A 57,671-nucleotide genomic window follows, 5' to 3' on the forward strand; every position below is an offset into this window, starting at 1 on the left:
TTTCAATGGAAGGAACCAATTTAGGTTTATATCATTTAGATTGGGCAAATTGGCTTGATGTACTTACCACCTCCATCTTTTTAGTGGGAATGTGGTTGATGGCCAAACAACGCATTGAGAACTGGATTTTCTGGATTATTGGTGACTTTATTTGTATGCCCATGATGATTTTTAAGGGTCTTGGAATCACTTCGGTTCAATATTTGGTATTTACTATAATGGCGATCATCGGATACGTCAATTGGAAAAAAAGTTTTAAAGAAAAAAGTAAAATAAAGTCATGAAAAATTTATTAAAATTAGCATTCGGTTTTTTAGCGATAGTTAGTTTAACATCGTGTTTAGCCTATTCTGACGGATATGCTAATAACGGGTTTGGAGATCCATATTATAATAACGGGTATTATTATGCACCGTCAGGATATTATGGAAACGGAGGATATTATGGAAATGATGGGTATTATTACAGAAATGACATCAACTATTATTATGACAATGGTGCTCCTTACTATTATTATGGAAACAATAATAATAGAAGAAAGGTGTATGTAGAAAGAAGAGGTAGTACTACGGTCACTTCACAAAGACCTAATTACGGACTTCAAAGTCAAAGCAATAATAATTATAACAATAACAACAGATATAATAATAGTAACAGCCGTAATAACAGTAATAACAACAGCGGGTTTAGAAACAATAGTTCAAACTCAAACAGAAACCAAAATAATCAGGGAAGTGGATTCAGGACAGCTCCACAACAAAATACCCAAAGACCTCAGAATAATGGAGGATTTAGAAATAATAGCTCTTCAAGCAATAACAGTGGATTCAGAAGCAGTACCCAGAGTACTCCTGCACCAAGTACTACTCAGCAGCAAGAAACTTCCACAAGACCTGCAGGAAGCGGGTTCAGAAGATAATCATTATAATAAAATAACAACAAAAACGAACAGCTCAGGCTGTTCGTTTTTGTTGTTATAGGCTTTATTAAGATTACCAAGTGGGGTGGTAATAAATTTATTAAAATTAAGATGTGCTTAGTATTAGATAACTGTTTTCCCTTATTACCAATATTTCATTTATATTATCAGAAATTTTATTTTAAATATACTAATTTTGTTTGTTTATTTTTAGACAAAAAGAAAGTATGGAATTTTATAAATATCAAGGTACAGGAAATGATTTTGTCATGATAGATAATCGTGATTTACAATTTCCTAAAGACAAAGAAATCATTGCAAAACTATGTGACAGACGCTTCGGAATTGGTGCTGACGGCCTTATTCTGTTGGAAAACGATGATAAGTACGATTTCAAGATGGTCTATTACAATTCTGACGGAGGAGAAAGCACGATGTGTGGAAATGGAGGAAGATGTCTTGTTGCTTTTGCCTTTTTCCTGGATATTTTTGAAGATAAATGTAAATTCATTGCCATAGACGGCGAACACGATGCCGAAATTCATAATGGAATCATCAAGCTAAAAATGATTGATGTAAACAGCATTTCCAACGAGGGTGAGGATACTGTAATGAATACCGGATCACCTCACTATGTAAAATATGTTGAAGATTTGGTGAATTACAATGTTTTTGCAGCAGGAACAGGCATCAGAAATTCGGAAAATTATAAAGAAAAAGGAATCAATGTCAATTTTGTTGAAAAAATTACTGATGATGAAATTTTCGTAAGAACCTATGAACGAGGCGTTGAGGATGAAACTTACAGCTGTGGAACAGGAGTTACAGCTTCTGCTTTAACTTTTCTACAAAAACATAATCTAATCTCTGTAAAAGTTAAAACTTTAGGTGGAAACCTTAAAGTATACGCTGAAAAAGACGGAAATTCTTTCCATAATATTTGGTTGGAAGGTCCGGCAAAGCAAGTTTTTAGAGGTAAAGTAGACCTAATATAAAAACAGAAAACTTTTAATCAATTTTTTAATAATGAAAAAAACTATTCTCATTATCGTACTACTGATTGTAGTAGTGGCGGGATTTTTTGGTTTGAGATTTTATAATACTTATTACGGAAACAACGTAGAAAAGGAAGGATATGTTTTAATTCCTCATGGGGCAAGCTTTAAGCAGGTCTTAGACTCTATTGGTCCGTATGTACAAAATAAAGAATCTTTTGAAACGGTTGCTAAAGATAAAGACCTTGGCAAATACTTTAAACCCGGACGTTACCACATTCAAAATGGAAATGGAAACACCAATATCGTTAACATGATTAAAGCAGGAAATCAATCTGAGAATACTTTTAGAATAGGAGATTTTGGAGACGTATATCAAATGGTTGGCAAAGTAACCAAGAAAACTGAACTGGATTCTTTACAATTTGTAAATGATCTTAATACCATTGCAACCGGAAAAGGATACAAGAGTGCTGAAGATTTAAAAAAATACTTTTTTATTGATTCTTATAATTTTTTCTGGACGGTAACACCTAAAGATTTTTTAAAAAAATTTGAAGATCAGTACAACAGTTTCTGGACCGCCGAAAGAAAAGCTAAAGAACAAAAATCAGGATTGACAAGAGATCAGATCTATGCGTTAGCCTCTATTGTCTATAAAGAATCCGGAGGAAAAAAAGATGAAATGAAAACTATAGCTGGTTTATATTTAAACCGATATAGAAAAGGGATGAAACTGCAATCTGATCCAACCGTAATTTATGCAATTAATAAACAAACGAATTTCAAAGAACCGATAAAGAGAGTTTTATACAAACATCTTTCTACTCCATCACCATACAATACCTATGCAAATGCAGGAATTCCTCCTGGTCCTATTTGTATTGTAGATAAAAATTCGGTAGATGCTGTTTTGGAAGCTGAAAACAATAACTACATATTTATGTGTGCCGATCCTGCAAGATTTGGATATCACAAGTTCACTGCAAGTGCCGAGGAGCATGCTGTCAATGCAAAAGCTTATCAGGACTGGCTTAATTCAAAAAATATAAAATAAATAACAAATTTAACTTTATTTTAACAATTTAATAATTAACATTTAGCTCTCAAAAGCGACACATTTATTATAAATAATAAACTAATCGTAATATTTTGAAATTCACCCAATTATCAATTTCTCAATATTAAGAGATATCCCTTCACGATTTTACACAAAAAATACCCTTATGAATCCAACGGAAATCATTAACATTTTCACAAAAAAAACCTTAGGGCTTACTTTTGTACTTTCGGCGGCAGCTTTTGCTTTTGCACAGGAAAAGGTAGGTGTTTCGGGCAGTGTGGTGAACAAAACCAATCAGCCAGTTCCTTATGCTTCAGTAACATTCAGTAATAAAGAAAATAAATTATTCAGTGATGCAGCACTTACCGATGAGAAAGGCCAGTATAAGCTAGATCTTACTCCGGGAAATTACGACATCACCGTTGAAGCTATCGATTACAAAAAAAATGTAATTAATAAACAGATTACAGCAACAGGAAATATCGGAGCCTTATCTATTGAACCTGAAAAAAGTGCTACCAATCTTAAAACCCAAGATATACAAGGTGTTACTATTACCGTACAGGCAAAGCCATATAAAGTGGAGCTAGATAAAAAAACATATGACCCTTCTCAGGATATTGTAAGCAAAGGAGGAACCCTCCAGGATGTTCTTACGAACGTACCCTCGGTTTCCGTAGAAACAGATGGTACTGTTTCTATGAGAGGAAGCTCTAATGTAAGATTTTTGATCAATGGTAAGCCGTCTGCATTATTAGGTATTGACGATGGCGCTAATGCTTTACAAAGTATTCCTGCTGATCAGATTGAGAAAATTGAAGTAATTACCAATCCTTCTTCAAAATTTGAGGCAAGTGGTACTGCCGGAATTCTAAACATTATTTTAAAGAAGAATAAAAAAATGGGATTCAATGGTAGTGTTATAGGAACATTAGGCTATCTTCCTCAAACTGCCCTCAATACTAATCTAAGCTGGAGAAAAGGAAAATTTACTTGGTTCTTGAATGGCGGTGGCGGATACAGAGAATCCAAGAATACCAACCGGAATAATTCAATATTCAGCAGTGGAGACACAAGACAAATAGACAATGAGTCTATCACAAAAAGTAAAAATGACAACTATAACGCTTCTGCCGGTGTAACGTACGATATTAATGATAAAACATCTTTAAATGCCTCCGGAACGGTAAGGACTTTTGATAATCAAAGTAACGGTACTATCAACTATTATGATTATTTTACTGATAATACATCAGCATTCAGACAGCGTTTAAGTACCGGAAACGGCAATAACCTGGCCTTTCAGGGGGATTTAGGATTAGATCACAAATTTGACGATAAAGGACAGAACCTTTCATTATCAGCAAGTTTACAAAGAAATCGTTCCAATAATGATACGGAGATCAATGATACAAGAAATGGTGATTTCCAGCTTGAAGATCTAGTAAATCAAAGAACCGTCAATCAATCATTTATAGGAAAAGCAGATTATGAACTTCCAATAGGTGAGAACTCTAAAATTGAAGCAGGATACAGACTTGATGTCAACAAAAATAACTATAACAACATGGTTATGGAAAGCACCGCATTACATCCTCTGATGTCATATCTTGAAGATTATTCTTATAATGCGACATATAAAGAGATGTTTAACGCTTTCTATCTTCAGTTTAAAAGTAAAATAGGGAAACTGGGATATCAGATAGGTTTAAGAGATGAAATCTCTAAAGTAGATATCAACTATTTAAACCTTGCCGGACGCATGCAAAAAACAACTAAAAATTACAATAACCTTTTCCCAAGTGTATTCCTAAGCTATGAGATTGCTAAAGACAATCAGTTTTTAGTTAATTATTCAAGAAGAATTGACCGCCCACGTTCTTTTTTTATGATTCCTAATCCAAGCTATAATGATAATCAAAATATCTTTGATGGAAATATTGACCTGAATCCTTCTTATGTAGATTCTTATGAAGTAGGATACAGTATTTCTAAAAAAAGCTTTACCATCAACCCTACTCTATATTACAGACGTTCTACTGATGATGTGAAAATGTTGGTTTATAATACAACTATTAACGGAGTTAACACTTTCCATACCAAACCCATCAACTTAGGAAACGATGATCGTTATGGTTTAGACTTGAATTTTAATTGGGATGCTACCAAATGGCTAAAGTTCATGGGTAACGTGGATTTATTTGGCTATAAAACAACAGGAACTTATACTGGTCCAGAAGTAACACAGCCTGTTCCTTTTGAAGGAAGTGGTTTTTCTACCAGAGCACGGCTTACTTCTACCTTTAAAGTAGATAAAACATTCAGTTTCCAACTTCAGGGATTCTATAGAGGGGCGCAGAAAACACAAAGCCAGGACAGAAAAGATATGTATGCAATAAGTTTAGGAGCTTCTAAAACCATTTGGAATGGTAACGGAACCATAAGCTTCAACGTTCAGGATATCTTTAATACCAGAGCTATGAGAATAACCAGTTATGGGCCAAATTTTACAAGAGATTCTTATATGCAATGGCAGCCGAGACAGTTTGCACTGTCTTTAACTTACAGATTTAAACAAGGCGAAAAAATAGAACAGCCTAAAAAGAAAAAAGACATCAATGCCAATGATACAGGTGGCGATGAACAAGGTGGCCCAATGTAACAGTATCATAAAAAAATCCCGAAAGTATTTTCGGGATTTTTTTTATTTAGCAGCGGGTACTTTACTTTTTTCCGCTTCAAAGATTCTCTTTCTCAGATCACTGGAAGAAAACCTATGATCTCTTTTATTGTAATAGATCTCAATACCTTTTTCCTCACAATACTTCTTCCCGGTGAAGTCTTTATCCAAATAATCATCTCCAATGATTCTTACATCGATCACAAATGATTTTAAAATGTCTTCAAGATCTTCTTCAGTATAATACGGAATAATTTCATCAACAGCATTGACAGCTTTCAGCTGAATATATCGTTCTACTATCGTTTGAGTAGGTTTATTTTTATTAGGACGTTCGTGTGAAGGGTCAATCTGTAAACCAACAATTAAATAATCACAAATTGTTTTTGCCTCTTCAAGCATTTTGATATGCCCTGCATGAAGTAAATCAAATGAAGAGAATGTAATCCCTATTCTTTCTGTTTTCATATTAATATTTTTTTTAACTGCGATAAAATATAATTATTTTACAATAATAAAGGTGTTATATTTCAAGAGAACATTATTATGTATACCTAATAGCTAGTTTCTGGTGGCAAGATACTTCTGCCATTCCCATACCGTTCTTAATGCTTCTTGTAATGGGGTTTCTGATTTCCAGTTCAGTTCTTTTTCAGCCTTATCTGCATTAGCATATGCTATGGTAATGTCTCCTTCCCTTCTATCACAAATCTGATAAGGAACCTGCACATTATTGGCTGTCTCAAATGCCTTGACTACTTCCAATACAGAGGACCCTTTTCCTGTTCCTAGATTATAAATATCAATGACTGCCTCTTCCGATTGATTTTCTATCAATCTTTTCAGGGCAGCAACATGAGCCTTAGCTAAGTCTACCACATAAATATAATCACGAATTGCTGTTCCATCTTCTGTTGGATAATCATTTCCCCAAATACTTAATTTTTCACGAATTCCGGCTGCAGTCTGCATCACATAAGGAACCAGATTGTTAGGAATTCCTATGGGTAATTCACCCAACTTCCCTGACGGATGGGCACCAATAGGATTAAAATATCTGAGTAAAGAAATTTTCCCCTGATGGGCTTTCGCAAAATCTTTAAGGATTTCTTCCCCCATTTGCTTTGTTTTCCCATATACACTTTCAGGTGCTTTTAAAGGAGTATTTTCATCAATAGGCATTGTATCTGCCTGTCCGTATACAGTACAGGAAGAACTGAAAATGAAATTAGAGATCCCTCTTGTCTTAAACTCCTGAAGTACGTTAATAAGAGAAAACAAATTGTTTTCATAATAGTCTATAGGTTTGATCTGACTTTCTCCTACCGCTTTAGAGGCCGCAAAATTAATACACCCATCAATCGGATGAGCATCAAAAACCTGAGTGAGAAGTTCTTTTCTTTTTAAATCAAAAGGATAAAATACAGGTTTCTTTCCCGTAATTTCTTCTATATTTTTTAAAATAAATTTTTCAGAATTGGATAAGTCATCTACAATAACAACTTCAAAGTTATTATTGAGAAGTTCTACAACTGTGTGAGAACCAATATAGCCAAGACCACCTGTTACGAGTATTGCCATTTTTTAGTAATAAATTTTATTCTTCGTTTTGTCCTATGTTGTCTATTTCATTGTAATCCTGGTCTCCTTTTATCTTGTATTTATTTACAATGAATAAGATCACTACAAATAAAAGGAAAAATTTCAAATCAGGATAACTCATCATTCCGTGAAATCTATTTTTCAGTATAAGTATTAAAGCATAATAGCCGGTAAAAATTGTAAATAAAGCTAAACTGAGATTTAAAAACAAAATCGCTTTATCGTATTTTTCAACTAAGTTAACAAACGCAAATGAATTCACTACAATTGAAAAACCGGCAATTAAGAACTTAAATATGCTGAAATCCTTAAATACGGAAAAAAGAGAAAGCGTTGATACAAGAAAAAGTATTAAACTAATGGTGATAGCCAAATAATAAACTACTTTATACTTAAACAGCTTTCTTTTCATTCGCTATCCCATAAACTCAAGCACCGCTTCCGTAATATACTTCAGTTGCTCTTCATCCAGCTCTGTATGCATCGGTAAAGAAATCACCTGATCCAAAAGCTTATCTGTATTAACAAAATCTGCATCGTTGCTATCCTGAAAATATGCTTTTTGCTTTCTTAATGCTACCGGATAGTAAATCATAGCCGGTATTTCCTGTTCAGTAAGATATTTCTGTAGATCATTACGTTTTCCGTTTAAGATTCTTAATGTGTATTGATGAAATACATGACTAGAATTTTCCGCTCTCTTCGGTGTTAAAATATCAGGATGGTTGGCAAAAGCCTCATCATAATAATCTGCAGCCTTTCTTCTGGCTTCATTATAAGAATCCAGATTAGGCAATTTTTTTCTTAAAATAGCAGCCTGAATACTATCTAAGCGGGAGTTTACACCAACCTCATCATGATAATATCTTTCATACATCCCATGATTTACAATCCCTCTTAAACGGTGAGCCAATTCGTCATTATTGGTGAAAATAGCTCCACCATCTCCATAACAACCTAAATTTTTAGATGGGAAAAATGAAGTTGTTCCAACCGTAGACATCGTTCCTGCCTGCTTTACTGTTCCGTCAGAGAAAGTATAGTCTGCACCTATTGCCTGTGCGTTATCCTCAATCACATAAAGGTTATTTTCTTCTGCAATTTTTAGTATCTCTTCCATATTGGCACATTGCCCGAAAAGATGCACAGGAATAATAGCTTTCGTTCTCGGAGTAATCGCCTTTTTTATTTGCTCTGTTGAAATCGTGAATGTATCGTAATCTACATCTACTAAAACAGGTTTAAGTTTCAATAAATGAATAACTTCTACAGTAGCTGCAAAAGTAAAATCAGCAGTGATTACCTCATCTCCTTCTTTAAGATCTAAAGCCATCAAAGCAATCTGCAAAGCATCTGTCCCGTTTGCACAAGGAATCACATGCTTCACATCTAAATAAGATTCCAATTCATTCTGGAAGGACTTTACCTCAGGGCCGTTGATAAAGGCCGCTGAATCCATTACATTTAACACTGCATTATCTACATCATTCTTTATTTTGTAATACTGACTTTGCAAGTCAACCATCTGAATTTTTTTCATAAATAAATATTTCCGTAAAAATAAGGAATTTAGTATCCATTCAAAAATTTTATTGATTTTGTTTTAGCTTTAAATAAAATAACTCTACGAAAAAACTCTACTAGTTTGTCTTTGAGCTAATTACTCAATTTCTTTTGCCCAGACAATACTCTTTTTCAAGGACTAAATTAATTAATCTGCCTTTTATGCCAATCCACTATCTGAGCTCACTCAGGAATCATTTCATTAAAAAAAGTTCAGCCTCTCCATTGGAGCGGTTGAACTTTTTATTTTCCCAACAAGTTGATAAGCTATTATCACTTAATGAATATTTTCAATATCATTATGCTGAATTTCTACTCGCATTGATATTTCCAAACAGAGAACGTGTCACTAATTTTTCATAGGCTTCTTTATCTCCCTCTCCTTTCTGAATTTTCATTAAAGCATATTGTTGGATACTCAATAATGGTAATACAATTTTCTCGCGGATTTTTACGGATTTTCGGGAAAGCGGATCTTCTTCCTGGAGCATTGAAAACCCTGTCAGTTCCAGCATAATATCTTTGGAAAGGTTATATTCCTCAAAAAGTACATTCCAGAATTCTCCAAATTTAGTATTGTTTTTGATATAGTAAGTCAGTGGGAAATAAGATTTATTCATACTCATCATGGAGTTTAAAACTAAAGTTTTAAAGAAGTCCGAACCTTTATACAATTCTCTTACTTCTTCAAACCTTCCCTGCTTTTTCATTTCCTCCATAGCAAAGCCAAATCCAAAGAATCCGGGCACATTTTGCTTTAGCTGTGACCATGATCCGACAAACGGAATAGCTCTCAGGTCTTCGAACCTAAGCTCATCTCCATTTCCTCGTTTTGAAGGTCTGCTTCCGATATTTGTTTTTCCATAATACTCGAGTGTACTCATTTCCTGTAAATAAGGTACAAACATAGGATGAGCCTTCAAATCCGAATATTTTTTATAGCTGATTTCAGCCAACTCAGTAATCAGTTTTCTTTCTTTTTCAGTGAGCTCTTTTTTAGCATTCTTAAAGACATCATTTTCAACACCGGCAGTTAAAAGCTGTTCAAAATTATATTTTGCCTGCTCTTTATTTCCGAAAATGCTGGTAATCGTCTGCCCCTGAATGGTTAATTCAATTTTATTATTAGCTATTGTTTTTCCTTGTGAAGCATAGAAATCATGGGTCTTTCCTCCTCCTCTTGCAGGTGGTCCTCCTCTTCCGTCAAAGAACACTACTTTTATTCCATTCTGCTCAGAAAGCTTTGTTAAAACCTCTTTAGCTTTATAAATTTCCCAGTTAGCTTTCAGATATCCCCCATCTTTGGTTCCATCTGAAAAACCAAGCATGATCGTCTGTTGCTGCCCTCTTTTTTCAAGATGCTTTTTATATACTGGATTCTGATAAAGCTCATTCATTACGCTTTCTGCATTGTGAAGCCCTTCCATAGTTTCAAATAACGGAACAATATCCATATTGATATCTTCATCTTTGTAACCACAGATTTTAAAGAATGCATATACATTCATCACATCTTTCACCGCATCAGAATTAGAAATAATATATCGACTCATTCCTCTTAATCCGTTCTGCTCCTGAATTTCTTTAACCTGAGCGACAGTCAGTAAAGTATCTTTTACGATCCCTTCAAAATCCTCAGGATTTACCGGAGTTGATACCTGAATCAATTGATTAAATTTGTCATTTTGGCTGGCATCCGCATCACCATTTATTTTTGCAAAAACCTCATCAATTACCTGCTGATGAATTCTACTGTCCTGACGAACATCCAGGGTAGCGAAGTGAGTCCCGAAAATTTTAACCCGGTCTTTGAAATTGACAATCAGGTCTAAAAACAAAGAATTATGATGGGTAATAAGAATACGCTCAGCTTCCTCTACTCTTTTGAGAATATCTTCAGTGGTCAGTTTCTGATTATTAAAAATGGCTGCATATAATTCATCATTCAACTCCTGCAATACTTCTGAAACGCCACGGAAGCTCAATCTTCTCCTTACATATTTCAGATGACTGTAATATGATTTTAAAATAGCTGAACGGAGCTCTTCCGCAACTCTTTGAGTAACATCTGCTGTCACAAAAGGATTTCCATCACGATCTCCTCCCGGCCAGAATCCAAGTTGAATAATATCTTCATGAAGGTGAAAATGCCCGTTTCCAAAAGTCGTTCTGATTTTCGTAAACAACTCCCCAATGGTATCATAATATACATATCTCAAATAAGAGATGATACTCAGAGCCTCATCAATCGGAGTCGGCTTTTCTTTATTTACAAAAGGAGTTTTTCCCAACTGCTGAAGCAGCATATCAATATTGGTCACAGAATCCGTAGTAATAGCAGATCTTAGATCTTGGATAATCCTTTGTACAGAGCTCGGATAAAACTGGGTCGGGTGTGCAGTAAAAACAACTTTTACAGTAAAGTCTTTTAATTTCTCACGTACCTTTTCAAGCTTATGATCTTGTTGGGAACGTTCAAAAAGATTCGTTACCGTTCCATTATCACTTTCTGAATGCAGGTTAGGGAATGCAGCATCTTCTATACTGTCAAACAAAACCACCTGTCTTTCTATATACTGAATAATTTTAAAAAGCAACTCCAGTTTCTGCTCTTCAGTTTTGAGGTCGGTATGACTTCTGAAAAACTCTTCTACAATTTCTTCAGGAGTTTTTCCAGCTTCATAGCCATTTTTACTTTCCTCATATAAAAACGGGAGAAGCATCCCGATATTAGTCATTTTATCATAAGGCAGACTCATAAATAATGAATTGTAGATCTGAAATTTATTTTCTACAATCTGCCTGAATTTTTCTGCGCGTTGGTCGTGTATCATATAACAAATTTAAATGATTTTGTTTTTAATCCCTGCCTATTTTTATTTAAAATTATAAAATATTCAAGAGAATGAAAATACCCTCATCATTCCGATATTTTTAAAAATTAAAATTAAATGAGTATCTGTTAACCATTTTCAGAGTAACTATATAACAAAAATATCTTCAATCTTGTTTTCCCAATAAAATCTACAACCATGAAATCATCGACAGCCCTTGTAAAAAATATATTGTTGACAATATTAATATTGTTTTCATATCTGCTGTCAGCTCAAAAGACTTCGGACAGTATTGATATCTTCCTTAAGAATAAAATGGAAGAACTCAAAATACCAGGGCTTCAGCTGGCTGTTATCCGGAACGGAAAAACAGAAAAGATCAGTAACTATGGATTTGCCAATATTGAGCATCAATCTCCTATAAAAATAAATACTGTATTTTATAATGAACAGTCCAATTCAAATACTATCATATTAGACTTTCATTTTGTAAATTTGTAAAAACATCAAATCAATGAAAATAATCGTCGCATTTTTTCTGATCACATCCAGTCTGTTCTTTGCTCAGATAAAAGTTCCCGATGATTATAAAAAAATTCCGGATATTCTGGATACTGTCGATTACTTGTATCCTTTTATTGTACCTGATAAAGAATATCAATATTGGAGAGTACTCACCAATGACCCCGACCCTGAAAAAGCTTTACTTTACGAAAGCCAGGCGCCCGATTATATGACCATCAACGAGCCTGCTCCTGAACAGGGATTCTTTCAGAAATGTATCGGCAATAATTGCTTTTCCTATATCCTGGCTTGTAAAAAAGACAGATCGGTTTATTTTTCTAACGAACAAGAGCTAAGGAATTTTATCGGAACTGTTGACAATCTTCCAGAGGCCATTTTAATAGCCAGAACCTACGGCTATTCTATTGATACAAAAAACAAATTTACAGGTTCATATAAAATAGATGATCATTATATTTCTATGTATACTTTGCAATCTAAAGGGTGTCCTGCTACAAAAGAATCTTTTTTACTTAAAATCAATAGAAAAACGGGTAAAATCACGGCAAAAAGCAATGGTATTTATTCAAAGAACGAAGATTGCCCTACGTTATAAAAACAAAAAAGCAAAGCATAAAGATGGAAAAAACCTTGATGCTTTGCTTTTCATAAGTATTCAACTTTCTCAAATATTAACTGCGCCCTGACCAGATGCTATCAGATAAGCTTCCTTCAAAGTTTCAGAATAAGTCGGATGAGCGTAAGAAATGCGGAACATGTCTTCAGCTGTCACTTCATATTCCTGAGCAATAACCCCTTGCGCAATCAGATCAGCTGCTCTCGCTCCTATAATGTGAATTCCTAAAACCTCCCCATATTTGGGATCTACCAGAACTTTAGAGAACCCTTCCGTATCCATTGATGCTCTTGCCCGCGCACTGGCAGAAAACGGAAATTTACCTACCCGGTATTCAATATTGTTATTTTTCAGATATTCTTCCGTGTATCCTACGGAAGCTACTTCAGGCCAGGTATAGACTACCGCTGGAATCCGGCTATAATGGATATGGCGTGTTTGTCCGTTAATCGTTTCCGCAACCAGAACTCCCTCCTCTTCTGCTTTATGAGCCAACATAGCACCTCCAATCACATCACCGATCGCATAAATATGAGATACTGAAGTCTGACATTTTTCATTCACTTTGATAAAACTACGGTCATCTACCTGAACATTGGTGTTATTTAAGCCTAATCCTTCAGTAAAAGGTCTTCTTCCTACAGCTACAAGAACATAATCTGTTTCCAGTTCATTTTCATTACCCTTTTGGTCACGGAAAAATACCCTGGCAGATGAGCCTGTATTTTCGGCTCTATAAACAGATTGTTTCAGGAGTATATCAATACCCTCTTTTTTCAAAATCTTTTGCAGGTTCTTTCCCAGCTCAAGATCCATAGTAGAAATAAGCTGTTCTGCATATTCAAGGATGGTTACTTTTGTACCAATACGGCTGAAAATAGAGGCCATTTCAACACCAATAACTCCACCACCGATGATGGTCATTGTTTTAGGCTGCTCCTGAAGCGAAAGAGCTTCTGTTGATGTGATGATTCTTTTTTTATCTACTGCTACACCAGGGATGGAAGAGGGTTTTGATCCGGTAGCTATAATATAATGTGTAGCTTGAATTGTGTAACTTCCCTCTTTTCCTGTGACTGTAATGGTCTGATCGTCGAGAAATTGAGCTGTACCCTGTAAACGGATTATTTTATTTTTACTCATCAGAAAGTCTAATCCGGATGTATTTTTTGATACTACATCAGATTTTCGTTTATACATTTGTCCAAAATCAATTCCGATTTCACTCAACTTAATTCCATGCTCTTCAAATCGATGATGGGCTTCGGAGTAATGATGAGTACTATCTAATAGTGCTTTAGTCGGAATACAGCCTACATTGGTACAAGTCCCGCCTAAAGTATCGTATTTTTCTATAATTACGGTTTTGTATCCCAACTGTGCGCTTCTTATAGCTGCCACATACCCTCCGGGTCCTGAGCCTATTACGGCAATATCGTAAATTTCCATTGATTGATTAATTTATTTATGTTTAAATTTGCTTGCAAAATAAAAGTAAAATTAAATAAAAACTTTCATTTTGCAAGTATTATTTTTTCTAATTAAAAACTATGAGTAAAAAAAGATCAGATTGCCCCATTAGTTCTTCTCTCGAAATCTGGGGAGATAAATGGTCCTTATTAATCATCAGAGACCTCATGCTCAATAAAGAGTGTACGTATGGTGACTTTCTGAAGGCAGACGAAAAAATTGCTACCAACATTCTGGCTTCCAGATTGCAGCATTTGCTGGAAAACGGCATTATTGATAAAAAAGATCATCCGGATAGTAAATTAAAAATCTTATACCACCTCACAGAAAAAGGGATTGATCTGATTCCGTTGATTGTTGAAATTAATCTTTGGGGAGATAAATATCTGAGCACTCCGGCTGATAAGAAACAACTATTAGAAAATATAAAAAAAGACAAACAGAAATTCATAGAAGCCGCAAGAGCTTATCTTACAGAAAAGTAACCGAATAAATTTCACTGATACCATCTAAATTGGAGAAAATAGTTTAATAATTCAATAGTTTTAATCAAAGAACATCATATTAATTTTAAAACTTTCTTAACTCAGTTTTCACTTTGCATTGCGTAAATTTGGTTTTAAATAAATGACAACAATGTTAAATTTTGAATTTAAAAATCCAACAAAAATACTTTTCGGGAAAGGCGAAATTGCTAAAATTTCAAAGGAAATTCCCAAGGATGCAAAAATATTAATGCTATACGGAGGCGGAAGCATCAAAAGTAATGGTGTTTACGACCAGGTAAAAGAAGCCCTGAAAGATTTCGAATTACATGAATTTAGAGGCATTCCTGCTAATCCGGAGTATGAAGTATTAATCAATGCTTTAGACTTTATTAAAGAGAAAAATATTACATTTCTTCTTGCAGTAGGGGGTGGTTCTGTCATTGACGGAACAAAATTCCTTTCTGCAGCCGCTAACTATAACGGTGAACCATGGGAGATTCTTAAGAAGCCTGTAAGAACTTTTGAGGGAGAAGGAATGCCTTTCGGAAGTATTTTAACACTACCGGCAACGGGTTCAGAAATGAATTCAGGATATGTTATCTCGAGAAGAGAAACCAATGAAAAACTATCTTCAGGAGGTCCCGGACTTTTCCCTGAATTTTCGGTTTTAGATCCGGAAGTAGTAAGATCTATTCCTAAAAGACAGATTGTTAATGGAATCACGGATGCTTACACCCATGTTCTTGAACAATATATGACAGCTCCATCTTCTGCAGATCTTCAGGAGAGAATTGCGGAAAGCATCTTAATCAGTTTACAGGAAACAGCTCCAAAAGTGTTGTCTGATGAGTTTAATTATGATGCAGCAGGTAATTTTATGTGGTGTTGTACGATGGCTCTGAACGGGCTGATCCAAAAAGGTGTCATTACCGATTGGGCTGTTCACGCAATGGGACATGAGCTTACTGCTTATTATGGAATTGACCATGCAAGAACATTAGCAGTTATTGCTCCCTCCCACTACCGTTACAATTTTGAAACCAAGAAAGGAAAATTAGCCCAGTATGCAGAAAGAGTATGGGGGATCACAGAAGGTAGTATTGAAGAAAAAGCAGAAGCTGGAATCAAAAAGCTGGAAGCGTTTTTCCACAGTCTGGACATTCAAACCAAACTTTCTGAATACACTGAAGAATACAAAGGTACTGCAGAAAGAGTGGAAAAAGCCTTTACGGAAAGAAACTGGCTTGGCCTCGGAGAATACAAAAAGTTGACACCGCAGGATGCTTATAAAATTGTAGAAATGAGCTATTAATAATAAAGAAGCTGAAAGCATGAAGTAAGAGGCTGGAATTTTTCAATCAAAAAATTATATTTTTTGTAAACATTTGTTTAAAAAACCTTAATTTCATTACAAATATTTCAAATTTATTTATATTTTAGCATATTCTTAAATTTGCGAAAATGAAAAAACAGCTACTTTTATTTGCCTTTTCAGCGTTAGTGCTTACTTCTTGTGAAGATGATAATATTCAGGCTTACGAACTAGACATGATGAAAGGAGAATGGAAGACGAGTAAAACAGAAATTATCTCCGGAAAAGACAATAAAACTGTAATTACTTCTGAAACTCCGAGTGGATGTAGTGTGAAAAACATTACGACGTTCAGAACTGACTATTTCACATCATTCACTTCTTATTTTGGAGTGGGCGCCGACTGTCAGCAGAATGCTGTAAGTGAAGGAACTTACACTTATAATACTGAAACAAAGGATTTAACCATCACCTATAAGAACAGTGCTGAATTAAAATACAGGGTTGTAATCCTGAACAGCACAGAGCTCAGATTACAGCAGCTTTTTGGAAATATAGACGTCAATGGAGATTCGGTAGTAGATATCAACTACATTACCTATAAAAGATAAAACCACACTCCCGAAAAATTCGGGAGTTTTTTTTGAGATGTGTTTTTAAATAACTGAAATTATTAGAAAAATGAAGAAGATTTTATCAGCATTTCTTTTGCTGACCATTGCCCTTTTCTTTTCACAGGAAAAAAAGCCCATGTTCTGGCAAGACATTCAAAATTTCAAAAAGATAGATAAGGAAACTCCACCTCCAAAAGATGCTATTCTTCTAATCGGAAGTTCATCCTTTACCAAATGGACCGATGTTGCCAGTTATTTTCCTGGCAAAACAATCATCAATAGAGGGTTTGGAGGCTCAAGATTAACTGACCTTAATGATTATGCCGGTGATTTATTGGATCCTTATCAGCCCAAACAGATTATCATCTATTGCGGGGATAATGATTTTGCCGACAACCATGAACTAAAAGCTGACGTAGTAGTAGACCGTTATAAAACTTTTTATCAAAAAATACGTAAAAGATTTCCGGATATTGAAGTTGATTTTATCTCTATAAAATATTCGCCCAGCAGGGAAATGCTTTGGCCGCAAATGAAAGAAACGAACAAAAAAATTAAAGCTTTCATGAAAAAACAAAAACATGCTAAGTATATCGATATTACAAAAGCCATGGAGGATTCCAATGGACATGTTCGTAAAGATATTTTTGTTCAGGACATGCTTCATCTGACTCCGGAAGGATATCAAATTTGGGCTAAGGTAATGGCTCCTTATATGAAATAACCTGGTGAACTATGCCAACGTAAACCATAAAAAAAGCTTCATCTTTAGGATGAAGCTTTTTAATTTTATTTCTTTCTCTTTGATTTTGAAATCGCTTTCTGCTGAGCCCTGTTTACTCCAAACTTCTTTGGTGCTTTTCTTTTAGAAGGACCTCCCCAGTTTTCTTTTTTGTTCTTTTCCTTTTTCTCATGAAAAGCGCCTCCTCCTTCATACAGTTTTACCTGTGCAGGATTTTTCATAATAATCTGCTCTTCTTCGGAAGCGATTTTCTTAGGATTTATTTTAACTCCTTCAGGGAAATCAATAAACTTCAAGTCTTTATCCATTAAAAGCTCGATATCCAGAACTGCACGCTCTTCTTTTTTCGTTACAAACGTAATTGCCTTACCATCTTTATCTGCTCTACCCGTTCTACCAATTCTGTGGATATATTGTTCCGGAACTTCAGGAGTTTCAAAATTGATAACGTGTGTAATGTCAGAAATATCTAATCCTCTAGCCATTACATCGGTAGTGATCAAACCTCTGATTTCTTCATTTTCAAAGCGTTTCATCGCTTTCAGTCTGTAATTCTGAGATTTATTAGAGTGGATTACATCAAATTTGTCAGGGAAAAGCTCATTAATCTTGGTAAACAATACATCAGAATTCTTTTTATTATTGGTAAAGATCAATACTTTAGACATATCGGACTCACTTTTCAATAAGTGCTCCAATAGGTTAATTTTCGTATTGAAATTCTCAACTTTATATCCTGTCTGTTCTATTTTTTCAAGTGGTGTACCCGATTTGGCTAATGAGATTTCAATAGGATTGGCAAAATATTGATCCAGCATTTCATCCACAGCCTCTGTCATGGTTGCAGAGAAAAGGATATTTTGCCTTTTTTCTTTCATCATTTCGAAAATATGCGTTAACTGGGGTCTGAAACCTAAATTAAGCATTTCGTCAAACTCATCAATAATCAGCTTTTGAACTTCTTTCAGGGAAATAGCATTATCAATAGCCAGATCCATTACCCTTCCCGGAGTTCCTACTAAAATATCGCAGCCATTATTAAACAAAAGCTTTTGGGTATTGATATTTTTTCCACCATAGATGCCAATTACTCTTGCAGTAAGATTTTCTGTCAGTTTTTCAACAATTTCCGTTACCTGAACCACCAATTCTCTTGTAGGAACCAATACCAAAACTGTAGGATTTCCTGTTTTATTATATTTCCATTTCTTAAGAACAGGTAATAGATAGGCTAAAGTTTTCCCGGTTCCGGTCTGGGCAATTCCCATGACATCTCTTCCGGAAAGTATTGGCCCGATACTCTTTTCCTGAATAGGAGTCGGTTCGAATAATTCTAAATCAGCTAAAACATCAAGAATTTTGACTGGCAGGTCAAAATCTGCAAAAGTGAGTTTTTCCATTTTGCAAAGATAGGTATTAATAATGATAGTTGAATAAATGGTCGGTGAAGGTAACTGGGTTTAGAGTCAGAGATTCCATATGCGGGTTTCGTGGTCATAACTTTTTGGATACTAATTTTGCTGTAAATTCAATTTTCAACTTGTAATACATGCTATAAATCTAATTCCCGTACTCGTATCTTGCAACTCGCATCCCGTATCTTATATACTAATCGACTTTATTTTCTGGTTACTCTCAATAAAAGTATTATAACCAATATTACTGAAAACATAAACCCTAAAATAGCGATCAAGGACATCTCCCCAATTCTCGGTGGTGTTTCCGAAACAAAAACAATAGCCGTAGCAATCATATTAGCTCCTAAAATCATTGCGAGAATCAGATTAACCGCACTCGATTTAATAATCTGATTGGTCTTATCTATGTTTTTAATCTCGCTGGAAATGGTAAATTTATTTTCGTCCAGTTTTTGTAAGACCGAGCGTAGTTCTTTAGGGATTTCATCTACATTATCCGTAAAATTCATCATCTTATCCATCCCTATTTTTAAAATATTCTTTGGACTGATTTTCTTTTTGAATATTTTTTTTGTGTAAGGATGAAGACTTTTAACAATATCCAGATCAGGGTTGATATTTCTACCCACCCCTTCTATCAAACTGATTCCTTTAAATAAAAGATAAAAATAATCCGGCATATACAGACGGTTATCTTTAAGGATATCTTTCATTTTATTGATTATCACCTGAACATTGATTTCCTGAAGAGAAGAGCTGTGGACAAAATTCAAGATATCTTCCACATCATTTTCGAACCTCCTTTCATCCGGAATTTCATAGCTTATCGCCATTTTCTTAAGATACCGCACTATTTTATGGGGATTTTTAGCCACAAAACTCACAATCAGATCTTCAAGAATTTCTTTGTCATTCGGCTGAATCTTACCTACCGCACCAAAGTCTATAAATACAACCTTTCCATCTCTTTTTACCAAAATATTTCCTGCATGCGGATCCGCATGGAAAAATCCGAAATCTAAAATCTGAGAAACAAATAACCTCAATCCTACTTCTGAAATTTTAACCGGATCAATATCATTGGCTAAAAGTTCAACTTTATCAGTAACCTTGATTCCATCAATAAATTCCATACAAAGAACATTATTGTTGGAAAATTCTTCATAGATTTTAGGAACGTAGGTTTCTTTGTTATTTTTAAAATTTCGGGAAAACTGAAGGATATTATTTTTTTCGTTGATCAATGAAACCTCTTCCAGTAAGGATTTTTCAAAAGTAGAGATGGCCTGTTTAAGATTAAGCTTCTCCCCTATTTCAGAATAAGAGGAAACGATCTTTTCCAAATCTTTAATTAAAAGGAGATCATCTTCAATAACGGTTTGTACATCCCCTTTTTTAATTTTCAAAATAACTTCTGAGCCATCCAATAAAGTGGCTTTGTAAACCTGCGCAATAGAAGCAGTGGCCAAAGGCTTGTGCTGAACCTTCTGAAAATGATCTTTAACGGAAATATTAAATTCATTTTCAAGGATATCCTCAACATTCATATCTACAGTTTCCACCTTATCCTGAAGCTTCTGCAGCTCCTGGATCATTTCCGGAGGAAGCAAGTCCTCTCTATTACTGAATGTCTGACCAAGCTTAACAAAAGTAGGTCCCAGCTCTTCGAGCACCAGCCTGATCCTTTCATAAACGGTCCCCTTGGATACAATTTCATCAGCACTTCCGGAATCCAGATCCTGCTTACTTCCTCCATTCATTCTCGCCAACATGTCTTTAAACCCATATTTACTCAATACAGAGATCAACCTGGCAGACCTTTTCAATTTTCGTTGTTGCTTATCAAACATATTATAAAAATAAGTAATGGCAAGATACCTCCAAAAACTGTTCCTATGCGATATTTAAAATAATAATCTGAGAAAAAAATTATCGTTTACGGTTATCTGCTTGTTTTTTTTATCTTTATAAAGTACAATAAATTACAAACTAATCCGTAAAATATTACAAAATGAAAAATTTACAAGGTAAAAAATTATCAAGAGAAGCATTGAAAAATGTTTCAGGAAGTGGAATCATTATTGGTGACAATTGCTCATATCAATGCTGCCCTACTGATGGTAGACCAACATGTCCAGGATTGATCTGCCCGGCTGTGATTTGTCCACAATAAGCATCAATTCTTTTTAATTGAAAATTAAAAAAGCCAAAATGTATTTTACATTCTGGCTTTTTATTATTTCAGATAAGTCTCATACAAATCATTCCGTCTATCCTTCAGAACCTGAACGGAACCATTATAGTGAAGATCTTTTAATAGATTTAAATCAACATCCACAATTAAAGTCATTTCCGTATTCGGAGTCGCTTCTCCTTTTACGGCGTTGGATGGAAAGGCAAAATCAGAAGGTGTAAACACAGCAGCCTGTCCAAACTGAATGTCCATATTATTGACTCCCGGTAAATTTCCTACACAGCCGGCAATGGCTACATAACATTCATTTTCAATTGCTCTTGCTGCAGCACAATGACGAACCCTCATGTAGGCATTCTGTGTATCTGTAAGATAAGGTACAAATAAAACTTTCATCCCCTGATCGGCCAGAATCCTCGGAAGTTCCGGAAATTCTACATCATAACAAATTACCAATCCTATTTTTCCACAATCGGTGTCAAATACTCTGATTTCATTTCCACCTTTCATTCCGTAGTACTTCCTTTCATTAGGTGTAATATGGATTTTACGATACTCATCAATGCGTCCATCACGGTGAAGCAGGTAGCTTACATTATACAGGTCATTGTTATCAGAATCAAAAACCGGCATACTTCCGGAAATAATATTCACATTATAGCTGATTGCCAGTTCCGATATTTTTACCTTGATCTGATCGGTCAGCTTAGCGAGCTCAATCATACTATCTCTTTCCGAAAGCTTATTAAATGGTGCCAGTAAAGGCGTATTGAAAAGCTCCGGGAAAAGTACAAAATCAGATTTATAATCTCCCATCACATTTACAAAAAACTCCACTTGTTCGTAAAAAGCATCAATATCTTTAAAATGCCTCATCTGCCACTGTACCAATCCCAGTCGTATAATACTGTCCTGCATGGTATTTGGATTTTTACTATAATAGATATTATTCCATTGTAGCAAAACTGCATTTTCCTTGGAAGACTCATCTTCGGGAAGGTATTTCTTTAAAACTTTTATGGGTAAGAAATTATTAGAAAGCTGGAAAGACAAAACAGGATCATAAATCTCTTTATCTCTCACCATTCTAATATAATCTCTTGTTGAAAGCTTATCGCTATACTTATGGTAATTAGGAATTCTTCCGCCAAGAATAATCGATTTCAGATTCAGCTGCTCACATAATTCTTTTCTCGCATCATATAATCTCCTCCCTAATCGCAGTTCACGATATTCTGGATCTACAAAAACTTCTATTCCATACAATACGTTTCCGGTAGATAAATGGGTATTAAAAGTATAATTTCCGGTAATATCACTATAGGTATGATCATCCCCGAATTCATCATAATTTACAATAATCGAAAGGGCAACTGCTGCCAGCTTTCCATCTACTGTAATACAGATCTGACCTTTAGGAAATATTTTAGTAAGCTTTTCAATGCTTTTTTTGGACCATACATATTCTGACATCTGAGGATAAGCCCGTCGCATGGTTTCCACCAATTCATCATAATCCTTAGCATTTAAGGTCCGTGTATCTACTTGCATTTGATATAAATTTTATTAAATTTAAGGAAAATAAATCAATTTATAAACCGAACATTCTTATTCCAGAAATTTTTTCAAAGTATAGATTCCTATTGTTTACTGCATTCTCTAATATAAATCAAGTTATCCTATCTCCATTTAACATTCTTTTTATCACGACAAGTTCTGTCGCTTTATCCTGCTATTTTGTATCCATTGATAAGATTTTAATTAAAAATTAATTTATAAATCTTTTGATAGTGAACTAAAAAACTTATTTTGCGACAAAATTAAAAAAATACAAAGTATGAAGAAACTCTACATGAGTGCATTTTCGACATGTACCCTTCTGAGCCTTTCAGCTCAGGATATTCTCTGGCAGAAAAATATCCAATCGTCTACCCAGGATTTTTTGAGCCAGGTAACAACAACTATTGATCAGCAATATTTAATTACAGGAAGTAGTATTCAGGCTGGAAGCCCGAAGATGGGAGCTGGAAGTACTACCGGGCAGAATAACGGGTACGATTTTCATTTGGTGAAGCTCAATCAACAGGGAGAACAGGTTTGGGAGAAATACTTCTCAGGAAATAATCATGATTATCTATCTGCAACGGTGAATACCCAGGAAGGAGGAGCGCTTCTAGCAGGAACCTCATATTCAGGTAAGGGTCTTGATAAAAAAGAAGATTCCAAAGGCGGATCCGATATCTGGCTGATTAGAATCAATGAATTCGGAGATGAATTATGGCAGAAAACATTAGGGACAATTGCTGATGAAGAAGCCAGAACTGTTATTCAAACCACGGATTTAGGATTCTTTGTAGCCGGTAATGTACAAAATGCCTCTAAAGGTTATGGCTCCAAAGATGTGTGGATCATCAGGCTTGATAAAGACGGAAAAGAAATTTCACAACTGATTTTAGGTGCGAGAGGACTAGATGAAGTAGAGAAAATGATTCCTACAAAAGATGGCGGTGCGTTGGTAGGGATTTACTCACGCAGCGAAGCTGTGAATATGAGTAATCAGCAATCAGTAATGGGTAATGAAAAAGAGATGATCTCCAATTCAAAAGCTGATCGTTCTACTATTACTAATCACTCATTACCCATTACTTATCAATCCAAAACCACTGAGAATTTCGGAGAAGGTGATTACTGGATCGTAAAGTTGAGCAAAGATGGAAAAGTTGAATGGGAAAAGAACTTTGGAGGAAAAGGAGATGATCATGTAAGAACCCTTGCTTTAACTTCAAGCGGATATATGATCGGTGGAGAGTCCAGATCTGAGAGATCAGGAAACAAAACGGTAGGAATTGAAGAGGGTACCGACCTCTGGTTAATATCTCTTGACGAAAGAGGAACTGAACAATGGCAGAAATCTTACAATTTGGGAAACAGAGATGTTTTGATGGGGATGAATATAATAGGTGGGAAGCAGGAAGATGGAAGCGGGAAGTCGTCAACCAAAGGAATATTGTTGGGTGGATATACCCAGGCAGAAGGAAGAATAGAATCTAATGATGAAACCTTCTGGATGCTGTATTTGAATCAGGATGGAAATGAACAGTGGAGAAAGCATGTTAAAGGAAAGGAGAAGAAAAAAGAGGAAAGACTTTCAGATTTAAAATTAAATAAAGATGGCTCGATCATCCTGGCAGGAACCAGTGCAGAGGAATTAGGAAAGGAGAACTGGAAGATTGTGAAGTTAGGAGACAAACAGCTTGATCAGTTAATTGAAAAGCAAGACATTAAAATCTACCCGAATCCGGTATCTGACTTTGCATATGTGGAGATTGGATTTGAAGGTTTGAAAGCTGGATTGTTTGAGGCTGAGATTGCCGTATATGATATGAGTGGGAGACAATTACAGAGCGTGAAAACAAAGAACAGAGTGACTAAGCTGAATACCCAGAGCCTGATTCAGGGGGCTTACCTGGTGACTGTAAAAACGGATACGAATAAAACAGCGAATGCTAAACTAATCAAGAAATAATATGATAAACAAGAGAATAATGCCTTTTATTTTTTTATTAGGCTTTTTAAATATTTATGCACAAAGTAATAACGATTCTTTTTATTTTTTTAAAAATCTACCGACCTCTCCTTCTACAGCTAGATTCTTAAGATATGGAGATATACAAAACTCAGAATTTACTGGAACCAATGCTCCTAAAATCCCACTTTATACTGTTGAAGAAGGAGATATCAAGCTCCCACTAACATTAGATTACATTTCTGGAAATGGAATCAAAGTAGCAGATGAAGCTTCCAGTGTAGGATTAGGCTGGAATATAGGTTTCCCAGCTATTGTACAGTCTGTAATAGGTGAAGATGATTTTGATTATAATATCGAACATTTAAAAATTGATTTACATTATCAAAAAGCACCGTGGCCAGCATTAGGGTATAATAGTAAGTATTTAGAATCTAAAGGAGGAAAACAACAACCATCGGACTACATTGAACAACCAGAAATAGGCAAGTATACTTATTATTATTCTATTCATCATACTTTACCAGTTAATGGATTCTTTAAAACGTTCGCCAATGATAGACCTTATGATGCTTCACCGGACATATTTTCAGTCAATATATTTGGAGAAAAACTGGAATTTTTTATTTCAAATCATAAAGACCTGAATACTGCTAATGCGGTACCGCAATTTACGTCTTTAAAAAAAGGATATAGAATTTCATTTAATAAAGCAACTTCAACATTTAATATTACCAATCCAAAAGGGCTTACTTTTACATTTGGTAGAGTTGAAGAAGTTAAATTCATTAATGTTAGCAATAGAAATTATGTGCTTACAGGAATTAGAGATAAAAATAATAAGGCTCTAACCATAGAATACAACCAATATAACAATGTAAGAAACTTTATTCCCAATTCAAAAAACTTGAATTACAATCAAGAAGTTACAGCCAATTATACATATTGTGAAGGTATTCCACTATACTACCTCAATGATAATTATGTAGCATCCACAAAACTCAATGGAGTTGACTCTGTACCATGGGCATTCCAGACAGCAGGAGTTGGTAATTACCTAATATCTATTTCACCAGACTTTCTTACTGTTCAAAACTATTTACAAATTTCAAAAATATCGGGGGAGTTTGGAAGCTTAAATTTTCTTTATACAAACAGAGAAGATTTTCCCACTGCTAAACTTTCGAAAATCACTTTAAAAAATAATATTAATGTTGATATTAAAAATATTGATTTTGAATATGATTATGTGGTAGCAGAAAATAGTCCCCTTAAAAGTGCTCGTGCAGATCTTTTTGATGACAATAGAATGAGAAAAAGACTTTTCTTAAGAAGCTTAAGCATCAATCAAAATGAAAATTATACGTTTGCTTATAAAAATGAAAACATGCTGCCTAGAAAAGATTCTTATGCAGTGGATTACTGGGGGTATGCAAATGGAGGGATCAATAACAAAACTTATTTTTTAAATCCTACTGATTTTACAGGTTCTAGCCTTCCAATTACTGATCTTAATAACAATAAGAAGCAAGCAGATAGTTATTATACAACAGCAGGAATTTTGGATCGAATTAATTATCCCACACGAGGATTTTCAGAATTTAATTATGAACTGAATTCCTCTAGTAATTTATTTTCTACTTATAACCCCTCTGCAATAAAGAATGGAAAGGGTATTCGTCTTGAAAGCCAAACCAATTATGACTTTGATGCCAATGTTGTTGATAAAACAAAATTTGTTTATGATGAAGGGTACTCAACTAATCCTTTACATCTAATAACAGAATATACTACAAAATATATCCAATCAAATGCCAATCAAATTTTTGCAACAAGATTAGTCTCAATCAATTCCACCAATAATTATAGTGTTTCACCACTCTCTTCAGGAGATTTTGTAGCATATAAAAAAGTTACCAAAGTAGAAGTGGAGAACTCAGGAAATAATAAAGGTAAAATCATTTCTAATTATAGCATTAATCCCGATGCCTTTTATCAATTCTTTACTTATCAATTGCAAATTTCAATACCACGGACAAAAGCAGCAGGAGTAGAAAATGGAATGTTATTATCACAAGAATTTATCAATGCAAATAATCAGACTGTTCGAAAAATAATTAATAATTATAATACCGTATATTCCGATATCTTTTATGGTACTATGTTTACTCCAGTAAATGAATCCCTATTTCTTTGTACCAATATGACAGGGGGACCAACTGCAGGTTTCGGAATTAGAACTTTATCAATTGTTTCTCATTTTCCCATATTTTCAAAAGAAAGTCTATTATCTGACACCACAGTAACCGAATTTTTTGGAAATCAACAAGTGACTAATAAAACAAATTATTTATATAATTCTGATAACTTTCTAGAACAAAAATCAGTTTTAACAAGCGGCCAAGATCAGATTACTGAAAACTATTTGTATACGTCTCAAATACCAAGACTTCAACAAGCCAATATTTTATCCGAAAATATAGGTAAAAACATTTCTAAAAATGGGAAACAGATATTTGGTCAGGTTTCCAGGTATCAAAATAATTCACATTATAATCCCACTTCAATTTTACAATATGATCTTTTAGCCAATTCTTTTTTTATTGAAGGGACCTATGATTTATATGATAAAAATAATTTATTACAGTATACCGCTAAGGATGGAACTCCTACAACAGTTTTATGGGGATATAGAAATACTTTACCTATTGCCAAAGTTGAGGGGGCAAGCTACAGCCAAATAATGCAAGCTTTTGGATTGAATGGAAATAGCTCTAATTCATATTTACAACTGGATATTGTTAAAAAATCAAATTTAGATATTAATGATACTACCGAAGAAAATATGATTTCAGCTCTAGATAATTTTAGAAATAAATCAGAACTTAAAGACTTTCAAATAACCACTTATACCTACGATCCGTTGGTTGGTGTTAAAACAATCATTCAACCTTCAGGGATTAGAGAATATTACAAATATGATTCATCCAATAGACTTAAGCAAATACTAAATGATGAGAATAAAATTATAAAAGAATTTTCTTATAACTACTCTCCATTAAGATATTATAACTCTGAACGAAGTAAAACTTTTGTGAAAAATTGCGGCAATAATGCCACTGGTACTTCATTTACATATGTGGTACATGCCAACAAATATGTATCGATGATCAGTCAACAAGACGCGGATTCACAAGCGATTAATGACATTAATGTAAATGGGCAAAATGCTGCTAATAGCGACCCTAATGGAACATGTACATATATTAGCTGTGATATTAAATTTAATGTTTCAGGAGGAGGGGGAATCTCACTTGCTAACCATACAAATTATAAAGTAGCGTTAAGTTTTTCATCAGGGTTCGATTTACCTTGGAAAACTACAGGAGTTTTAGTAGGTACAATTAATGGAAATTGCAGACCGTCAGTCGAGAGAACATCTGGTGCATATAATCAAGGAGTTTGGACCATCATCATTAAAACTAATGGGGATATAATTGCAAAGAAAGTAGAAGGAACAGCTCCAAACAACACTACTTATAATCTAGAATTTACATATCCAACCAATTAACAAATCATGAAAAAAATAATTATCCCTATAGGAGCCTTGCTGATCGCAGGATTAGCCCATGCCCAGTTAAGCCCGACTGAAAATTACGTTTATTCCAAAACATATCTTGATTATAATGCCAGTAATCAGCCTACCAAAACTGCAGAAACCGTAGAGTATTTTGATGGCTTGGGAAGACCTAAACAAATTATTAATATCAAAGCCTCACCTTTAAGAAGAGATGTGGTTACCCATATTGAATATGATGGTTTTGGAAGACAGACTAAAGACTTTCTTCCTGTACCTCAAGCTCAAAGCTCTAATGGAGCCATTGTTTCCAATCCTTTAGCCAATGCTACTCAGGCCAGCATCTATGGGCAGGAAAAGATCTTTGCAGAAAAGACGCTGGAAAATTCTCCTCTGGATAGAATACTGGAACAGAAACAGGTGGGTAATGCCTGGAACACAAAACCGGTAAAGTTTGACTATGGAACCAATACGGCTACAGAGGTCAGAAAATATGTGACCACAACCACTTTCATGGAAGGAAGAACGAATTCTGTCTTAAAAGTGGCTGCCAATGATGCGAACTCTGCAAGTGGGTTTTATAAAGCCAATCAACTCTATAAAAACTCGGTAAAGGATGAAGATGGCAATGAAACCATAGAGTTTAAAAATGGCCAGGGTCAGACTCTTTTAGTCAGAAAAGTATTAGGAGCCGGTCAGAATGCAGATACCTATTATATCTATAATGAATATAATCAATTGGCTTTTGTCCTTCCCCCTGAAGCTTCCAACGCAGCCAGGAGCTTAGGAGTAGGTGTCCAGTTTCTAGATGGCTTTTTGGTTAATCATTGTTATCAGTATCATTATGATGGGAAAAACAGGTTAGTACAAAAGAAACTTCCGGGTAAAGAATGGGAACATATGGTGTATGATAAAGCTGACCGTCTTATTATGACTCAAGATGCAGAAATGCGTAAGACCAATAAATGGCTGATCACTAAATATGATCAGTTGGGAAGAGTTGCCTATACTGGAATTTTAACGGGGAACAATAGAATGGATAGGCAGACCCAGGCAGGAAATTTAGCTATTATTGAATCAAGGGAATCTGGTGGATTTATTCGTAATGGAATGCGTATTTATTATAGTAACAGTCACTTCTCTAATATAGAGACGGTTTTGAGTGTGAATTATTACGATACCTATCCTCCGGGATCTCCTACGGTTACCAATGTTTTTAATCATCAGCTTCTGACCGATAATCCTTCACAAGATCGTTCTACTAAAGGACTTCCTTTAGCCTCGTATATTAAAAATATAGAAGATGATGCCTGGACTAGAAATTTCACCTGGTATAATTCCAAAGGTCAGGTAATGGGAAGCCGAAGTATTAATCATTTAGGAGGCTATACCATTCTTAACCATCAGCTTGATTTTTCAGGAACACCTCTGCGTACAAGTACTTACCATAAAAGAATTGCAGCTGATACTGAAAAACAGATACACGAATACTTCACGTATGACCATCAGAACAGACTTCTGATGCATCGACATAAGGTAGGACCTAATCCTCTTGAGATCTTAGCTCAGAATAAATACAATGAGCTATCCCAGTTGGAAAATAAGAAAGTAGGTGGAGTAAGTGCTGCTGCACCACTTCAGCAAGTGGATTATCAATACAATATCCGAGGCTGGATGACTCATATTAATGATCCTGCTAATTTAGGAACTGATTTGTTTGGGTATAAAATAAAGTACAACCAGGTAGAAGGATTACAAACCCCAAATGTTAGCTTTTCCAATTTGAAAGTACTTCCTAAATTTAATGGGAATATTGCTGAAGTCGACTGGAAAACTGCATCTTCTCCTAATGATAATTTAAGAAGATATGGGTATGTATATGATGGTTTAAATAGATTACTGGCAGGATTTTACCAAAGAGATGCCAATCCATCGGCAAGAGAATATTTTGAAAAGATGGATTATGATTTGAATGGAAATATTATCAATCTCAAAAGATCAGCTCAGGTACAGTCCGGAAGTACGGCAGCATTAATTGATGATTTAACGTATTCTTACAATGGAAACAGGCTTAATAAAGTGACCGATGCCACCCAAAGTATTTCAGGATATCCTACAGGAGGAGCAACCATAGCTTATGATCTCAATGGGAATATGACGAGTCATCCTGATAAAAAAATTAATGAAATCACTTATAATTATTTAAACTTACCGAATAGCTTTAAGATATTGGGTGAAGGGAGATTCAGACCTAGTTATAATTATACTTACAGATCAGATGGGGTGAAAGTAAAAAAGAATTCTATCCCGGGACTTACAATCGATATTCAAACCGATTATCTGGATGGGTTTCAATATGAAGATAATGTTTTACAATTTGTTCCAACCTCAGAGGGCTATTATGATTTTGTAAAAAATAAGTATATTTACCACTATACGGATCATTTAGGAAATGTGAGATTAAGTTATACCAGAAACAATACAAGCTTAGAAATTATTGAAGAGAATAATTACTACCCATTTGGATTAAAGCATGAGGGATATAATCCCTTGAATGGAAATCCTGCTTATCAATACAAATACAACGGTAAAGAATTACAAACTGAAACCGGGATGTATGATTATGGTGCTAGGATGTATATGCCGGATATTGGTAGATGGGGAGTTGTTGATCCACTAGCGGAAAAAGGTGTTAATCTTACTCCATATCGTTACGGTTTTAATAGTCCTATAATGTATACAGATCCATTAGGTTTGTTTGAGTCAAGAAAAGAAGCTCGGGAATATCGACGAGAACATAATATTACAGGTTCTATAAAGAAAAATGATAATGGTTCCTTTTCTATAAATGATAGAACCAATAGTGTTAGTTATTCCAAAGGAACAGAAGGCTCAGGAGAAACTTTCAAAAATGATGGCGTTCAAGAATCAGCTTTGATTACTGTAAGTAAGAAAACCGATAACCAACAACAGAACATATACTCTCCATTAGGACAAGGAAACACATTGCTATCTCTTAATGGAACTTATATGTCGGCTTTTTCAGATAAAATGTATATTGGTACAGCTAGAAGAAATGCTCCCTTCAATTATTTAGGAACTAATTATTATGGAAATGGACGGACATTTTTGAAACAAGGAAATTTGATCAAAGCAGGAAAAGTTATTGGAAAAGGAACAGTAGTAATCGGAATAGGATTAGATATTTATGGAGTTAGTCAGTATTATGACAATCCTAATTCTCCAAATGCAGTACATCCAGTAAAAGCAGGAACAAATACAGCAATGTCACTTTATGGTTTAACAGGTGTTGGTACAATCCCTTCTTTATTATATTTTGGAGTGGATAATTTTTATCCGGGAGGCTGGGAAGGAGCCTCTGAAACGGCTGGGAAAACGGAAGCAAATGAAAGAGCAATGACAGGACATTCATTTTTAAGTAATTCAGCTTTAAAACAATAATTATCATGTATTTAAAAAAGGCTTATTATTATTTATTTTATAAATTATATAAATTTTGGGAGTACATTTCGATTCCTAGATTCTGGAGTGATGTTAAAGCATCATTGTCAATAGATTTACTTATATTATTTACTATTGCATCTATCTTTTTTTATTTTGATTTGAGTTTTGGAAGTAAAACAAAATTTTTAATATGTTTAATATTAATGTTATTTGTTTCAAATTATTTGTTTTTAAGAAATAGTAATTGGAAAGATTATATTAATCATTTTGAAAAACTATCAAAAACTCAAAATAATAAGGGAACAATAATAGTTTGCACTATTATTATATTGATACTTATCAATTTTATATACTCAATTTACTGGATGGATCGGAGAGCTCAATATAATGGAACTGGTCCTTATTCCAAAGAGTACTTAAATAACAAAGCCACTCAATGAGTGACTTTGTTATCAGTATAAGTATAGTATAAAGAAATTGCAGTAAAAAGAGTATTAATCATGAGTGACAGAAATGTTGAAGTCCCTTATCAATTGTAAATAATTATAACCTGAGACAAAGATGTATATGCCAAATATTTTGGAAGATGGCTGACCAATATATTAAGGTTCATTTTATATAAACTGATTTTACACTTCTTAAAAATAAAAGAAAAGTTTAAACAACAAACCCGCTCAATGAGCGGGTTTGTTATTTATTAAAAAGTATACAACAGACCTATTGAACAATCAACAAACACCCCTTATTCTTCGCAATACTAATCTCTTCATCCACCTTAAATTCTTTTGCTTCCTGAAAATCTTTAATTGAAGGAGCGCTGATCTTCAGATTTTTAGAATTGAGCCCTAATCTTTTCCAATCTACTTTCAATCGTACCCGGGTATCTTCCGGTGCCCAGCTTGCAAGGGAAATCATTATTTTTTTGCCTTGTTGGTAAACTGTTGCCAATACTTTAGGATGATCGGTTTTAACGGGATTGTCATTAACCCAATAACCAATCATCCGGGAACCTTTGATTCCGAAATCATCCCAGGCTTTCCACAGATAAGTCGGATTACTCTTTTCAGACCAGCCTAAACGGCTTGTCATCCCATACAACATTCCTTTCCAGGGATTTCCATTATCTTGTAACATTTCTCCCATCAATCCGAAAGGAATCCCGCTCACTTCCGTCAGCAAAAATTCCGGACTGGTATTGTTATAATCAAAGTACTCCCCGAACCACAAACGGTTGATATAAGGAAAATGTTCAAGATAAAGATTGGCACTGTTGTTAAAGCCGTCTTTATCATTGTATTGATTGGCAGAATGCAGGTCGATGATACCCGGATGTCCTTTCTGGGTCATTACCCTTTTAATCCTTTTCATAGTTACCCTGTCAAAAGCAACATCATCCAGGTAGATTCCGTCAATATCTAAATTATTGACCAGCCAGTTCATTCCTTCCACATAGTAATTATGCCAGCGGTTCATTCCACTGTTAATAATCGCAGCATCTTTGAACTCCGGTACATACCATGCTGCAATATAATTATCGTGAAGATGCTCCTGTAACCAAGAATAGCCTCCACCCTTTCCTGCGGAAAATACTTCCTGTCTAAGACTTTTCACCGGGTATAGCTCATACATTCTGTTGGAAACTTCACGAATGGTATTATAGATTTTCACTTTCAGTCCTTTTTCATGGGCTTTGGTGATATATGCTTTCATTTCTTTTGTGGCCACAAACGGATAATTAATATAAGGATTGATCTCATTACCATGGTGAATATTAATCACATTAGCACCGCTTGCCTGTATGGTTTCAACAGGTTTATAGGCATGATAAAACCGATTATTCCACTGATCATCCGTATTGATCGGGTGAAAAGGAGTAATAAGAAAGTGAAAGTTATAGTATAGCTCCTCTCCTTTTTTCATACTTCTGGCACCGCTAAAATTGTTAACTAAAATTTTAGATCCTATTTCCCTGATACTGACACCTCCCTTATTTCCATTCCCCCAGGAAGCAGGAAGAATTAAAGGTTTTTGAAGATAAAAATTGGTATTAAGAGGTCTCGAATAATTTTGGTCGCGTAAAGAAAATTGTATTCCTGCATTCACATTTCCTAACCACGCTCCATCTTGATTTTTCTTGGTAACATCCCATTTCCAATCAAAATTCTCCGGCCTGTAGCCTCCTTTCTGACCTAATCCCATCATATAGGTGGCTTTATCTTTTGCAAAAGGAATTTCCATAGCAATATCCTGAAGCTGAACATCATTCAATGCTATGATCTTTACGGTATACTCCATAAATCCGTCAAACTCAATAGAACCGTCAACCTGCATTTTCAGATTCTCTGATGTGCTTGTGCTATTCCATGATATTTTTCCTTCTTCCTTTCCGGTGAAATGAATTCCTGAAGTTTTCCACTTCTCGGCTTCTGTTCCCTGACCTTTTACAACAAAATGTATAGGTTCATTCAGGAGAACATTAGGCATTTTCCCGATGGAAGTCATCTCCGGACTAAAGAAAGTCTCAATCTGCTTTGGAAATCCTGATTCATCCAGGAATACTTTTCGTCCCAACAATGAAACCTCCTGCCCTTTCAGTTGTAATGGGACATAGGGCTTTATCACTGTATTAGCCTGTGCCATGGTTGAATTGAGCCATGGAAGACGAGTCATCTTCCAGGGTTCATCAAAACCTTTATCAACAGATTTTTTTTCACTTATAGTCAATACAATTTTCACTGTTTGAGCAGCTGCATTTTCAGGCTGAATGGTAAGCATTCCTGCATAGACTCCGGGAGCCTTATTTTCAGGAATGTCAAAACCGCACCAAAAAGGCTGTAAATCATCTCTTTTAACATCTACGTTGAGTAAAAGTTTTTCCCCTTTATAATCTACGCCCCCAGTGTTTATACAATCAAAATAGCTGGATTCAATGACTCCTCCTGAAATACTTTTCAATGAAGAAGCTGTAATTTTCACTTTTTTAAGATCTGTTTTTACAGGGAGCATTCCAATCTGAAAAGCATAAAATGCTCCTCTATCCGCTTTCCCCTCCAGTACTGCAGAATCTTTTTTATCATTCGTCCAATGCTGAGGAATTCTGTTCATTTTAATAGGCTTTTCCCTCACTTCAGGAAAAAGCAGATAAGCTTTATCTTGATACTTCTTTTTATACTGGTCAATTTCTTTTTGGGTAGCAATCATTTCCATGGGATCGTTGCTGTTGAATTTGTCTGCCGATTCAATCCTTAATACCCTGGCTGACGCTGCATCTGAGTTTTTAGTTATCGGCTGAACAGTCCTTTTCAGATAAGTCGCTGTAGGATAATTCGTCCTATCATCCAGTTGATAAGGGAGAAAATAGACATAGTAAATCCCTTTTCCCGATACCGGAGTAAAAATGAATGAACCTTCTTCCTCATTGGTATTCAAGTACACATCCGGTTCATATTGCTTTTGGGTAAGACTATCCATAATAATCAGTTTCTGATCCGGCTTTACCCGGATGTTACGCCATGGAATAGTTACTTTAGCCTGCTTGGTCGATGCTTCCCATCGCAATATGGCTCGCTGATTTCCCAGCTTGTCAGCATCCCATTTCTGGGTTTGAGGAGGATATATATGTTGGGCGAAGCTAAAACCCGGCGTAAGAATTCCCGTCAGGATGATTGGATAAAGTCTTTTTAAAAGCATATTAAATTTGAATAAAGTGATAAAAACTGGTTCTTGTCTTTCAAATTTAATATAATTCACCATACATAAGAGAAACATTTAGTGATTTTTCAATATTTTTAAGGAAATAAAGAGCTTAAAGGGTATGATCGTGAATAACAAAACCTCCCCTAAGGGAGGTCAAAAAACACAAATGATGAAAAAAAATTATTATATTTATAATGCAATATAAAAGCACTTAATTCTTATACAAAGATACACCGTAAAACAACAATAATTCATGAGTAGAATCATAAAACACGAAATCCTACTATAAAAGCAGGATTTACATGTATTTTTTTATCAATAATCTGAACTATTCCCATTCAATAGTTGCAGGTGGTTTGCTTGAAATATCATAAGCCACTCTGTTGATTCCTCTTACCTCATTGATGATTCTACTGGAAACAGTATCTAAAAATTCATAAGGAAGTCTGCTCCATGTTGCCGTCATAAAATCAATAGTGTTGGCAGAACGAACGACCGCTGTATATTCATAGGTTCTTTCATCTCCCATCACTCCAACAGATTTCACAGGAAGCAATACCACGAAAGCCTGGGAAACTTTTTCGTACAGGTCATTTTTATACAATTCTTCAATGAAAATGTCATCAGCTTCCTGAAGGATTCTTACTTTTTCAGCATCTACTGCTCCTAAAATTCTGATTCCTAAACCAGGACCCGGGAACGGGTGTCTGTACACCAGATGATGAGGAATACCAAGTTCTTCTCCAACTTTTCTTACTTCGTCCTTGAAAAGCTCTCTTAAAGGCTCTAATAGTTCGAATTCCATATCTTCCGGAAGTCCGCCAACATTATGGTGAGATTTAATAACAGCAGAAGGTCCGTTTACGGACTGACTTTCGATAACGTCAGGATAAATCGTTCCTTGTGCCAAAAATTTAGCCCCTTCAATTTTATGAGATTCTTCATCAAAAACATGGATAAATTCATTTCCGATGATCTTTCTCTTTTGTTCAGGATCATCAACTCCTGCCAATTTTGATAGGAATCTTTCTGAAGCATCAACCAACTTAATGTTCATATGGAAGTGTTCTCCATAGTTCTCCATTACTTTTACATCTTCATTTTTTCTCAACAGACCCGTATCTACGAAGATACAAGTCAATTGGTCACCGATTGCCTTATGAATCAAAACAGCAGCTACAGAAGAGTCTACTCCTCCTGAAAGACCCAGGATTACTTTGTTGTCTCCTACTCTTTCTTTGATTTCAGCAACTGTTTTTTCGATATAGTTGGTTAGTTTCCAGTTTTTCTCTGCATCACAGATAGAGAAAACAAAGTTTTCAAGCATTTTACCGCCTTCTTCTGTATGAGAAACCTCCGGATGGAACTGAACACAATAAATTTGTCTTTCAGGGTTGGAAATAGAAGCGATAACTCCTGATTTGGCATTCAATTCAAAACCAGCTGGTAAATCCCCTACCTCATCAAAATGGCTCATCCAAACAATAGAATTTTGAGCGACTCCTTTTAGTAAGGCATTCTCTTTAATAATATCCAAATGAGCTTTTCCATACTCTCCTTTTTCTCCTTTATTTACTTTTCCACCTAAAACACGTGCTGTCAGCTGCATTCCATAACAGATTCCCAACACAGGAATTCCTTGTTCGTAGAGTTCTTTTTCAACCAAATGAGCGTTTTCTGCATTCACAGAACTTGGCCCACCGGAAAGGATAATCCCTTTTGGCTGTCTTTCTAAAATATCTTGTAAAGGTGTATTGTAAGGTAAGATTTCAGAATATACTCCCATCTCACGGATTCTTCTTCCGATAAGCTGATTGTACTGGGATCCGAAATCTAATATGATAATACCGTTGTTCATTTTTATAATTGATGATTGATAATTAATAATTGATGAAGTTTAGCCGTAAGTCACTTTCTAACTAAACTAACTGTTTTACAAAAAAAGACTTGGAAACGTTCCAAATCTTTTTTTATGATTTTTATTAAAACTTTCCGATGTCTTCTCTGTAGAAGCTATAGTCGAAGTGAACCGGAAGTGCATCTTCGTATACTTTCTTGCGGGCGTCTTCATAAGTAGCACCTGTAGCAACGAGATTAAGTACTCTACCTCCATTGGAAACCACTTTATCTCCTCTTCTTACAGCTCCGGCATATAATAGCTGGCTGTGTTTTACTTTATCTTCGTTTTTGATCTCAAAACCTGTTTCTATGTTTCTTGGATATCCTCCTGAACACATTACCAGACAAACTGCTTTTTCGTCTTTAAATTTAAGCTCAATGTCTTTTCCGTTCATACAATCGTTGATTACATCTAACAGATTGTTTTCCATAAGAGCCATTAATACCTGAGTTTCCGGATCTCCGAATCTCATATTGTATTCCAGAAGATAAGTTCCGTTCTTCGTTACCATCAATCCAAAGAAGATAATTCCTTTAAAGCTGAATCCTTCTTCTTTAAGACCATGAATAGTGGGCTCTAGGATATTCTTTTCGAAATCTGCCTGATGTTCTGCCGTAAACTCCGGGCTTGGAGCTACTGAACCCATACCTCCTGTATTAGGGCCTGTATCACCATTTCCGGCTTTTTTATAATCTTTTGCTGCTATACAAGGGAATAGTTTCTCACCATTAGAGAATGCAATGATAGAAGCCTCAAAACCTTGCAGATACTCCTCGATCACCAAACGGATTCCGGCATCTCCATAGATTCTGCGGATCATGAAATCATGGATCGTTGCTTCTGCTTCTTCCAAAGTATCACAGATTACTACTCCTTTTCCACCTGCTAAACCACTAGCTTTGATTACTAAAGGATATTCCTGAGTTTGTACATATTCTTTAGCATTGTTATATGAATCAAATACCACAGCTTTAGCTGTTTTAATATCATAGGTCTGCATAAATTTCTTAGAGAAAGCCTTACTTCCTTCCAGACTTGCTACTTTTTGATTCGGACCGAAAACTTTAAGATCATGCTTCTTAAATTCATCCTTTAAACCTGCTACAAGTGGTGCCTCAGGACCTACGATGGTAAGATCTACCTTCTCTTTAATAGCGAAATCTCTAAGTTCTTTAATTTCAGATAAATGAACATTTTTCCCTATTACATCAGTGGTAGCGTTTCCGTTAGCAAAAAACATTTTAGTAACTCTGGAGTCTTGATGAAGCTTTACTGCCAATGCAGATTCTCTTCCACCTTCACCTATGATTAATATTCTCATACTTTTATTTAATTAACTAGTCTATATTCTACAAATATATAATTTTGAATGCTATAAATACAATCTCAAAATTATTTTTTAATTCTATTTTAATTAGTGTAAAAAATGTCTAACCCCAGTAAACATCATCGGAATTTTGTGCTCATTGGCCGCTTCGATGCTGTCCTGATCTTTTACACTTCCTCCTGGCTGGATGATTGCTTTGATACCCTCCTGAGCGCAGAAATCTACGACGTCACGGAAAGGAAAAAATGCATCAGAAGCCAATACCAAATCTCCGGAGAATTTCTCTTTAGCTCTTTCGATCGCCTGCTGCGTAGCCCAGATTCTGTTAACCTGTCCGCCTCCGATTCCGAAAGCCTGAATTCCATTGGAAACAACAATCGCATTGGACCTAACGTACTTCACTACTCTCTGGGAGAAAAGCAATGCTTTTTTCTGTTCTTCTGTAGGCTGTACTTCAGTAACTACCTTGATATCATCAGAGAAGAAAGTATCGTTATCCTGAACAAGGATTCCACCGTCTATTTTCACCCATGTCTGTTTATCAGAAACAGGATTGACAATTTTTATAATTCTTAAATTTTTCTTCTTTCTTAAAACTTCTAAAGCTTCCTCATCAAAATCAGGAGCCATTACAATTTCAAGGAAAGTTTTATTTAATTCTTCAGCTGTTGCTGCATCGATCTTATAGTTCATAGCAACAATTCCGCCAAAGATAGAAACCGGATCACATTCAAAAGTCTTCTGATAAGTTTCCAGGGCTGAAGTTCCGATCGCCACACCACAAGGTGTAGAGTGTTTTACAGCACAACAAGCCATCTCTTCTTTGAATTCATTCACTACTTTCCAGCAAAGATCCATATCACGAAGGTTATTGAAAGAAAGCTCTTTACCTCCAAGTTGTTCGAAATCTTTCATTGCTCCGTTTTCGAAAGTAGAAACGTAGTAAGCTGCCGTCTGATGTGGGTTTTCACCATATCTTAAGTCAGATGCTTTTTTATAGGAAGCACTTAAATAAGTAGGATATTCTTCATCTAAAAGCATTCTTGAAATAGCAGCATCATAAGCAGAAGTAAGGTTAAATACTTTCCCTGCCAGTTTTTTACGGGTTTCGATATACGTATCCCCATTCTGCTCCATTTCAATTTTAACAGTTGAGTAATCCTCAACGTCAGTAATAACAGTAACAGAGTCAAAGTTTTTAGCCGCTGAACGAAGCATTGATGGACCTCCGATATCAATAAACTCTACCTTTTCATGTAAAGAAATGTCTTTGTTTACATTTTCAAAGAAAGGGTAAAGGTTGACGATCACCATATCGATTAAACCAATTCCGTACTCTTGAACTGTTTTCATGTGTTCTTCATTGGAACGAACAGCTAATAATCCACCGTGCACTTTCGGATGTAAAGTCTTTACTCTACCATCCAGCATTTCAGGAAAATCGGTTACCTCATCAATCTGAATCGGATTTAAACCAGCCTCTTTCAAATGCTTGAATGTCCCTCCGGTAGAAATCAGCTCATAATTCTGGGCTTCCAAAAACTGCGCAAATTCGATTAATCCGCTCTTGTCAGAGACACTGATTAAAACTCTCTTTTTACTCATTTTACTTTCATTTTTTTACTTTTCACAGTTATTTCAAACTGTATTTCCGGTCTTTCACCTCCGGATTTACTTTTTATTTTACTTAGATTTTTTTACACAAATTTTACAAATTCGGAAATAGAAGGATCATTCTTAAAACTTCTTAGAATCAACATCATTTATAAAACTCACAACTCCATTCATGAAAACTTTTTGATCGTCCCACATCGCAAGATGACTTCCATTTGGACAATAAAGGTATCTCCCTTTTTTCACCAATTTGCTTTGTTCTTCCATCGCTTTTGGATCCATCGTGTCATATTTTGCACCAATCATTAAGGTAGGAATATTAATTTCAGGCAGTCTTTTTTTAATATCCCAATTGGCTAAACGTCCACTAATCCCAAATTCACTCGGTCCCTGCATCAATGTGTACACATTTTCATTAGAATGTTTTATTGCGCGATTTACTCCATCCGGCCATTCCTTCAAACGACAAATATGCTGATTATAAAAGTTGGGAATAAGCAACTCCATATAACGTGGATTACCAAAATCTTTTTTTGCCTCGATTGCTCTTATTTCTTTCAGGACTTCCGGCTTCATCTGTTTTCCTAAAACTTCATCTCCATATTTACCATATTCCGGGGCACTTGCCATCATATTGGCAACCATTAATCCTTTTAAATTTTTCTGATATTTCAGAGCATATTCCATCGCTAAAATTCCACCCCATGAATTACCTAAAACATAAAAATTGGATTTGTCTGCCCCAATCGCTTTTCTCACCTGCTCAACTTCATCTACAAAACGATCTGTGGTCCAAAGTCTGTCATCTTTCGGCTGATCACTGTAATAAGATCCCAATTGATCATATTCATAAAACTCAAAACCCTCTTTCTGGAAGAAAGTTTCAAAGCACTCCATATATTCGTGGGTCATCCCCGGACCTCCATGCAGAAGCAAAACTTTGATCTTTGGATTATTCCCGAAACGTTTTGTCCATACTTTAAAATTTCCAACAGGTGTTGTGATCGGAATCATCTTCACACCTCCTGACTCAATCGAATCCCCATAACTAAAATAGTTTTGGAGGGTTGTTTCCTTATCTTTCGTCGCAACCTTGTTACAAGAAAACATGATGAAAATTGTCAAAAAAGAAATAACGATTCTTGTTGTCATTTTTGTTGGTTTTTATTGATGGCTAATTTCCTAATACTTTATTAATTGCTATTGGAAAAATTTCATATTCGACCAAATGTACTTTTTCAGCTAATGTTTCTGGTGTATCATTTTCAGTCACTTCAAATGATTTCTGAAGAATCGCTTGCCCTTCATCAATTCCCGGAGTTACAAAATGTACTGTTGCACCACTTTCTTTTTCTTTAGCTTCAATAACTGCATTGTGAACATTCATGCCCCACATTCCTTTTCCACCATACTTAGGCAATAATGCAGGATGTATATTAATTATTTTACCATTCCAGTTTTCACAAAACTCAGGTTTCAGAATAGATAGGAATCCCGCTAGTACAATGAGATCTGTATTCTCAGGGATTACTGTACTCAATTCGCTACTGAAGTTTTTTCCCCTCGGAATAAGTATGTTTTCTATATGATGATTTTTTGCCCTTTCCAGTCCGTAGCATTCTCTGTCTGCAACAACTAAAGAAACTTTTGCATTCTGGATTTCTCCATTATCAATCGTATCTAAAATTCTTTGAAGATTGGTTCCGGAACCTGAAACGAGTACAACGATGTTTTTCATGTTATTAATGTAACAATGTATCAGTCTAACAATGTAACAATGAATTCAATTGGTACACTGGTACATTGATCAATTGTTATATTGCTAAGTTTATTTTCTCGCTTCCTTCTGTAATTTCTCCGATTTCGTAAGCATCATCTAACAGATGTAATACTTTTTCAGCATGTTCAGGATCTACTACTACGATCATCCCTACTCCCATATTGAATGTTCCGAACATTTCTTCACGGGCTACTCCGCCTCTTTTTTCCAATTCAAGCATGATACTTGGAATTTTAATTTTTGAAGCATCAATAGAAGCACATAAACCTTCAGGAATAATTCTTGGAATGTTTTCGTATAAACCACCTCCGGTAATGTGAGCTATTCCGCCTACTTTTACTTCCCCCAGAACTTTATGGATATCTTTATAGTATAATCTTGTCGGAACTAAAAGCGTTTCATATAATGGTTTTCCTTCAAATTCTTCTTCAAAATCAGGGAATACTTTTCTTACCAGTGAAAATCCATTGGAATGGAATCCTGAGCTTGGTAATGCTATAATCTTGTTCCCTGGTTTTATTTTAGAACCGTCAATAATCTGGTCTTTTTCAACAATTCCTACACAAAATCCAGCCACATCATAATCTCCGGGTTTGTACATCCCTGGCATTTCAGCAGTTTCTCCACCAATCAATGCACAGTTATTGTCTTTACATGCAGCTACCATTCCTAGGACAATTTCCGCAGCAATTTCAGAGTCTAATTTTCCACAAGCCAGGTAATCTAAAAAGAACAATGGTTTTGCACCGTGACAAAGAATATCATTAGCACACATTGCAAAACAATCTATTCCGATAGAATCATATTTCTTAGAGTCCAAAGCCACTTTAAGCTTTGTACCCACTCCATCAGTTCCTGAAACCAATACGGGGTTTTTATAACCACCGATCTCGTAGAAAGCACCAAAACTTCCCAAATGATTCAATACATTGGAATTATGGGTTTCACCAACCGCTTTTTTGATCTTATCAACGGTTTTGTATCCTTCTTCTTTGTCTACTCCTGCCGATTTGTACGTGTTGCTCATGTTTACTTTTAGAAATTTTATTTCAAACTTTTTATACCCTTTTAGAAAATAAAAAAGCCGACAATCTTAGTAGATTATCGGCCAGTATTTTATCTGAGAATTTTAGAGCCCACAGTTTTCCCTTTTATTGAAAAACATTCTTTGAAAGTGGACTGAATTTTCATCTCTTTTCTTTTTGCAAAAATAGTAATTTTAAATTAAAATTCAAACCTATTTTTCCAAGATTGTTTCAATAGCAGAAACTTTAATAATTTTTTCTCTTAACTCATTGTCTTTTTCTTCGTTAGAGATTTTTTGAGCCACTTTATCAAAATTGTCATTAAAGAAAGGAAGAGAAAAGGTTTCTACAATATTTCCTCCATGAGATGGGAAACGCTTGGTAGCTGCTTCCAAAACTCCGGCTCCGCCTCTTCCACCAGGTGATGCAGACATTAAAAGCATAGGAACTTCACTCCAAACTGTTCTGTCTTTAATTCTGGAAACCCAGTCAAACACATTTTTAAAAGCGGTAGAATAAGTACCGTTGTGTTCCGGTAAAGAAACCAAAAGTAAATTGGCACTATCAATTTTTGCTGCAAAGTCTTTTGCTTCCTGAGGAACACCACCTGTCAATTCTCTTTCATGTTTATAAATAGGCATCTCAAAAGGATTTAAGTCAATCACTTCTACTTCTGCATGGTCTCCAAACATTGATGCTGCATAGGTAACCAGATGCTTATTCATGGATGCCTCGGAATTGCTTCCTGCTATTGCTAAAATTTTCATTCTATTTATTTTTTAAGTGTACAAATTTAATTTTTATTTCAAATAAGAAGGTAATTCCATAGGAACTTCCATCAATAATATTTCGGTATCTTCAATAGCTTCGATATTAAAGCTCTGCGTATCCCAGATTCCTAAGCCGTCTCTTTCATTTAAAATTCGATCTCCCACTTTGGCACTTCCTTTCAATACGAATGCGTACACTCCGTTTCCTTTTTTGTTTAAAACATAGTTTTTACCGTTTCCTTTTGTAAAGTTGGCCAGGTTAAACCATGCATCCTGATGAATCCAGACTCCATCGTCGTTTTTATTCGGTGAAAGGATTTGCTGAAATCCGTTAATCTTCTCATCTTCTTTAATACTTTTCTGATCATAGCGAGGTTCTACATTGAGCGCTCTCGGAAAAACCCAGATCTGTAAGAATTTTACTTCTTCATCTTTGTTTTTATTATATTCACTATGCTGAACACCTGTTCCCGCACTCATCACCTGGATTTCTCCTTTTTTGATTACGGCAGTCGTTCCCATGGAGTCTTTATGTTCCAAATCTCCCTCCAATGGAATAGAAATAATCTCCATATCCCTGTGCGGATGTGCTCCAAAACCCATTCCCTGAGAAACGGTGTCGTCATTCAATACTCTTAACACACCAAAATTGGTTCTCTCAGGATTTTGATAATTCGCAAAACTGAAGGTGTGATAACTATTTAACCAACCATGATTAGCATGGCCTCTTGAATCTGATTTATGATATACTGTTTTCATATTGTGATTAATTATGGTACAAATGTACGGAGTGTGAAGATGACAAATATTGATGTAAGGTAAGAAAGAATGGGTGATAGTGAGGTTCGGGTTCGATAGATTTTGCGTGAACGAAAAAAATAGAAGCGGGCTAAACCCCGCTTCTATTAATTTTTTAGTATTTCTAAAATGGACTAAAGCCCATTCCTTGATATGTTCCTTTTTATAACTATGGAAAACTATTAATCATTCAGCCTCCAACTTCCCGCTTCTAACTCCTAATCTCTATCCATTAAAAATGAACTTGTTTAATCTCCTCTTCAATTTCCTTAGGTGTTTCATCATCTGACTTAATAAAAATCATGGTGAGAATAGCTCCTAACAACATGCACCCTCCTCCTACAACAATATAATCGATAGCATAGTTTCCAAACACTTTACTTACAATAGGGCCTCCGAAAAGACCATTAATAATCTGCGGAATAACGATAAAGAAATTGAAGATGCCCATATACACTCCCATTTTCCTTTGTGGAATCACTTCAATCAGCATGGCGTAAGGCATTGCCAAAATACTTGCCCAGGCAAATCCTAAGCCTACCATTGAAATCCACAGCAGATTGATATCTTTGATAAAATACATGGAAATCAGTCCCAGTCCTCCAAATGCCAAAGCAAAGGCATGGGTCTGTTTTTTTCCTATTTTCTTAGCGATTGGAGTCAGCAGAAAAGCAAATGGAATTGCCCAGAAATTATAATAAGCAAACAATTCTCCGGTCAAATCTCCTGCGTTATTAAATGCAACGGAATGCGTATCTTTAGGAGAGAGCCCGAAATGATGAGTGGCCAGAGCACTTGTGGTAAATACCCACATGGTAAAAAGAGCAAACCATGAAAAAAACTGTACGATTCCCAATTTTTTCATCTGTGGTGGGATACTGGCAAAGTCTTTGAAAATATCCGTAAACCTGGAAGGTTCTTCAACGACTTCTTTACCATCTTCAAATTCTGCAAACTGTTTAGGAGAATATTCTTTAGTAGTAAAAATAGTATATAAAATGGTCAGCAAAAGAAATCCGGCTCCTACATAAAAAGCATAAATCACATTATCTGCAACAAAGCCTTCCGGTGCCTCATTAGATACTCCCAATTTTGTAAGCCAACTTGGCAAATAGGATCCTATTACAGCTCCGATCCCGATCAGTATCGTCTGAACTGAAAACCCCAGCGTTCCCTGATGTTTTGGCAGCATATCACCTACCAAAGCACGAAAAGGCTCCATGGCAACATTAATTGAAGCATCCATCATAGCCAGAAACAGTACTGCTAATAACAATACATTGGCAGCCATCATGTGTGTAGCAGAAGCTGCATTGGGAAGCAATACAAGACCAATAGCACATAAAACAGCACCAATCAGAAAATACGGTTTTCTTCTTCCCAGAGGGCTCCAGGTATTATCACCCATATGTCCGATAATAGGCTGAACGATGAGCCCGGTAACAGGAGCTACCAGCCAGAACCACGAAAGCTCATGTACATCTGCTCCAAAATTAGCAAGAATCCTACTGGCATTACCGTTTTGAAGTCCGAATGCCATCTGAATTCCTAGAAACCCCATACTCATATTGATAATCTGGGGCATGGATAGATTCGGTTTTATTTTTTTCGCCATTGTGCAGTAGGGTATTATTTTGTTGTTTTTAATTGCTGTATAAAAACATCTTCGATAGGTGCTTTTTCAGCAACAACTTTATCTACAATATCATTGGGAACTGTCATAGAGAGAACGTACTGCTTTACCTTCCAGTCACCATTTATTTTTTCAAGAACACCGGAACCTCTGCAAATTTTCATCTGAGTATCCAATAACTCATCAAACCATGCCATTTTCCTGTCTTTACTAAAATAGATATTTCTTTTTAGAGCTGTAAAATTCCAGGTTCTCTTTTTATCAAAATGAGGTTTTGCCCAAATCATAAAAGCTTTTTTATCCCAAACTTCTGTAGCATCTGTTCCGATAAATGTAGATTCATCAGCAAAATAATTAAAGTAATGGGTAAAATCAGCTTTCGCTGCGGCTGCATTAAAACCGTCAAGCATCGTATTGATCAAGGCTTTATCTTTTTCAAATCCGGAATTTTTTGATTGTGCAGAAATCCCAATGCTTCCGCATAGAAAAAGCATTAGTGTATAAATGATTGTTACTCTTTTCATATTTTAAAATTAAGTAAATAAATGGATTGATGTTATTTTTGAAGTTCGATAATCATGGAACTTTTTGCCGGTATAGCTAAGGTTTTCTCCAAAGACAGTTCTTTCCCTGAAAGAATTTCTTTTCCTTTTTGAACTGTTCCCAAAGATTCAGCAAAACGTTTCAGATCGAGAGTCTGTTCCTTTTCATTACTGTTGACTATAACCATTACACTTTCTTTTTCATTATACCTGAAATATACGAAAACATTGTCCTGGGGAATATAGTTTTTAGTTTTTCCTGTATGAATCACTTCTTTTCCTTTTCTCCAGTTGAGTAGTTTTTGAGAAAACTCATAGAACTCTTTCTGTTCTGCAGTTTGGGTAGCAGTATTGAAAGCATTTTGCGGATCCGATTTCCATCCTCCGGGAAAGTCTCTACGAATATCAGCATCGCCACCTGTTTTTTTATCCCCTCTCATTCCAATTTCGGAACCATAATAAATCTGCGGAATTCCACGCACCGTTGAAATTACAGTAAGTGCCATTTTATATGCTTGTGGATTGGCTTTAAAAATTTCATTCCATCGTTCCGTATCATGGTTTTCAAAAAAAACCATCACATTATTGATATCCGGATAGAGAAAGTCACTGGTGAATACATTATACAATTTATTCAATCCGCTATCCCAACCTTCTTTTTCATTAAATGCTTTGGGCATATCTCCATATAACATGAAATCCATAACCGATGGCAGGTTCGAATTATAATGAGCCGCTTCTCCCGTTTTGGAATCTTTCTGCCATGCTGAAATATAGCCCGCCGTATTGAGCCACGTTTCTCCAACAATATTAAATTTCGGATATTCATCCGTGATGGCTTTAGCCCATTTTGCCATAGCTTCTTTATCATTGTATGGATAGGTATCTACACGAAATCCCCCCAATTCAGCATATTCGATCCACCAGATAGCATTTTGAATCAGGTATTTCAGAACTAAAGGATTTTTTTGATTGATATCCGGCATAGTGGTATCAAACCATCCGTCCAGGGCATATTTTTTATCGATTTCCGAAGCATTGGTATCGAATTGAGTAGTCGTTTTATAGTTAGAACGGTAAAAGCCTTTTTCCCCCTCATCAAACCAATGAATCCAGTCTTTGGTAGGAAGGTCTTTAATCATCCAATGGGATACTCCCCAGTGATTCGTCACATAATCCAGCACCAATTTCATTTTTCTCTTATTTAACTCACGGGACAGCTCACGGTATTCTTCGTTGGTCCCATAACGGCCATCGATTTTATAAAGATCCGTCTGTGCATATCCGTGGTAAGAATAGACTTTTTCATTATCTTCAGTAACCGGTGTCAACCACACTGATGTAGCCCCTAAATTTTGAATATAATCCAGATTGTTGATAATCCCACGAAGGTCTCCGCCATGTCTTCCGTTGGGAAGTTTTCTGTTTGCTTTTTCAATCAGATCGGGACGTGAGTCGTTTTTTTCATCCCCATTGGCAAAACGATCCGGCATAATCAGATACATAACATCTTTAGAACTAAAAGATTCACGATCGGCTGAACCACTTTGTCTTGGTTTTAACTCATAGGTATAAGATCCAATTTTTTTCTTTCCTTTTTTAATATTGATTTTAAATGCAGGAACATTAATTTCATTGGTGTTTACTGTAACGAAAACATAATTAGGGTTTTCAACTTTCCGGATGTCTTTTATCTGAATGCCGTCCGAAAGCTCAATTTCATTGTCTGCAAGCCCCTTCCCATACACCAGTATCTGAAGTTCAGGGTTTTTCATTCCTTTCCACCAGAAGGCAGGTTCTACCCTTTCTACTGTTTTTAGTTGTGAAAAAGCAAATGAAGCTGCTGAAAGAGCCCATATCACGTATATTTTTTTCATAATGGATTGGTTTAAAAAAACCTTACAGGAATAAATCACCTGTAAGGTTATGGTTTAAGTTCAAGCTTAAAATTACTTCACTGGTTTGATGGAAATTGCAAAACCTCCACTTCTCGCCATTTTAAAATTGATTTTAGACTTGCTTGTAATTTGCTTTTTGTAGATATTATAGCTTTGTGGATTATCAATATAATCAGCATCTTTTCCATCTTCATAAATCGTTGCTTCATATTTTTGACCTTTATCCAGGAAAGAGAAATCTACAGTGTATTCACGTTTGTTTTCATCGGTAATACCACCCACAAACCAGTTTTCAGTTCCTTTAGCTTTTCTGGCTGTTACAACATAATCTCCAGGTTCTGCTGCTAATATTTTAGTATCATCCCAATCCGCTGCTACATCTTTAATAAACTGGAAAGCATCCATATGCTTTTTATAGTTTTCAGGTAAGTCTGCAGCCATCTGAAGCGGCATATACATCGTAACATAAAGTGCCAATTGTTTCACCAAAGTCGTTTTCACAAAACGAGTATCACCAGGGAAATAATAATCCAGCTTAGTCTGGAAAATTCCCGGGGTATAATCCATTGAACCACCCATCCATCTCGTGAATGGTAAAATAGTCTGGTGATCCGCGTTGTTTCCGCCAAATGCTTCATATTCCGTTCCACGTGCTGCTTCTGCAGAAATATAGTTCGGATACGTACGGCTTTCTCCCGTAGGACGTACAGATTCATGAGAATTGATCATGATTTTATAGTCATTCGCTTTTTCTGCAATTCTATAATAATGATTGATCGTCCACTGAGAATAATGATGCTCTCCTCTTGGAATAATATCTCCTACATATCCAGTTTTCACAGCATCATATCCATATTTGTTCATCAGCTGGAATGCCTTATCAGACCATCTTTCGTAATTCGTTGCCGAACCTGATGTTTCATGGTGCATGATCAGTTTGATTCCTTTAGAATGAGCATATTCATTTAACATTTTGATATCGAAATCCGGATAAGGGGTAATGAAGTCAAAAACAAATTCTTTGGAATGACCAAACCAATCTTCCCAACCGATATTCCAGCCTTCAATTAAAAGTCCCTGGAAACCGTTTTCAGCGGCAAAATCAATATATTCTTTAACTTTTGTATTGTTTGCTGCATGTTTTCCGTTAGGGGTTAATTTGGTAAAATCGGTTTTACCTAAATGAACGTTTTCTGCCGTAGAATAGGCCCATTGGGATTTCCCGATGATCATTTCCCACCAAACACCCATGTATTTTGTAGGATGAATATATGAAGTATCTTTATATTTTGTAGGTTCATTAAGATTAAAAATCATCTTTGAATCCATCACTTCTTCAGCTTTCGGTGAAACGATAATCGTTCTCCAAGGGGTAACTGAAGGCGTCTGAATATATCCTTTAGCTCCCTGCCTATCGGCCGTAAGATGCGTTTTGAATTTAAAATTCTGAGCATCTACCTCTAAATGTGATGCCGGGTAATCCAGAACAGCTGCTTCTGCAACATTCACATATAACGGATTCTTTCCTTCTTTTTTTAACATTAAAGGCGACTGAACTGCATTTTTAACCAATGACTGAGAAGCATTGGCATCAAAGGCTTTATCCCATTTTGCCGGAATTTCAGAGATTCTAGTTTCCTGATACTGATATTCCTGGGAATCATAATCAGCTACAATCCACCATGCCTTCATATCAGTAGGGAAATCAATTTCAGAATCCTCTTCTCTGATGACAAAATAATTAAGGTTTTTCTGTTGTGGGAATTCATATCTGAATCCTAATCCATCATTGAATAATCTGAATTTCACCACAATACTTCTGTCTGTAGAAGCCTGGTTAAGCGTAACCGCTAATTCATTATAATGGTTGATATAGTTTTTCTTTTCTCCAAGAACAGGTTGCCATGTTTCATTTTTGGAATCCCTTTTCTCTTCTGTTTTTGTAAAACCATTGTTCAGATCAAATTTTGCATCTTCAGATTTTGCAATTTCAGAGGCAAATTTGATAGCTGAGTCTTTAAATAATCTCAATCCTAATTTAGAATCTTCAACAACAACCGCTCCGTTATATTTTAAGTTATAATAAGGAACCCCCTGCTTTAACTGAAAGTTCATTTCAAACTTTCCGTCCGGTGATTTTAAAGTTTGTGCATTAACGCCTGCGAACATCATTGAGAACAATAAAGCTCCAACTGTAATTTTCTTCATAATGACTATTTATAAGTTTTAAAAATAAGTAAAGTGTTGCCCAAAAGCAACACTTTGCTATAAAAATTAAATTAAGATTTGTTATAAAGGCTGTATTTTATAAACGCCTAACTTTAAATCAACAGAAATTTTATAATTTCCTCCTGTTCCATCAAATTTAATATTTCCATTGCTGTCTTTAGGTCCAAGATAGCCTGTATTACCAGCACTTTCTATATTTCCCCAATCTAAACTTCCCCAACTCTGCTGTCCTAAAAATTTAAATTCTGAAGCTGCAGCAAGAGTAGTTGTATATTCAAATTTTCCGTCGCCAAGATTCGTCATTGCAATAGCATTAGCTACATCCCAACCGTTAACAGTTCCTACGATGTACAAATTAGCAGGATTCCAAACATTGACAGAAGAAGGAGAAACAACAATACTTTTTTGTGCTGGATCCGCATTAATAGCTATTTTGTACATTCCCGTCGTTCCTGTAAATTGGATATTTTCAGAAGGTGCAGCCACTAAATTAGGAGACCAGGTTTTAAAATATTTGTAATCATTATTCATTCCCGTTGCATCCAAACTATAGTTTAAAGGAGACCATGCCTGCTGACCTAAGAATCTGAAAGATTTACCATTTTCCAAATAAGTATAGATGGTTGAAAAATTATCTTTCTTGTATAATAATTTAGCATTTACCTCACTCCAGCCTACTGATGAAGCATCACCTACCAGATAAAAAGAAGGAAGTTCTGTTATATACGGAGTTACCGTTAGAGCAATCACATTAGAATAATAGGTTCTATAATTAGGTATCTCTGATTTTAAACGAACTTCGATTTGAGTGGGAGCAGCAGTACCAACTCCCATAGATAAAATGATTGTATTAAGCTCTTCAACAGTGAGTGAACGTTTAGTTAATCCCCCTTCAATTACAGTTAATTTTGGAGATGCAAAATCTGACCCTTTTAATGCAAACTCTAAAGAATTACTAATTTCAAGGTTGATTCCATAATTAGAATTAACCCATTCAAAAGTTATTGCCTTATCATCATTATTATCACTTTCCAATACTACAGAAGTTACATCAGATTTTAAGGAAGGAGGAGTTCCTTCTCCTATAACTGTTTTATCGTCATCCTCACAAGAGTACAGTAAAAATCCTAAAATGAGAACGAATGATATTTTAAATATATTTTTCATGTTTAAAATTTAATAAGAAATTAATACCCAGGATTTTGTTTCAAATTAGGATTTGCCTGCAATGCCGAAACAGGAATTGGAAATACATTATAATTAGCAGAAATAGAAGTTCCGTTTAAAACCCCTCCTTTCCAAGGCCATAAATAAGTTGCCCCTGTAAATCTTCCATATCGAATTAAATCCTGTCTTCTTACTCCTTCTAAACCAAGTTCTCTACCTCTCTCATCTAATATGTTCTGCAATGAAATATTTGATAAAGGATTTGCATTAGCTCTTGAACGTATTAAATTAACATAAGTAAGTCCTTGCGGAATAGTAGCAGTGGACGCTCCTCTAAGCGCACATTCAGCGTAGATAAGATAAGTATCTGCCAATCTAAACAATGGAAAGTCTGTGGAAGAAAATGCAGTTACATTTCCAGTACCATCGGTATTTCTATTGGTATATTTAATTGACGGATAGCCATCCGTCCATTCTTTGTAATCTGTCATCTCATAATTATGTCCTGTTGTCCAAAAAAGACGAGCTCTTGTATCGCTAGTACTGGCAAGTTCTGCTGCACTGGAACCAAAAAGACCATACCATGCTTTCGTAGCTCTATGTCCTCCCCAACCTTCAGTAGCGCCATAAGTTGCTAAATTCATTGTCGTAGAATTCAAATTACCATTCACAATATAAGTAGTATTACCAAAACTTTGAGATGAAGTAGCATCTGCGATTAATGGAAAAATAATTTCTTTTGATGTATTGTTATCTGCTCTAAAGTTTTTAATGAAGTTTGACTCTAGTTGATATTTCCCGCTAGCGATTACTTTTGCAGCATACGTAGCTGCATCATTATATCTCGCAGTTCCAGTGTATACTTCAGCATTTAAATAAAGTTTTGCCAACAGCATTTCTACAACAGCCTGATTAGCTCTTCCATAAGTATTGGATGGTGCAATTTTCGCTTCAATATCTTTAAGTTCAGATTCCACGAAATTAAAAAGCTCAATTCTGGACGCTTCCGGAAGTGGTGTTAAAGTTTCAAAAGTATCATCATTAACTAGTGGTCCCTTACCGAAAAAGTCAATTAGATAATAATAAGATAATGCTCTTAAAAAACGTAATTCACTAATATACTGATCTTCGTTAGGTACCTCTACTTTATTTTTAAGGATCAGGATTAGGTTCGTAGTTTGTGGTATTGTATAATAAATTCTATCATAAACATATTTAAAAAATTTATTATTTGAATTCCATCCTGTAGTAGTCGTTAATTGATCCAGACCATTATCTCCCCAACGGTTTTTCATTCCATCTGCTGTAAAATCATTAAGATTTACTAAACCTCTGATAAATGGGGATTCTCCAGCATTGGCTCCAGCGATATCAGAATCACCCGGACCACTTACACTTGAAAGTGCAAATGTAGAATACATTCTGGATAGAAGCCCTTCCATAGCATTGGGATCCCTTATTAGAAGCTCCTCCAAAGTCAGGTCAAACTTTGGCTGTGTTTCTAAATCATTGGTACAAGAAGCAAAAAGCAACCCCACTGCTAATAAACTATATATTTTTATTTTTTTCATTATTGTTCAAATTAAAAGTTAAAATTAAATCCAACTGTATAAATCCTTGGTCTTGGATAGAAATTATTATCAATTCCGCCAAAGTTTTCCGGATCCTGGCCTTTATATTTTGTAATAATAAAAGCATTATTCACAGATCCATATACTCTCAAACTCACTTTATTTCCAAAAATATTTTCAATATTATATCCTAAGGTTACATTATCTAATCTTAAAAAAGATGCATCATGCAAGAAGTAATCTGAGAAATACATATTATCAGTTGGCTGTATTAAATTAGGGGAATATTGTCCATTACTGAAATCCAACAAATTACTTAGGTGCTCTGAATTAGGTGTTCTTGCCTGATTAACAAACCCTTGTGCAACATGTCTTCCATCATATACTTTTCCACCAATTTGTCCTCTAAAATTAGCCGTAAGATCCCAGTTTTTATAATTTAAACTTGTACCAAATCCAAAAGTAAAGTTGGGAATTAATTGAGCATTATATCGATCCTCATTCGTAATTTTACCATCCCCATTTCTATCTACAAAAGTGTCAGCAATTGGATTTCCATTAGTATCATAGACTTGCTCAAACACCCATGCCGAATTAGGTTGCAGCCCCACTACATGATAAGCAATATTGACTCCTGTACCAACCGGTAATCCTCCTCCTGCTGAAATCCTATCATAGTATCCCAATTCTAATATTTTTCCCTTATTGTAAGATAAGTTACCAAACACATTCCAGTTAACGTTTTCTGTTTTAATAGGATTAACATTCAAATTCATTTCAACCCCTCTGTTACGTAAAGAACCAACATTTCTAACAATTTCGTTTGTTAATCCCTGACCTGGAGGTACTGGTGACTTCAATAGTAGATCTGTAGATTTTCTATCATACAAATCAATACTTCCTGAAACAATATTTCCTCTAAATAAACTAAAATCAACCCCAATATTCCAGCTGGTTGTCGTTTCCCATTTTAAATCAGGATTAAAACCTAATGCTGAATAAATATTAAATCCTGGAAGATATTGAGAGTTTTCACTTCCTAGAGAAAATAAGGGTCTTGATGGATAAAAGCCTCCTGCAGGTCCCGTTATATCTTGCTGCCCTGTTTGACCCCAGCCTATTCTCAGCTTTAATTCTTTTACAGCTGTAGAATTTTTCAGGAATGATTCTTCCTGCATTTTCCAGGCAAAAGCTGCAGAAGGAAAATAACCCCATTGGTTATTAAACCCGTTAAATAACGAGGAAGCATCTGCTCGGAGTGATGCTGTGAACAAATATTTATTTAAAATATCAATATTTGTTCGTCCAAAGAATGATTGTAAATTAAGGTGGTTAAAATATCCAAACGTAGGGTTAGCCCTATTCGGTTGTGGAATACGAAGGCCACTTCCTGAAGGATCTGCATAAAATTGTTCTTTATTACCATCATATCTAAAGTCCTGGTAAGAATATCCTCCTTGTATTAAAAAGTTGGTGAAGAAATCATTAATTTTTCTAGTGTAAACTAAATAGGCATCTAAATTTCTATTGTTGGTAAACTGATTTTCAGCATAAGCTAAACCAGGATTATAAATTATGTCATTTAGAGAATTATAAGTCAAATTAATAACCGAATTTCTTGCATTATTATCATAGGTCTCCCGAATCTTCGTTCTGGAAGATTCAATTCCCATATTAACAACAGCTCTTAAATCTGGAAGAAAATGAAACTTATAATCCAATTCAATATTTCCTAAAAATCTATAGGTATTTTCAGGACGATGTCTTTGCATTAATAATCCTAAAGGATTAGAGTCGTAAGTCAAATTCTCTACACCATTAGCTCTATAAAAATTTTGATAATAGCCCCCAAAATAGTTTTGTCCTGCAGCTTGCCCCCAGACATCTCTACTATAAACTGGTTGTGTGGGATTTCTTGATAACGCAGAGCCAATAACACCCCCTGCATCTACCGTATTCTTATCTATTTTATATCCTTTTGCATTAATGTCAACCTTCAAGTGTTTATCAAAAAAGGTAGGGGTAATGCGTAAGGCTGCAGAATATCTTTCTAAATCATCATTTCTTACAACTCCTTCCGCTCTATTATAACCTAAAGATAAACGTATTGGTAATCTTTTAAATAAATTTCCGGATGCACTAAAGTTATTATCTGTTGATACCGATGTTCTATAAACAACATCCTGCCAGTTAGTATCAAAAATCCTTCCCATTGTAGTAGGATTATCCGGACTTCCTCCTACTCCTAGTTTCCATACATCGTTAGGGAAGTAGCTTTTAATAAAGTTGACATATTGACCAGAATCCATTACATCAATATACTTTGTTACTTGTCCTACAGAAACATTGGTACTAAAACTCATTTTTAACCTACCTCCACCTGATTTGGTCTTGATCAGAATAACACCATTGGATGCCCTTGCCCCATAAATTGCGGTTGCTGAAGCATCTTTTAGTATAGAAAAAGATTCGATATCATTTGGGTTAATTAATGCAAGAGGGTTCTGAATACCTGCCGGATTAGTAGAATCAAGAGGAATTCCATCAATTACAATTAATGGATTATTAGATGCACTAAGAGAAGCCCCTCCACGAATCCTAATATTAGGAGCTGAATCAGGAGAACCACCAGCAGTAGTAATTCTAACACCCGGTGCTTTACCCTGAATAAGCTGATCAGCCGAAACAATAGCTCCTTTATTAAAATCTTTTTCAGTAACAGCCGTAACAGAACCTGTTAAATCTGTCTTTTTCTTTGCACCAAATCCAATCAGAACAACTTCTTCGATCTTTTTTTCCTTGGTAGCTGTATCTTTTATTTGCGCATGCATCACTGTACTAGCCAATAAAAATGCGGGCGCAATTTTTAATACCGTTGTAAAATTTTTCACAATATTGTTTTTATATAAGTTTCGTTTTTGTAAGTAATACTGGCACGAGGCCAGTCTTGCAATTTATAAAAAAAATGTAATTATCATAAATTTAATGAAAATTAAGATAATTTTATGTAAATTAAAACCCTTTCAAAAATCAAATATCTGTTTTCCATATACTTATATTAAATTATGCAATACATAACATGTGTTATTTTTCAATCGAAAGTTAAACAAATGTTTAACTAAATGCAACATAAGTTTTATAATGGTTCGGATTCATCCCATATTGCGATAAACAATCTTATATTTCAAGAGATAATCCGTATCTTTGCAGCCAAATTATTACTATAAATGTCAAACAGAAAGATGATTACGGCAGCTTTGCCTTATGCAAACGGACCGGTTCATATAGGACATTTGGCAGGTGTTTATATTCCTGCGGATGTTTACGCAAGATTTCAGAGAAGATCAGGAAAAGACGTCGCGTTTATCTGTGGTTCAGATGAGCATGGAATTCCTATTACCATCAGAGCCAAAAAAGAAGGAGTTACCCCTCAGGATATTGTGGACAAATACCATGAAATCATTAAAAAATCTTTTTCAGACCTGGGAATTTCATTTGACGAATACTCCAGAACTACTTCCAAAAAACATTATGAAACCAGTCAGGACTTCTTCAAAGTTCTTTATGAAAAAGGTAAATTTACTGAAGAGGTTTCTGAACAATATTTTGATGAGCAGGCTGGAGAGTTTTTGGCTGATCGCTATATCGTAGGAACATGTCCCAATTGTGGCAATGAAAATGCATATGGAGACCAGTGTGAGAAATGTGGTTCTACCCTTTCCCCTTCAGAATTGATCAATCCGAAATCCATGCTTAGCGGAAATGTTCCGATTCTTAAAGAAACCAAAAACTGGTACCTTCCTTTAAATGAATATGAAGATTTTTTAAATGAGTGGATTATTGAAGGACATAAAGACGACTGGAAGCCTAATGTTTATGGTCAGGTAAAATCATGGTTAAATGATGGACTGAAGCCTCGTGCTATGACCAGAGACCTCAACTGGGGAGTTCCTGTTCCGCTTCCGAATGCAGAAGGCAAAGTACTTTACGTATGGTTTGATGCACCGATCGGATATATCTCTTTCACCAAAGAATGGGCTGAGAAAAACGGAAAAGACTGGAAAGACTACTGGCAAAGTGAAAATAGTGACCTGATTCATTTTATAGGAAAAGATAAT

41 protein-coding genes (2 of these 41 cut by a window edge) are annotated in these 57,671 nt (G+C 35.4%); 16 read left to right on the plus strand and 25 right to left on the minus strand.

Features of this window, described 5'->3' with window-relative positions:
• The 5 genes from pnuC to CJF12_RS06860 form a co-directional block, all read left to right on the plus strand.
• Window positions 1-284: the final stretch of a nicotinamide riboside transporter PnuC gene (gene pnuC, locus CJF12_RS06840; protein WP_034683356.1), read on the plus strand. Its footprint begins 394 nt before the window's first position; 284 of the gene's 678 nt are visible here — the last part of the coding sequence; its start codon lies beyond the left edge, outside the window; the stop codon is at window positions 282-284.
• Window positions 281-919: a hypothetical protein gene (locus tag CJF12_RS06845; protein WP_034683274.1), complete on the plus strand. Its 639-nt coding sequence runs from the start codon at window positions 281-283 to the stop codon at window positions 917-919. Before pnuC ends, CJF12_RS06845 begins: the two co-directional genes overlap by 4 nt.
• 227 nt (window positions 920-1,146) lie before the next feature.
• On the plus strand, window positions 1,147-1,914 hold the full coding sequence (gene dapF, locus CJF12_RS06850; RefSeq protein ID WP_034683277.1) for a diaminopimelate epimerase: 768 nt from the start codon (window positions 1,147-1,149) through the stop codon (window positions 1,912-1,914).
• A 31-nt stretch (window positions 1,915-1,945) separates the two neighbouring features.
• Window positions 1,946-2,971: an endolytic transglycosylase MltG gene (gene mltG, locus CJF12_RS06855; protein ID WP_034683281.1), complete on the plus strand. Its 1,026-nt coding sequence runs from the start codon at window positions 1,946-1,948 to the stop codon at window positions 2,969-2,971.
• Window positions 2,972-3,140: 169 nt separating this feature from the next.
• On the plus strand, window positions 3,141-5,639 hold the full coding sequence (locus tag CJF12_RS06860) for a TonB-dependent receptor domain-containing protein (protein ID WP_034683285.1): 2,499 nt from the start codon (window positions 3,141-3,143) through the stop codon (window positions 5,637-5,639).
• 42 nt (window positions 5,640-5,681) lie between these two features.
• On the opposite strand, the gene CJF12_RS06865 is transcribed toward CJF12_RS06860, so the two are convergent.
• From CJF12_RS06865 to CJF12_RS06885, 5 genes are all read right to left on the minus strand, one after another.
• Window positions 5,682-6,125: an adenylyltransferase/cytidyltransferase family protein gene (locus CJF12_RS06865; RefSeq protein WP_034683288.1), complete on the minus strand. Its 444-nt coding sequence runs from the start codon at window positions 6,123-6,125 to the stop codon at window positions 5,682-5,684.
• A gap of 93 nt (window positions 6,126-6,218) precedes the next feature.
• On the minus strand, window positions 6,219-7,238 hold the full coding sequence (gene galE / locus CJF12_RS06870; RefSeq protein ID WP_034683291.1) for a UDP-glucose 4-epimerase GalE: 1,020 nt from the start codon (window positions 7,236-7,238) through the stop codon (window positions 6,219-6,221).
• A 16-nt stretch (window positions 7,239-7,254) separates the two neighbouring features.
• Window positions 7,255-7,671, minus strand: coding sequence for a hypothetical protein (locus CJF12_RS06875; RefSeq protein ID WP_034683292.1), 417 nt, complete (start codon window positions 7,669-7,671; stop codon window positions 7,255-7,257).
• A gap of 3 nt (window positions 7,672-7,674) precedes the next feature.
• Window positions 7,675-8,799 (minus strand): DegT/DnrJ/EryC1/StrS family aminotransferase, encoded by a 1,125-nt coding sequence (locus CJF12_RS06880; RefSeq protein WP_034683294.1) that lies wholly within the window; start codon window positions 8,797-8,799, stop codon window positions 7,675-7,677.
• 322 nt (window positions 8,800-9,121) lie between these two features.
• The gene (locus tag CJF12_RS06885) at window positions 9,122-11,656 is read right to left on the minus strand and encodes a phosphoenolpyruvate carboxylase (RefSeq protein WP_034683299.1); all 2,535 of its coding nucleotides are present in this window, start codon (window positions 11,654-11,656) and stop codon (window positions 9,122-9,124) included.
• Between the two features lie 198 nt (window positions 11,657-11,854).
• On the opposite strand from CJF12_RS06885, the gene CJF12_RS06890 reads away from it, so the two are divergent.
• On the plus strand, window positions 11,855-12,157 hold the full coding sequence (locus CJF12_RS06890; RefSeq protein ID WP_034683305.1) for a serine hydrolase: 303 nt from the start codon (window positions 11,855-11,857) through the stop codon (window positions 12,155-12,157).
• Window positions 12,158-12,170: 13 nt separating this feature from the next.
• A complete protein-coding gene (locus CJF12_RS06895) occupies window positions 12,171-12,776 on the plus strand; it encodes a hypothetical protein (RefSeq protein ID WP_034683308.1) in 606 nt (201 codons plus the stop codon).
• A gap of 69 nt (window positions 12,777-12,845) precedes the next feature.
• Here CJF12_RS06895 and lpdA read toward each other — a convergent pair whose 3' ends face one another.
• Window positions 12,846-14,246 (minus strand): dihydrolipoyl dehydrogenase, encoded by a 1,401-nt coding sequence (gene lpdA, locus CJF12_RS06900; RefSeq protein WP_084675620.1) that lies wholly within the window; start codon window positions 14,244-14,246, stop codon window positions 12,846-12,848.
• A gap of 101 nt (window positions 14,247-14,347) precedes the next feature.
• Here lpdA and CJF12_RS06905 point away from each other — a divergent pair, with 101 nt between their 5' ends.
• The 4 genes from CJF12_RS06905 (at window position 14,348) to CJF12_RS06920 (ending at window position 17,405) form a co-directional block, all read left to right on the plus strand.
• Window positions 14,348-14,752: a winged helix-turn-helix transcriptional regulator gene (locus CJF12_RS06905; RefSeq protein WP_034683310.1), complete on the plus strand. Its 405-nt coding sequence runs from the start codon at window positions 14,348-14,350 to the stop codon at window positions 14,750-14,752.
• A gap of 151 nt (window positions 14,753-14,903) precedes the next feature.
• A complete protein-coding gene (locus CJF12_RS06910) occupies window positions 14,904-16,067 on the plus strand; it encodes an iron-containing alcohol dehydrogenase (RefSeq protein ID WP_034683313.1) in 1,164 nt (387 codons plus the stop codon).
• 149 nt (window positions 16,068-16,216) lie between these two features.
• Complete coding sequence (locus CJF12_RS06915) at window positions 16,217-16,678, plus strand: lipocalin-like domain-containing protein (RefSeq protein ID WP_034683316.1); 462 nt, start codon at window positions 16,217-16,219, stop codon at window positions 16,676-16,678.
• A 70-nt stretch (window positions 16,679-16,748) separates the two neighbouring features.
• Window positions 16,749-17,405, plus strand: coding sequence for a GDSL-type esterase/lipase family protein (locus CJF12_RS06920; protein ID WP_034683321.1), 657 nt, complete (start codon window positions 16,749-16,751; stop codon window positions 17,403-17,405).
• 65 nt (window positions 17,406-17,470) lie between these two features.
• Here CJF12_RS06920 and CJF12_RS06925 read toward each other — a convergent pair whose 3' ends face one another.
• Both CJF12_RS06925 and CJF12_RS06930 read right to left on the minus strand, forming a co-directional pair.
• Entirely contained in the window at window positions 17,471-18,823 is a 1,353-nt protein-coding gene (locus CJF12_RS06925; RefSeq protein ID WP_034683324.1) for a DEAD/DEAH box helicase, read from the minus strand.
• Between the two features lie 218 nt (window positions 18,824-19,041).
• On the minus strand, window positions 19,042-20,691 hold the full coding sequence (locus tag CJF12_RS06930) for an ABC1 kinase family protein (protein ID WP_034683327.1): 1,650 nt from the start codon (window positions 20,689-20,691) through the stop codon (window positions 19,042-19,044).
• A 161-nt stretch (window positions 20,692-20,852) separates the two neighbouring features.
• On the opposite strand from CJF12_RS06930, the gene CJF12_RS20020 reads away from it, so the two are divergent.
• The gene (locus CJF12_RS20020) at window positions 20,853-21,014 is read left to right on the plus strand and encodes a hypothetical protein (RefSeq protein ID WP_165569114.1); all 162 of its coding nucleotides are present in this window, start codon (window positions 20,853-20,855) and stop codon (window positions 21,012-21,014) included.
• Window positions 21,015-21,077: 63 nt separating this feature from the next.
• Here the strand turns inward: CJF12_RS20020 and CJF12_RS06935 are convergent, their stop codons facing one another.
• On the minus strand, window positions 21,078-22,586 hold the full coding sequence (locus CJF12_RS06935) for a bifunctional GNAT family N-acetyltransferase/carbon-nitrogen hydrolase family protein (protein WP_034683329.1): 1,509 nt from the start codon (window positions 22,584-22,586) through the stop codon (window positions 21,078-21,080).
• Window positions 22,587-22,872: 286 nt separating this feature from the next.
• On the opposite strand from CJF12_RS06935, the gene CJF12_RS06940 reads away from it, so the two are divergent.
• From CJF12_RS06940 to CJF12_RS06950, 3 genes are read left to right on the plus strand one after another with little or no spacing between them, the layout of a single operon-like run.
• Window positions 22,873-24,561: a T9SS type A sorting domain-containing protein gene (locus tag CJF12_RS06940; RefSeq protein WP_095591083.1), complete on the plus strand. Its 1,689-nt coding sequence runs from the start codon at window positions 22,873-22,875 to the stop codon at window positions 24,559-24,561.
• 19 nt (window positions 24,562-24,580) lie between these two features.
• The gene (locus tag CJF12_RS06945) at window positions 24,581-28,132 is read left to right on the plus strand and encodes a DUF5977 domain-containing protein (RefSeq protein WP_095591084.1); all 3,552 of its coding nucleotides are present in this window, start codon (window positions 24,581-24,583) and stop codon (window positions 28,130-28,132) included.
• A gap of 6 nt (window positions 28,133-28,138) precedes the next feature.
• A complete protein-coding gene (locus tag CJF12_RS06950) occupies window positions 28,139-31,600 on the plus strand; it encodes a DUF6443 domain-containing protein (RefSeq protein WP_095591085.1) in 3,462 nt (1,153 codons plus the stop codon).
• A 720-nt stretch (window positions 31,601-32,320) separates the two neighbouring features.
• On the opposite strand, the gene CJF12_RS06960 is transcribed toward CJF12_RS06950, so the two are convergent.
• The 16 genes from CJF12_RS06960 to CJF12_RS07035 all read right to left on the minus strand — a co-directional run bounded on the left by CJF12_RS06960 (window position 32,321) and on the right by CJF12_RS07035 (window position 56,444).
• On the minus strand, window positions 32,321-35,293 hold the full coding sequence (locus CJF12_RS06960; RefSeq protein WP_095591228.1) for a glycoside hydrolase domain-containing protein: 2,973 nt from the start codon (window positions 35,291-35,293) through the stop codon (window positions 32,321-32,323).
• 334 nt (window positions 35,294-35,627) lie between these two features.
• A complete protein-coding gene (gene guaA, locus CJF12_RS06965; RefSeq protein ID WP_034685612.1) occupies window positions 35,628-37,157 on the minus strand; it encodes a glutamine-hydrolyzing GMP synthase in 1,530 nt (509 codons plus the stop codon).
• A gap of 124 nt (window positions 37,158-37,281) precedes the next feature.
• On the minus strand, window positions 37,282-38,520 hold the full coding sequence (purD, locus tag CJF12_RS06970; RefSeq protein WP_034685614.1) for a phosphoribosylamine--glycine ligase: 1,239 nt from the start codon (window positions 38,518-38,520) through the stop codon (window positions 37,282-37,284).
• Between the two features lie 93 nt (window positions 38,521-38,613).
• The gene (purH, locus tag CJF12_RS06975; RefSeq protein WP_034685615.1) at window positions 38,614-40,131 is read right to left on the minus strand and encodes a bifunctional phosphoribosylaminoimidazolecarboxamide formyltransferase/IMP cyclohydrolase; all 1,518 of its coding nucleotides are present in this window, start codon (window positions 40,129-40,131) and stop codon (window positions 38,614-38,616) included.
• Window positions 40,132-40,263: 132 nt separating this feature from the next.
• Window positions 40,264-41,292: a proline-specific peptidase family protein gene (locus tag CJF12_RS06980; RefSeq protein ID WP_034685616.1), complete on the minus strand. Its 1,029-nt coding sequence runs from the start codon at window positions 41,290-41,292 to the stop codon at window positions 40,264-40,266.
• A gap of 22 nt (window positions 41,293-41,314) precedes the next feature.
• Window positions 41,315-41,878 carry a phosphoribosylglycinamide formyltransferase gene (gene purN, locus CJF12_RS06985; protein ID WP_034685617.1) on the minus strand — a complete coding sequence of 188 codons (564 nt, stop codon included), beginning with the start codon at window positions 41,876-41,878 and terminating at the stop codon, window positions 41,315-41,317.
• 76 nt (window positions 41,879-41,954) lie between these two features.
• Window positions 41,955-42,947 carry a phosphoribosylformylglycinamidine cyclo-ligase gene (gene purM, locus CJF12_RS06990; RefSeq protein ID WP_034685618.1) on the minus strand — a complete coding sequence of 331 codons (993 nt, stop codon included), beginning with the start codon at window positions 42,945-42,947 and terminating at the stop codon, window positions 41,955-41,957.
• 210 nt (window positions 42,948-43,157) lie between these two features.
• Complete coding sequence (locus tag CJF12_RS06995) at window positions 43,158-43,712, minus strand: NADPH-dependent FMN reductase (protein ID WP_034685619.1); 555 nt, start codon at window positions 43,710-43,712, stop codon at window positions 43,158-43,160.
• 33 nt (window positions 43,713-43,745) lie between these two features.
• Window positions 43,746-44,474 (minus strand): pirin family protein, encoded by a 729-nt coding sequence (locus tag CJF12_RS07000; protein WP_034685621.1) that lies wholly within the window; start codon window positions 44,472-44,474, stop codon window positions 43,746-43,748.
• 271 nt (window positions 44,475-44,745) lie between these two features.
• On the minus strand, window positions 44,746-46,128 hold the full coding sequence (locus CJF12_RS07005; RefSeq protein WP_034685623.1) for an MFS transporter: 1,383 nt from the start codon (window positions 46,126-46,128) through the stop codon (window positions 44,746-44,748).
• Window positions 46,129-46,142: 14 nt separating this feature from the next.
• On the minus strand, window positions 46,143-46,670 hold the full coding sequence (locus tag CJF12_RS07010; RefSeq protein ID WP_034685625.1) for a nuclear transport factor 2 family protein: 528 nt from the start codon (window positions 46,668-46,670) through the stop codon (window positions 46,143-46,145).
• 32 nt (window positions 46,671-46,702) lie between these two features.
• A complete protein-coding gene (locus CJF12_RS07015) occupies window positions 46,703-48,565 on the minus strand; it encodes a glycoside hydrolase family 13 protein (protein ID WP_034685627.1) in 1,863 nt (620 codons plus the stop codon).
• A 72-nt stretch (window positions 48,566-48,637) separates the two neighbouring features.
• Window positions 48,638-50,794, minus strand: coding sequence for a glycoside hydrolase family 97 protein (locus tag CJF12_RS07020; RefSeq protein WP_034685629.1), 2,157 nt, complete (start codon window positions 50,792-50,794; stop codon window positions 48,638-48,640).
• A gap of 81 nt (window positions 50,795-50,875) precedes the next feature.
• Window positions 50,876-51,982, minus strand: coding sequence for a SusE domain-containing protein (locus CJF12_RS07025; RefSeq protein ID WP_034685631.1), 1,107 nt, complete (start codon window positions 51,980-51,982; stop codon window positions 50,876-50,878).
• 20 nt (window positions 51,983-52,002) lie between these two features.
• On the minus strand, window positions 52,003-53,553 hold the full coding sequence (locus CJF12_RS07030; protein ID WP_034685633.1) for a RagB/SusD family nutrient uptake outer membrane protein: 1,551 nt from the start codon (window positions 53,551-53,553) through the stop codon (window positions 52,003-52,005).
• Window positions 53,554-53,564: 11 nt separating this feature from the next.
• A complete protein-coding gene (locus CJF12_RS07035; RefSeq protein WP_034685635.1) occupies window positions 53,565-56,444 on the minus strand; it encodes a SusC/RagA family TonB-linked outer membrane protein in 2,880 nt (959 codons plus the stop codon).
• A 336-nt stretch (window positions 56,445-56,780) separates the two neighbouring features.
• Between CJF12_RS07035 and metG the strand changes: the two genes are divergently transcribed.
• Window positions 56,781-57,671, plus strand: the 5' end (the start) of a protein-coding gene (gene metG, locus CJF12_RS07040; RefSeq protein ID WP_034685637.1) for a methionine--tRNA ligase. Its footprint extends 1,146 nt past the window's final position; only the first 891 of its 2,037 coding nucleotides appear in the window; the start codon lies at window positions 56,781-56,783; its stop codon lies off the right edge, out of view.

The sequence above is a fragment of the Chryseobacterium piperi genome, assembly GCF_002285635.2.
Classification (GTDB): domain Bacteria; phylum Bacteroidota; class Bacteroidia; order Flavobacteriales; family Weeksellaceae; genus Chryseobacterium; species Chryseobacterium piperi.

What these genes read in the sequence shown, in the direction of transcription:
- CJF12_RS06845 (WP_034683274.1), top strand. Translation starts at nt 281, where the DNA reads ATGAAAAATTTATTAAAATTAGCATTCGGTTTTTTAGCGATAGTTAGT.
- dapF (WP_034683277.1), top strand. Translation starts at nt 1,147, where the DNA reads ATGGAATTTTATAAATATCAAGGTACAGGAAATGATTTTGTCATGATA.
- mltG (WP_034683281.1), top strand. Translation starts at nt 1,946, where the DNA reads ATGAAAAAAACTATTCTCATTATCGTACTACTGATTGTAGTAGTGGCG.
- CJF12_RS06860 (WP_034683285.1), top strand. Translation starts at nt 3,141, where the DNA reads ATGAATCCAACGGAAATCATTAACATTTTCACAAAAAAAACCTTAGGG.
- CJF12_RS06865 (WP_034683288.1), bottom strand. Translation starts at nt 6,125, where the DNA reads ATGAAAACAGAAAGAATAGGGATTACATTCTCTTCATTTGATTTACTT.
- galE (WP_034683291.1), bottom strand. Translation starts at nt 7,238, where the DNA reads ATGGCAATACTCGTAACAGGTGGTCTTGGCTATATTGGTTCTCACACA.
- CJF12_RS06875 (WP_034683292.1), bottom strand. Translation starts at nt 7,671, where the DNA reads ATGAAAAGAAAGCTGTTTAAGTATAAAGTAGTTTATTATTTGGCTATC.
- CJF12_RS06880 (WP_034683294.1), bottom strand. Translation starts at nt 8,799, where the DNA reads ATGAAAAAAATTCAGATGGTTGACTTGCAAAGTCAGTATTACAAAATA.
- CJF12_RS06885 (WP_034683299.1), bottom strand. Translation starts at nt 11,656, where the DNA reads ATGATACACGACCAACGCGCAGAAAAATTCAGGCAGATTGTAGAAAAT.
- CJF12_RS06890 (WP_034683305.1), top strand. Translation starts at nt 11,855, where the DNA reads ATGAAATCATCGACAGCCCTTGTAAAAAATATATTGTTGACAATATTA.
- CJF12_RS06895 (WP_034683308.1), top strand. Translation starts at nt 12,171, where the DNA reads ATGAAAATAATCGTCGCATTTTTTCTGATCACATCCAGTCTGTTCTTT.
- lpdA (WP_084675620.1), bottom strand. Translation starts at nt 14,246, where the DNA reads ATGGAAATTTACGATATTGCCGTAATAGGCTCAGGACCCGGAGGGTAT.
- CJF12_RS06905 (WP_034683310.1), top strand. Translation starts at nt 14,348, where the DNA reads ATGAGTAAAAAAAGATCAGATTGCCCCATTAGTTCTTCTCTCGAAATC.
- CJF12_RS06910 (WP_034683313.1), top strand. Translation starts at nt 14,904, where the DNA reads ATGTTAAATTTTGAATTTAAAAATCCAACAAAAATACTTTTCGGGAAA.
- CJF12_RS06915 (WP_034683316.1), top strand. Translation starts at nt 16,217, where the DNA reads ATGAAAAAACAGCTACTTTTATTTGCCTTTTCAGCGTTAGTGCTTACT.
- CJF12_RS06920 (WP_034683321.1), top strand. Translation starts at nt 16,749, where the DNA reads ATGAAGAAGATTTTATCAGCATTTCTTTTGCTGACCATTGCCCTTTTC.
- CJF12_RS06925 (WP_034683324.1), bottom strand. Translation starts at nt 18,823, where the DNA reads ATGGAAAAACTCACTTTTGCAGATTTTGACCTGCCAGTCAAAATTCTT.
- CJF12_RS06930 (WP_034683327.1), bottom strand. Translation starts at nt 20,691, where the DNA reads ATGTTTGATAAGCAACAACGAAAATTGAAAAGGTCTGCCAGGTTGATC.
- CJF12_RS20020 (WP_165569114.1), top strand. Translation starts at nt 20,853, where the DNA reads ATGAAAAATTTACAAGGTAAAAAATTATCAAGAGAAGCATTGAAAAAT.
- CJF12_RS06935 (WP_034683329.1), bottom strand. Translation starts at nt 22,586, where the DNA reads ATGCAAGTAGATACACGGACCTTAAATGCTAAGGATTATGATGAATTG.
- CJF12_RS06940 (WP_095591083.1), top strand. Translation starts at nt 22,873, where the DNA reads ATGAAGAAACTCTACATGAGTGCATTTTCGACATGTACCCTTCTGAGC.
- CJF12_RS06945 (WP_095591084.1), top strand. Translation starts at nt 24,581, where the DNA reads ATGCCTTTTATTTTTTTATTAGGCTTTTTAAATATTTATGCACAAAGT.
- CJF12_RS06950 (WP_095591085.1), top strand. Translation starts at nt 28,139, where the DNA reads ATGAAAAAAATAATTATCCCTATAGGAGCCTTGCTGATCGCAGGATTA.
- CJF12_RS06960 (WP_095591228.1), bottom strand. Translation starts at nt 35,293, where the DNA reads ATGCTTTTAAAAAGACTTTATCCAATCATCCTGACGGGAATTCTTACG.
- guaA (WP_034685612.1), bottom strand. Translation starts at nt 37,157, where the DNA reads ATGAACAACGGTATTATCATATTAGATTTCGGATCCCAGTACAATCAG.
- purD (WP_034685614.1), bottom strand. Translation starts at nt 38,520, where the DNA reads ATGAGAATATTAATCATAGGTGAAGGTGGAAGAGAATCTGCATTGGCA.
- purH (WP_034685615.1), bottom strand. Translation starts at nt 40,131, where the DNA reads ATGAGTAAAAAGAGAGTTTTAATCAGTGTCTCTGACAAGAGCGGATTA.
- CJF12_RS06980 (WP_034685616.1), bottom strand. Translation starts at nt 41,292, where the DNA reads ATGACAACAAGAATCGTTATTTCTTTTTTGACAATTTTCATCATGTTT.
- purN (WP_034685617.1), bottom strand. Translation starts at nt 41,878, where the DNA reads ATGAAAAACATCGTTGTACTCGTTTCAGGTTCCGGAACCAATCTTCAA.
- purM (WP_034685618.1), bottom strand. Translation starts at nt 42,947, where the DNA reads ATGAGCAACACGTACAAATCGGCAGGAGTAGACAAAGAAGAAGGATAC.
- CJF12_RS06995 (WP_034685619.1), bottom strand. Translation starts at nt 43,712, where the DNA reads ATGAAAATTTTAGCAATAGCAGGAAGCAATTCCGAGGCATCCATGAAT.
- CJF12_RS07000 (WP_034685621.1), bottom strand. Translation starts at nt 44,474, where the DNA reads ATGAAAACAGTATATCATAAATCAGATTCAAGAGGCCATGCTAATCAT.
- CJF12_RS07005 (WP_034685623.1), bottom strand. Translation starts at nt 46,128, where the DNA reads ATGGCGAAAAAAATAAAACCGAATCTATCCATGCCCCAGATTATCAAT.
- CJF12_RS07010 (WP_034685625.1), bottom strand. Translation starts at nt 46,670, where the DNA reads ATGAAAAGAGTAACAATCATTTATACACTAATGCTTTTTCTATGCGGA.
- CJF12_RS07015 (WP_034685627.1), bottom strand. Translation starts at nt 48,565, where the DNA reads ATGAAAAAAATATACGTGATATGGGCTCTTTCAGCAGCTTCATTTGCT.
- CJF12_RS07020 (WP_034685629.1), bottom strand. Translation starts at nt 50,794, where the DNA reads ATGAAGAAAATTACAGTTGGAGCTTTATTGTTCTCAATGATGTTCGCA.
- CJF12_RS07025 (WP_034685631.1), bottom strand. Translation starts at nt 51,982, where the DNA reads ATGAAAAATATATTTAAAATATCATTCGTTCTCATTTTAGGATTTTTA.
- CJF12_RS07030 (WP_034685633.1), bottom strand. Translation starts at nt 53,553, where the DNA reads ATGAAAAAAATAAAAATATATAGTTTATTAGCAGTGGGGTTGCTTTTT.